The sequence below is a fragment of the Pacificibacter marinus genome (genome assembly GCF_018860505.1).
GTDB classification, from domain to species: Bacteria; Pseudomonadota; Alphaproteobacteria; order Rhodobacterales; family Rhodobacteraceae; genus Celeribacter; species Celeribacter marinus_B.
Genome location: NZ_JAHKPU010000049.1, coordinates 57,672 through 115,342, shown reverse-complemented (window position 1 = coordinate 115,342; position 57,671 = coordinate 57,672). Strand labels below are relative to the sequence as shown.

The following is a 57,671-nucleotide window of genomic DNA, read 5'->3' as shown; positions in this document are numbered from 1 at the left end:
GCAGCCCGCTCAATCGCGCGTGCAAGCGGGTGTTCGGACTGTGCCTCGATGGCAGCGACCAAAGACAAAAGAGCAACCTCATCCCCGTTGGAGCCCCCCTTACCGAGCATCACAACATCGCTGACCTCAGGGCGTCCCACCGTCAGCGTACCCGTTTTATCAAAGGCTACGACTGCGGCATCCCCCAAGGCCTGCAACGCATCACCTTTGCGAAACAGCACGCCAAGTTCTGCCGCGCGCCCCGTGCCCACCATAATGGACGTCGGGGTCGCCAACCCCATAGCGCAAGGACAGGCGATAATTAAAACGCAAACGCCCGCCACCAACGCATATTGCAGCACCGGTTCAGGCCCCCAAATGAGCCAGGCACATACAGTCACAAAGGCCAACGCCATAACGACAGGCGCAAAGACCCGCGTGATTTTATCCACGAGCGACTGAATCGGCAACTTTGCGCCCTGTGCAGCCTCAACCATGCGAATGATCTGCGCCAATTGCGTATTGACCCCGACGCCCGTGGCACGGTAAACCAATGCGCCTGCGCCGTTCACCGTGCCCGCACGCACCACCGCACCGCTCGATTTAACCACAGGCACAGGTTCGCCCGTCATCATGCTTTCATCCACATAGCTTTCGCCGCTCACGACAATGCCATCAACAGCAATTTTTTCACCGGGGCGTGCATGAATAATGTCATCAAGACTTAAAGCCTCAACGGGCAGCTCAACCAGATGCCCGCCCTGTTCGACCCGTGCAGATTTTGCGCCCAAACCTACCAAATGCCGGATGGCCTCGCCTGTGCGCCCTTTGGCGCGCGCTTCAAAATATCGCCCCAATAGAATGAGCGTTGCGATCACACAGGCCGCTTCGAAATAGACAAATCGCGCCGAAGCTGGCAGCAAAGCAGGCGCAAAGGTTACGACACTTGAATACACAAAAGCCGCGCCAGCCCCCATTGCCACAAGGGTGTTCATCTCAGGCCCACCGCGCAACAGTGCTGGAATACCTTTGACAAAGAACACCCGCGCAGGGCCGATCAACACAGCCAAGGTCAATGCAAACTGAACAAACCGCCAGATTTGCACAGGCACAAGCATGGCAAACCAATGGTGAAATGCGGGGATCAAATGCCCGCCCATCTCGATCAAAAACACGGGCACGGTCAAGGCCAGCGCCAAAATCAGTTGTAATTTCAAGTGCCGCGCTTCATCGGCCTTGCGGGCCTCCCGGGCATCACCTTTTGCTACGACGGCAGTGTATCCAGATGTTTTGATGGCATCGGTCAACTCTTGCATCCCATACAAACCTGCGATGACAACAACCTGAACCGTCTCGGACGCCAAATTCACTGAAGCGCGAATGACACCCGGCAAGGCCATAAGCGCCCGCTCGACACGTCCGACGCAGGACGCGCAGCTCATGTCACTGACATTAAAAACAAGCGTCTCGATCCGCGCAGGATACCCCGTGCGCGTCAACACATCAGACAGGTCCAAGATGGTCGCAGGGGCCTCAAATTGAATTTCGGCAGCTTGCGTCGCCAGATTGACCTGCGCCGCCTGAACACCTTCATGCGCCAACAATGCGCGCTCGACCCGCCCAACACAGGACGCACAACTCATGCCCTCGACAGACAAACGCACATTTTGCATGTATATCTCCTCGTCTGATCGGAAACCTGCGCAGGCCTCACAGTTATATCTATATGTATCTCTATATGAAATTTGCTTGATGACCATACAATGCGACAAAGGCGGCCAAGCTTATGTTGCCAACAGCAACCTTTGGGAGATGATAGACTGCAAGTGAGCCGCCCTCCTTTAAACTTGCCATTGCATACCGACAGACTGTTGGCGATAACGCTAACGTCCAAAAAGTAAGACTTTTGATTACCAAGGGAGATGTACAGGTGAACACCGACTGGATTGCCGTTGACTGGGGAACCTCATCTTTGCGCGCTTGGGCAATGGGGGCGGATGATACAGTCTTGGCCAAAGCACAGAGCGCCAAAGGCATGGGAACAGTGACACCTGCTGCGTTTGAAAGCACGCTGCTTGAGCTCATCACGCCATGGCTGGAAAACGTGCGCTTGCCTGTTCAAATCATCGCCTGCGGCATGGTTGGCGCGCGCCAAGGTTGGGTTGAAGCCCCTTACGCCAGCGTTCCGTGCTTGCCGATCAGCGCGAGCCTGACCAAGGCCCCAACGGCAGATCCACGGATTAACGTGCATATTGTCTCTGGTCTGTCGCAAAACACCCCTGCGGATGTGATGCGTGGCGAGGAAACCCAGATCGCAGGCTTTCAAGCCGAATTTCCGAAATTTGATGGCATCATCTGCCTGCCTGGCACCCACACAAAATGGGCGCATGTCAGCGCGGGTGAAGTGGTGTCCTTCCAAAGCTTTATGACCGGCGAACTCTTTGCGTTTTTATCTCAACACAGCGTGTTGAAACACAGCCTGCGCGACGGCATTTGGGATGACGCAGCTTTTGATGACGCGTTATCAGACAGTCTTTCCCGACCTGAACGCATTTGCGCCAAACTGTTTTCCCTACGCGCCGAAGACCTGTTACATGGGCTGAAGGGCGGCGCAGGCAAAGCACGACTGTCTGGCCTATTGATTGGCGCAGAACTTGCCGCGGCCAAACCCTATTGGCTGGGGCAAATGGTGGCCTTGATTGGCGCTGATGGTCTGACTGATCTTTACGCGACCGCGCTGAAATCCCAAGGTATCATCGCCCAGCGCACCGATTCAACGGACATGACACTCGCAGGGCTCAAGTCCGCCCGCGCCAGCATTTTGGAGTAATCTATGAGCTATACCGTTTACAGCGACACGAAATCGGCGCTTGGCGAAGGACCGATTTGGCACCCAGCCCGCAACCAATTGTTCTGGTTCGACATCATCGACATGTGCTTGCACACGATATCGGAAGGCGCACAGGTCACATGGCAGTTCGACGAACATGTTTCCGCCGCAGGTTGGGTCGATCACAACACGTTGCTTATGGCGTCCGAGACGTGCTTGCAGGCCTTTGACATTGAAACTGGCGACACCGAGTTCATTTGCGCTTTGGAAGCAGACAATCCCGCCACCCGTTCAAACGATGGGCGCGCAGACCCCTTTGGCGGGTTCTGGATTGGCACCATAGGCAAAAATGCCGAAGCCAAAGCTGGCGCGATTTATCGGTATTTTGACGGCGCTTTGCGCAAGGTTGTCAGCAATCTTACCATCCCCAATTCCATTTGCTTTTCCCCTGATGGGCAGCACGCCTATTACGCCGACACAGCAACCGATAAAATCATGCGCCTCAACTTGGATGATGACGGCTGGCCAGTAGGCAAAGCGGACCTATTTGTCAAAGACGCCAACCACCCAGACGGGTCTGTGGTTGATGTGGATGGCAACCTGTGGAACGCGCAATGGGGAAACTACCGCGTTGCCTGTTACGCCCCTGATGGCACACTTCAACGTTATGTCGAGGTGGGCGGTGCGCAAAGCTCTTGCCCTGCCTTTGGCGGCGCTGATGGCACCACCCTATTCGTCACTTCGGCGCAGCAAGATCTCTCTGACGCGGATCTTGAGAAAAGCGATCTGCACGGGCATGTGTTCTGCGTTGAAAATGTTGCCAAAGGCCAAACCGAACATCAGGTGATCTTGTAATGACCGCCTTTGGCATCACGCGAAACGGCCAAGCGGTTGAAGCCATCACGATTGCCAAAGGCGAGCTGACAGCAACCATTTTGACATTCGGCGCTACGCTTCACAGCCTCCACCTGCAAGGTGTGCCGCATAGCCTCACCTTGGGCAGCGACAGCTTGCAAGCTTACGAGACTGATCTGTCATACTTTGGCGCATTGGTTGGCCCACTTGCCAACCGTATCAGTAATGCCTGTGCCCCGCTCAACGGACAAATGCTGCAACTGGTGGCCAATGAAGGCACGACATCTTTGCACGGTGGCCCCCATGGTATCCATCAAGAGGTTTGGGCAGTCTTGGCACAAACCGCCGACAGCGTGACGCTTAAGCTTGCTTTAGCGGACGGCAAAGACGGTTACCCGGGCCATAGGGTGATAACCGCCCGCTTTACAATTTCCGAGGCCGCCCAGCTGACGCTTGAGATTTCGGCCATCACAGATGCCGACACGCTGATCAATATCGCCAATCATTCTTATTGGAATTTGGATGGATCCACGACCATTGACGGCCATATACTGACCGTGCCCGCCGACAGCTATGTGCCCGTTGATGCCGCCTGCATTCCCACGGGTATTGCAAACGTTGACGGTACAGGATTTGACCTGCGCACAGCCACCGTGATGGACCCGAAAAACAGACAACGACTTGATCATAATTTCTGTCTAAATGGCGATGAAGGCGTTCTCAAACCCGCCTGCACATTGACCGGCCAAAACGGCGTAACCATGGCGATGCAGACCACAGAGGTCGGCCTGCAAGTCTTTGACGCATGGCCCATTTCATCTGGTGATTTTAAAGGCCATAACGGTACACCCTATGTGCCACATTGCGGCGTCGCGTTAGAGGCCCAACGCTGGCCAGACGCGCCCAATCAAGACGGGTTCTCGTCTTGTGTGCTGCGTGCAGGTGAGACCTATCAGCAGGTGACAAGCTGGACGTTTACGCGCCTAAACCTATGTCAATCTTAGGCTGGTTCAATGGTTCATTTACCATAAATAAAGTAATTTATTAGCCCCTCGATTAAGGTAGCTGCAGCAAGATTATCCCATATGGCACCGCCATTCTAGGTTGACCTGGCAGTTGAAAAATAAAGTGGTCCATACCTGCTGCTATGATTGCTCCACCGCCACTACGTACAGGCGCAGCTCTCAAATACTGAGGGAAGTTACTGTTAAACGCTATTCTATAGCCGAGGTTCTTCAATTCAGACATCCTCTCCCCCATAGAGAAGAGACCTTGCTTGGCAAACTCTAGCTCAGTCCTCAAATTTTCTACTTCGCTTTCACTCAGCGGGGTGAATTCGCTTGTCACGATACTTTCGTCAAATTCGATCATTATTTTTCCTCCTTCAAAAGGCTACGAGCTTATACGTCAACCGCACGTCGAGCAAGTTTCTCAAAGCGCCACCTTAGTGCAGGCAAGCGCCGCCCCACAAAGCGTGTCACCCCTTCAAACCCGCCTCATACCATTTGCGGATCATCGCGCGGCTCTCGTCTTCCATATAGGTGAGGTTCGCAGGGGGCATCGCGTGAGTTGCCCCAGCCTGAAGCCAGATCTCGCGTGCATGGGTGGCCACTTGCTGCGCCGTTTCCAACACGACACCTTTCGGGGGCGACGCCATGCCATCCCATGCAGGTTCAACCGCATGGCACATGGAGCAGTTGCCCAGCACCAGTTCATGCACATCCTCAAACCCGTCTGCGCTGGCAAAGCGCTGCGCCACGGGGCCTAGTTGAGACAGATCATCATCGCCGCTGTCTTGGCTATAAATCCCAATTGTTGACAGCCAAATCACCGCCGCAAACAGCGCCGCCGTTAAACCCCAAGTCCACCACAACATGCCTTCGCGTTTGTGCATGGTGTTGAAAAAGTGCCGAATGGTCACGCCCATCAAAAACACCAGTGCCGCGATCAGCCAATTGTACTGGGACGCAAAGGCCAAGGGGTAGTGATTGGACAACATCATGAAAAGCACAGGCAAGGTCAGATAGTTGTTATGCGTTGAGCGTTGCTTGGCAATTTTTCCATATTTCGCATCCGGCGTGCGACCTTCTTTCAGGTCCTTCACCACGATACGCTGGTTTGGCATGATGATCATAAATACGTTCGCAGTCATGATCGTCGCGGTAAATGCGCCCAAATGCAAAAGCGCGGCACGCCCTGAGAACACCTGCGTATAGCCCCATGCCATGACCACAAGGATCACATACAATAAGATCATCAACCGTGTGTTATCGTCGCCAAATTTACTTTTACAGATAAGATCGTAAGCGATCCAACCGAACAGCAAAGACCCGATGGAAATCGCGATACCAGCCCAAATCGGCATCTCTAACACATTGGGGTCAACCAAATACAATTCGGCCCCAAGGTAATAAACAAGGACCATCAAAGCAGCGCCCGACAGCCATGTGGCATAGCTTTCCCATTTGAACCAAATCAGATCCTCGGGCATCCGTTCAGGGGCAACCAAGTACTTTTGAATAAAGTAAAACCCGCCACCGTGAACTTGCCATTCCTCACCATGAACGCCTTTGCCACGGTCTATTGAGGGGCGCAGACCCAAGTCCAAAGCGATAAAGTAAAACGATGATCCGATCCATGCGATCGCCGTGACGACATGCAGCCAACGCACCGCGAATTCCAACCATTCCATCAAAATCGGATAAATCATTTGTTAGCTCCCGCGGTAAGTTGAAAATCCAAACGGCGACAGCAAAAGCGGGACATGATAGTGTGACGCCATATCGTTTATGCCAAAGCGGATGGGAATGATGTCTAAGAAAAATGGCTCAGGCTGTGTGGAGCCATGGGCGCGCAGATAATCGCCAGCATGAAACACCAACTCATACGCGCCACATTGAAAATCACCTTTGGGTAAAATTGGACTGTCGGTGCGTCCATCCTCGTTGGTGATCATCTCAACCAGCTTGACCCGCTTGTCCCTGTCCAAGGCAAACAGTTCGACCCTAAGGCCCCCCGCAGGCAAACCAAGCGCAGTGTCGAGAACATGTGTCGTCAAATATCCAGAAGTCATAGGTTATATGCTCAATTTATTCGCTATTTAAATTTAAGCTGTCGGAAAGACGGCTCTTGCGCAATCAATCTTTTGCAGACCTTAGGGAAGAAACGGTAGTAAAAGAGGCGAAAAGCCTATCAATTAGTCAAAAATTTTGAAAGCCCCTCAAAATGCAACATGAATTGTCTCGTTACCCACGCAACATGACAGGTTATGGCCCCAACGCCCCTGACCCCAAATGGCCGAACGACGCACGCGTCGCGGTGCAATTTGTGCTGAATTACGAGGAAGGCAGCGAAAATTCCGTGCTGCACGGCGATGCGGCATCAGAAGCGTTTTTGTCCGACATTGCGGGCGCGACCCCATGGCAAGGGCAACGGCATTGGAACATGGAAAGCATCTATGATTATGGCGCACGCGCGGGCTTTTGGCGCTTGCACCGTCTGTTCACGGGCGCGGATATTCCGGTGACCATTTACGGCGTTGCAACGGCGCTCGCACGGTCCCCCGAACAGGTTGCCGCGATGCAAGAGGCCGATTGGGAAATCGCCAGCCACGGTTTAAAATGGGTCGAACACAAAGACATGCCTGAGGCTGACGAGCGCGCCGCCATCACAGAGGCCGTGCGCCTGCACACCGAGGTCACAGGCGCCCGTCCGCGTGGCTGGTACACAGGACGTTGTTCGGAAAACACAGTGCGCCTTGTGGCTGAGGAAGGCGGTTTTGACTATATCTCAGACACCTATGACGACGATCTGCCCTATTGGATCGAGGCGGGCGAACGCGACCAATTGATCATCCCCTACACGCTTGAGGCCAACGATATGCGCTTTGCCACAGCTCCGGGGTACATCACTGGCGAGCAATTTTTCACCTATCTCAAAGACGCTTTTGATGTGCTTTATGCAGAAGGTGCAGATCACACGCCGAAAATGATGTCCATCGGTCTGCATTGTCGCTTGATCGGACGCCCCGGCAAATTGGCGGGCCTAAAAAAATTCATCGACTACATCCAAACCTTTGAAAACGTTTGGACTCCCAAGCGCGTCGAGATCGCCGAACATTGGGCGCAAACCCATCCTCATGTCCGCAAAACCCGTCCCAGCCAAATGGATCGCACAGGTTTTGTAAACAGGTTTGGCAGCATTTACGAACATTCCCCATGGATTGCAGAACGGGCTTTTGATCTTGAACTTGGCCCTGCCCATGACAGTGTTATTGGCATCCATTCCGCGCTGTTCCGTATGTTCCGCTCAGCCTCTGAGGATGAAAAACTTGGCGTTTTAACAGCCCATCCAGACCTTGCAGGTAAACTTGCCGCCGCCAAACGCCTGACCGCAGAAAGCACTGCCGAGCAAGCCTCTGCTGGATTGGATGCCTTGACCGATACGGAACGTGCGACATTTCAAGATTTAAACGCGCAATATGTCGAAAAGTTCGGCTTCCCCTTTATCATCGCGGTCAAAGACAATACCAAGGATACGATTTTATCGGCCTTTCACACCCGATTGAACCACTCACGCGATACCGAATTTACAGCCGCCTGCACCCAAGTGGAGCGCATTGCATGGCACCGCCTGCACGACCTATTTGACACAACTGAAAGCCAAAAATGACCTACGCCTTCCCGCCCGGCGGCTTGCCCTCACAAAGTGAGAACCCTGAAAGTACCGCAGTCTTTACAGAGGCTTACGCCGTCATTCCCGCAAGTGTACAACGTGATATCGTCACCAGCTTCCTTCCCGGCTGGAACGGCATGCGGATGTGGATTTTGGCGCGCCCTATGACGGGTTTTGCGGAAACCTTTGCGCAATATGCGGTCGAATTGGCCCCTGGCGGTGGCACGTCTTATCCCGAACCAGATCGCGAAGCCCAAGCGGTTTTATTCGTGGCCTTTGGCGAAGTGCGCCTGTCTATTGGCGGTGCGCGCTCGGTCCTTAAAGCGGGACATTTGGCCTATATTCCTGCTGGCGCTGTTTGGGAAATTTGGAACACGTCCGATGCCCCTTGCGGCTTTCACTGGATCCGCAAGCGCTACAACCATATGCAAAGCCTCAACCCGTTAGAGGCCTTCACCGTGCATGAAACGGATGTCCCCAAAAGCGAGATGCCCGATTGCGATGGCGTTTGGGCCACGCAACGCTTCTTTGATCCCTTTGATTTGCGCTATGATTTTCACGCCAACATTGTCAACATTCTGCCTGGTGGACGCATTCCTTTTGCCGAAACCCATGTTATGGAACACGGGCTTTATGTGCTGTCTGGCACAGCTAAGTATCTGTTAAATAAAGATTGGGTCGAGGTCGGCCCCGGCGACTTTATGTGGTTGCGCGCCTTTTGTCCGCAGGCCTGTATTGCCACAGGCGATAAACCTTTTCGCTATCTTTTGTACAAAGATGTGAACCGGCATGTATCGCTTGATTTGGCAGGACATGGGCGATGAAAAACACTGTTGTTATCACTCCTTTGACAGCTGAAGCCTTTGCCCCCTACGGCGATATTTTGGATGCAAGTGGCGCGCCAGATAAGATCATCAACGCGGGCAAATGCGAGCGGTTTCATGACCGCGCAAAGATCGATGTGATGCAAGCCCGCGTGGGCATTTCTATCTTTAAAGCCGAGCTGCGATCCCTGCCCTATCAGCTTGATCTGATCGAGCGTCACCCCGAGGGATCACAAGCCTTTGTATCGATGTCGAATGAGCCGTTTTTGGTGATTGTCTCAGACGGCCCTGATGCAACACCAAAGGCGTTTATCACCGACGGCGCGCAGGCAATCAATTTCCATCGTGGCACATGGCACGGGGTGCTGACGCCTTTGGCTGGAAACGGCATGTTCACCGTGATCGACCGCATCGGTGAGACACCAAATTTGGAAGAATTCACGTTTGATGCGCCTTGGACGGTGGTGGCGGACGAAGCCTAGTTTTTAAAATGTTTAATGACTTTGTGGCGCGGATTTTAAATTGTTTAAACCTTTGGGGCAGTGCCACTTTACATGTTTTAATGGTTTTTGAGGCTGTAATTTTCAAGATCGTGATTTCTCCCCATGACACCTACCGGCTCAGCGCAGAGCGCAGCGAGATTGACCCTACGAATTCTTCAGAAAAGATAAGCCAACAGGTCACTCAAGCCATCAGAAATTAACCCTTTGATTTAAAACATTTGCTGCGCAGCATTTTAACGTTACGAGAAGCCGCCTCCGCCTGGTGTTTCCAGAACGAAGACACCATCGGTTGGCAGCTCGATTTCATCCTTGCCGTGCAATTCTATCCGCGTGCCATCGGGCAGCAAGGCGTAGTTCACGCCGACCTGTCCGCCATCTGCACCACCGACACCAAAGGGTTGTACTATGCGATGCGAACAGATGGTTGTGACAGTAACTGGCTCTAAAAACCGTAGCTTGCGAATTGCTCCGTTGCCGCCTTTATGCGTACCCTGCCCGCCTGAACCTTGGCGGATTGAGAATTCTTCCAAACGCACGGGAAAACGGGATTCCAAAATTTCGGGGTCGGTCATACGCGTGTTGGTCATATGGCTTTGCACAGCGTCACAACCATCGAAATCGGCGCCAGCGCCAGTGCCGCCCGCAATCGTTTCGTAGTTTTGAAAAGTCTCATTACCCCAAACGAAATTGTTCATCGTCCCTTGTGAACTTGCGACCACCCCCAAAGCACCAAACAAAGCATTGCAAGCAGCTTGCGACACTTCGGTGTTGCCCGCGATCACGGCGGCGGGGGCGCAAGGGTTAAGCATCGACCCCTCAGGCACGATGATCTCGATCGGGCGCAGACAGCCTTCGTTGAGCGGAATATTTTTGCCGACCAAACAGCGGAACACGTATAAAACCACAGCGCGCGAGATCGACAGAGGCGCGTTGAAGTTGCCACTGTGCTGATCGCTGGTGCCAGCGAAATCGACGGTAGCAGTGCGGGTGGCTTGATCGACGCGCAGGGCCACTTTTATCTGTGACCCGTCATCCATTGGATAGGTGAAATCACCATCTTTCAATCGATCAATCACATCGCGCACGGCGGCTTCGGCGTTGTCTTGCACATGGCTCATGTACGCGGTGACGACATCCGCGCCATAGCGTTTGGCGATGCCGAGCAAAGCGGCGCGACCTGTTTCATTGGCGGCGACTTGGGCTTGCAGGTCGGCGACATTTTGATCCAGATTGCGCGCGGGATATTTGGCGGATGCAAGCACATCACGGATGGCAGCATCCTCGAACGTGCCTTTTGTGACAAGACGCATATTGTCGATCAAGACGCCTTCCTCATCGATGTGACAACTATCGGGGGGCAAAGACCCCGGCGTGCGTCCGCCGATGTCGGCATGATGCCCACGCGAGCCGAGCCAATAGGCAGGTTTTCCATTAACGAAAACAGGTGTAACCACGGTCACATCGGGCAAATGGGTGCCACCACGGTAGGGCGAATTGAGCACAAAAGCATCGCCATCACAGGCATCAGGATTGTCGCGGATCACGGTTTGAATGCTGTCGGACATCGACCCTAAATGCACAGGCACATGGGGAGCGTTTGCGACCAGATGCCCCTGCGCGTCAAAGATAGCACAAGAGAAATCAAACCGTTCTTTGATGTTCACCGACCACGCGGTATTGGCCAATGTCGCGCCCATTTGGTCGGCCACAGACATGAACAGATTGGACATAACTTCGAGCAAGATCGGATCAGCCGCCGTGCCATTTGCAGCGGTTTGCGTAACAGCCGTGGTGCGGGTCAAAATCAGCATACCTTGGGCGTCCAACTGAGCCGTCCAATCGGGCTCAATCACATTGGTGCCGGTGGGCTCAGAAATGATAGCGGGGCCAGCGATGATCTGACCGCAAGCCAACGTCAAACGATCATACAGCGGCACCTGCCCCCAGCCTTTGGCTTGCACTGAAATTTGCGCTTGTGGATGACCGTCAAGATTGGGCATCTCGGCAGCGCGTGGCGCTTCGCCCGTCTCGCCTACGGCTTCGACCGACAACATATCGATGATCAGGTGATCGCCTGCGGGGGCGAAACCAAAGCGGGCGATATGGGCGTCATGAAACGCCTTGCGCATGGCATCGACTGCCCCCCACGCGACCTCTAACGTCTGATGAGAGCCCTGAGTGCGCAGATGCGCATGACGGATCACGCTGGCGGAAGGCAGGCCTTGATCCAGCACCTCGCTGCGCACAGCATCGCACAGGGCATCAAGCGCGGGAACAAGTGTCGCGCTGTCTTCAAGCGCACAATCAGCCTGCATTTCGCGCAAGGCACGCACCTCAGCCAAGCCCATACCGTAAGCCGACAGAACGCCCGCGAAGGGATGGATCAAAACGCGGCGCATATTCAGGGCATCGGCCACCAAACAAGCGTGCTGTCCGCCTGCCCCGCCAAAGCATTGCAGCGCATAATCTTGTGACACATCATGGCCGCGCTCGACCGAAATTTTCTTGATCGCATTGGCCATATTATAGACCGCGATCTGCAAGAACCCTTCGGCGACTTGCACGGGTGTGAGGCTTTGATCGGTGGCCTTGTTGATCTGATCCGTGATCATCTGCATCGCTTGAACCGTCGCAGCGACGTCCAAAGGCGCATCGCCGTTTGGACCGAACACATGCGGGAAATGGTCGGGGTTCAGCTTGCCCAAAAACACGTTGCAATCGGTCACGGTCAGCGGCCCGCCACGTTTGTAAGCCGCGGGACCGGGATCGGCGCCCGCGCTTTCTGGGCCGACTTGCAGACGCCCATCGCGAAAGCTGCAAATCGATCCACCACCAGCGGCCACGGTGTGAATATCCATCATCGGCGCACGCATGCGCACGCCTGCCACTTCGGTTTCGAACGAACGTTCAAACGCACCCGCATAATGGCTTACATCGGTCGAGGTTCCCCCCATGTCAAAACCAATCAGCCGGTCAAACCCCGCCGCTTCACCGGTGCGCACCATGCCCACGATGCCCCCCGCAGGCCCCGACAGAATCGCATCACGCCCTTGGAAGTTTTGCGCATCTGTCAGCCCGCCATTGGACTGCATAAACATCAACCGTTCGCAGGCCTGTCCAAGGCGCAAAGCCCCCGCGACTTGATCAACATAGCGACGCAAAATAGGCGACAGATAAGCATCAACCACGGTGGTATCTGCGCGTGAGACCAGCTTGGCCAGACGCGAGACATCGCTTGAGGTGGACACTTGCGTAAAGCCGATGTCGCGCGCCATTTCCGCGGCGCGCTGTTCATGAGCGGGGTTGAGATAAGCATGCACAAAAGCGATGGCGACCGAGCGCAGGCCAGCATCAAAGCCACTTTGCAACGCATCGCGTAGGCCCATCTCGTCCAGTGGCGTAACTTCGGCACCAGACGCATTCAACCGCCCTGTAATCTCGGCGGTACTTTGATACAACAGATCCGGGCGTTGGATGTGCAAGGCAAACAAATCGGGGCGCGTTTGATAACCGATGCGCAGCAGATCTTTGAAGCCTTGGGTGATCAGCAACAGCACCGCTTCGCCTTTGCGTTCCAGCAGCGCGTTGGTGGCCACAGTCGTGCCCATTTTCACGGCCCTAATCGCCCCATCGGGAATCGGTGTGCCAGTCTTCAGTCCCATCAAGTCGCGAATGCCCTGTTCGGCAGCATCGACATAGCGCTCAGGGTTGGACGACAGCAATTTATGCGTGTGCAATGTGCCATCAGGGTGTTTGGCCACGACATCCGTAAAGGTGCCGCCACGATCTATCCAAAACTCCCACTGCGCGTCTGACATATGTACTTTCCGCAATCTTGGCGGCCCCAAATGATGATCGCAGAGACCCTATCGCAGGCCATGAATGGCAACAAGGTTTGTGCGCGGACAGGCCGTTAAAAAAAGAAAAACAACGTCATGCAGAAAAGTGGCAGATTCACTCTTGACCCTGCCAGAGTGACAGACTACTTACGCGGCACTTCGGCGGAGTAGCTCAGTTGGTTAGAGCAGCGGAATCATAATCCGCGTGTCGGGGGTTCAAGTCCCTCCTCCGCTACCATTATCCCTTGCAATGTTGATTAATCGCATTGTCTTTGGGTAATGATGGCGATGATTCCAAAGCAGCGCACAACCAACCCACATAAGACATCAAAACGCGCAGGATCGTCTTAGATCCCACGCGCATTTTTTTCATTCAGATGATTTAGGCGATACGGAAGACTTTGGCAGCTTCTTCTTTGGTGATGTCAGCCTTATCATGCACAGATGTGACACGACCGCGCTCCATAAACACCAATTGATCGGCCAAATCGTAGGCAAATTCAAAGTACTGTTCCACAAGCACAATCGCCATATCGCCACGATCACGCAAAAGCGCAATCACGCGGCCGATTTGTTGAATGATATTGGGCTGAATGCCCTCTGTCGGCTCATCCAGCAACAAGAGTTTTGGCTTGATGATCAGCGCCCGCGCGATGGCCAATTGTTGTTGTTGCCCTCCAGACAGGTCGCCGCCACGGCGGTGCAAAAAGTCTTTGAGGATCGGGAATAATTCGAACACCTCGTCAGGGATGTAATGTTCGGATTTGGGCAAACAAGCAAAGCCGGTCTCAAGGTTTTCCTTCACGGTCAGCAGCGGGAAAATCATCCGCCCTTGCGGCACAACACCGATGCCTTTTTTGGCCAGAGCATCAGAATTGGCGCGGCCTACATCTTCGCCATCCAGCATCATCGTTCCAGAGGATCGCGGATGCGCGCCGCAGATGGCTTTCAGAAGGCTTGTCTTGCCAACCCCGTTGGTGCCCATGACACAGGTCACCTTGCCCGCTTGGGCGCTCAGCGCCACGTCATGTAAAATCTGCGAGCCACCGTAATGCAGCGATAGGTTTTGGACATCGAGCATTGGTTATCTCCCCAAGTAGACGTCGATGACGCCTTGGTTTTTGGTCACGTGATCCAGCGAGCCTTCGGCCAAAACAGACCCTTCGTGCAGCACGGTCACTTTACAGTTCAGGCGGCGGATGAATTCCATATCATGTTCGATCACCACCACGGCGCGGGTTTTCGCGGCTTCTTTCAAGATATCCGTGGTGTGTTCGCGTTCGCCCAAGGTCATGCCTGCCGCGGGTTCATCCACCAGCAGCAATTTCGGGTCTTGCGCCAGCAACATGCCGATTTCCAACCATTGTTTTTGCCCATGTGATAGCTCGCCTGATTTGCGCGCCAACTCATCCGTCAGACCGATGGTGTCAGCCAGCTCATGCACTTTGGCAATGTCTTTGGCTTTGGGGCGAAAGAACAACACAGCAATCGGGGAACGATCATTGCGCACCGCGATCATCAAGTTGTCAAAGACCGATTGATCCTCAAACACAGTCGGGCGTTGGAACTTGCGACCAATACCGATGCGGGCGATTTTCGCCTCGTTCATACCAATCAAATTGCGTGACAAATCCCCCCACAACACAGAGCCCTCATCGGGTTTTGTCTTGCCAGTGACGATGTCCATAAAGGTGGTTTTACCCGCCCCGTTCGGCCCGATGATGGCCCGCATTTCGGCGTGACCGATTGAGAACGACAGATTGTTGATGGCTTTAAACCCATCAAAAGACACGGAAATACCTGAGACTTCTAAAAGCTGGCTCATTTCTCGGCCTCCTCTTCACGCAAGGACCCTGCATCTGGTCCAAGTGGCGCGCCTTTGCGGTTCGGCGAAAAACGCCCCGTGAAGACATCGACCAAACCGCCGATACCTTTGGGGGCAAACAAAGTGACCAGAACAAAGGACAGGCCCAGCAGAACTTGCCACCAATCAACCCATTTCACCTCGTAAAAGCCAAGGTTGATATTGGGCGCTTGACCGCCTGTGAACCACGTGGACACCAGCGAGACCACCACAGCGCCGATCACAGCGCCATAGATGCGACCTCGACCACCGATGGCGACCCAAACCGCGAGGTAAATAGAGGCAATTGGCGCGATTTCGGCAGGGTTGATGATGCCCGCTTGCGGATAATACAGCGCACCACCGATGGCGGCCATAATGGCGGTGAGCACGAAGACGAACAGCTTATAGCCTTCAACTGAATAGCCCAAGAACCGCACCCGCGCCTCGTCATCGCGGATACCGCGAATGACAGACCCGAACTTGCCAGAGACCACAAAAGACGTAGCGATATAGGTGAGTGCGAGCGCCAAAGCCGAGGCCCAAAGGAACCAGATCGACATCACGCTTTGCGGAATATCATCAGCGCCAGGCAGGTTTTGCAGACCAGACAGGCCGTTGTTGCCGCGTAAGCCGCTATCGTTTTGAAACAGGTACAAAGACAGCGCGAGGGTCATCGCTTGGGTCAAGATCGACAGGTAAACGCCTGTGACGCGCGAGCGAAAGGCGAGCCAGCCAAAGACCAAAGCCACAAGGCCAGGCACCAAGACAACCATCATCAGTTGCAGGATCAAGCTGTCAGCAAACATCCAAATCGCGGGAAAGTCCGACGATCCGACGACGCCGAAAATCTGACTGCCGATGGCGTCTGAAATTTCCGATGCGGTGGCGGGAATGGGTGATGAGGCCAATGAGTTGACCACAATGATTTCGGTGCGCGCATACATCAGCCACATGCCGATCATATAGCCGCCCACACCAAAGAACGCGAAGTGGCCGAGCGATAGAATACCTGTGTAGCCCCAGACCAGATCCATCGCGATGGCGACCAGCGCGAGGCACAGTGTTTTGCCCAGCGTTTTGACGAAAGAGGTCGAGACCAAGCCTGATCCGTAAGCCTCTGACATCAAGGTGACGCCAAGGGTGAACAGAGCCAGCAGGCCGAGGAACACCAAGAGAGACGGGTTTTTCATAAAGAATGAGTTGTTCATGTGATCAATCCCCCGCCGCGCGGCCTTTGAGGGCGATGATACCCTTGGGCCGGAACTGGATGAAAATAATGATAAAGACGATCATATAGGTCTGTGCGGCCAAAGTGTTGGACGGGTTCAGCCATTCGATGCCTTTTTGTAAGAAACCGATGCCAAGTGCGCCCAGCAAAGTCCCCCAGATATTGCCAACACCGCCGACAACCACGGTCATAAACGACTGCACGATGTAATCTGCACCCATCTCTGACGTCACCTTGGCATAAAGCCCGATGGCCACGCCCGCGATGCCCGCGATACCAGAGCCCAACCCAAATGTGAGCATATTCACGCGGTCGGGATTGATGCCCATTGATGCGGCCATTTTCGGATTTTGCGTCACTGCGCGGGTCTCTAAACCAAGGCGGGTTTTCTTCATGATGAACAAGAACACCCCAAGGAAAATCCCCGCCAGCACGAAAATCGCGATGCGAATGTAAGAGATTGCCAACACATCATTGAACACCAAAGCGCCGTCTAACCATGCAGGCGAAGTCAGCGGACGGGCCTGCGTGCCAAAGATGTTTTTTGCGATTTGCTGCAAAGCGATAGCCACCCCGAAAGAGGCCAAAAGCGTCTCAAGCGGACGGTTGTACAACCAGCGAATGATCAAACGTTCCATCGCCACGCCCGCGGCAAAGGTCACCATGAATGCCGCAGGGATCGCGACCAGAATAGAGACGGTGTAATCAGGGATAATCTGCTGCACGACGTATCCGGTGTAGGCGCCCATCATAATGAATTCGCCATGCGCCATGTTGATCACGCCCATCACCCCAAAGGTGATGGCCAGACCGATGGCAGCCAGAAAATAGATCGAGGCCAAAGACAATCCATCAAGGGCCAAATCCAAAGTTTGGTTTAAGCCAACAGCGCGATCAATGGTTTTCAGCGTGGCCTCTGCCGCATCTGTGACAGCCTTGGAAGGTTCGGCGTACACCTCGACAAACTCGGTGGATTTCACCGCATCTTCAATAGAATAGCCCGCATCCCATTCCGGGACGACACCTTCAGACACCAAGACCATATAGGCACGATCACGGGCGTCTTGATCGGCAAGATCGGCCACACCAACACCACCGACCATGCCGTCTTGGATATTGGCGACAAGCGCATCTTTGCGTTCGGAAATTGTAGGTTGCGCGGGGATCATGCCTGCTGAGACCATCCGGGCCAGAGCATCTTCAAAGGGCAATGCCTCAGAGCCCGCGATGACTCTGTCTTTTATATTTGCATCATCCGGCAGGCTGTCTTTTAGCGCGATTGTCGTGGTCAAAACCGGGTTTAACACGGCACGGACATCCAGTGACAAAGCCCCATTAAACCCTTGGATCGCAGCCACGCGCGCGGCATCATCTGTGTCATAGGAAATTGTCAGCAAACGCTCGGTCACTTCCTTGAGCGCTTTGATGTCAGGATCGGTCTCGCCAGCGATCGAGGCGCGTAAAGGGGCCAAATGAGAGGCTTCGCCATCGCGTTGAATGGCCAAAATGGCTTCCGAGCGGCGCGCAGGATCAGGGTCGCTCAACTGGAACTGAACAAGAGCCGCACCAATGACAGCACGAATACCCGAATTGGGTTTCAACTGTTTCAGATCGCTTTTGGCAAAGTCGCCAACAGCCGCGTCACTGTCGAAATCATAAAGGGTGTAAGTCTTTGAATCCACTTCCTCAGCATAGAAAAACAGCCGATCGTCTTTACGCTGCCACATGTCCCGCGACTGCCATTTTTGCAAAACATTTTGCGCGGACGGCAAGCCTGAGGCTGCGATGGCATCAATCGCTGGGCCGATGGTTTTACGGGACGATTTTTCGATCACCTCGCGGTGCGTTTGCAGCACCTCTTGGATCGTTTGATCTTGGGCCTGCGCAGGCGATGGGGCCAAAGCAGGCGATGCAAAAGCGGCCAAGACAATGAAGGTGGCTGTCAGAAAGCGGATCATAGGGATCTTCTTTGAATGGAATGAAAAGGGCGACAAAAGCGCCGCCCTTTGAAAGTCGTATGGGCCAGAAAAAGCGAACTCTTAGTAGTTAGATTTCAACTGAACACATGTTTCTGTTTCGGTGTTGTACATGCCACAACCGAGATCTTTCCAATCGGACATCAACACAGCGGATTCTGGCAAGAAGTCCGTCCACGCATCGCCAGGTACTTCAGTTGTCTGGGAGATGATGTCGAATTGACCGTCAGCTTGGATTTCGCCGATCAGAACAGGTTTCGCGAGGTGGTGGTTGACGCCCATCACCGCTGTACCGCCTGTCAAGTTCGGGAATTTTTGGCCGTACATCGCGGTGCGAACCGCGTCTACGTCTGTTGTGCCTGCCGCTTCAACAGCGTTGACCCACATGTTGAACCCGATGAAATGCGCTTCCATTGGATCGTTTGTCACGCGCTCTTCGCCCATTTTCGCTTTCCATGCTGCGATGAATTCATCGTTGAGCTCGGATTCTGCGGATTGGAAGTAGTTCCAAGCGGCCAAGTGACCCACAAGGTTGGATGTGTCCAATCCGGACAGCTCTTCTTCGCCAACAGAGAAGGCTACAACTGGAATATCGTCAGCTGAGATACCAGCGGATGCCAATTCTTTGTAGAAGCCGATGTTCGCGTCGCCGTTGATCGTAGAGATCACGCCAACTTTTTTACCGTCTGCGCCAAGCGCCACAACGTCTGCGACGATTTTGGACCAATCAGAGTGACCGAAAGGTGTGTAGTTTACAAAGATATCTTCAGCAGCGATGCCTTTGCCCGCGAGGTAGGATTCAAGGATGTTGTTTGTTGTGCGTGGGTAGACATAGTCTGTGCCAAGCAATGCGAATTTCTCGACACCAAGCTCGTCGAGGAAGTAATCTGTCGCAGGAATAGCTTGCTGGTTTGGCGCAGCCCCTGTGTAGAAGACGTTTTTCGATGACTCTTCGCCCTCATATTGAACTGGGTAGAACAGCAAGCCGTTCAACTCTTCGATCACTGGCAAAACAGATTTGCGCGACACAGATGTCCAGTTGCCGAACATCACGTCAACTTCATGTACAGTCAAAAGTTCACGCGCTTTTTCTGCAAACAATGGCCAGTCGGACGCAGGGTCAACAACAACCGCTTCCAATTGGCATCCAAGAACGCCGCCTTTGGCGTTTTGTTCGTCAACAAGCATCAACATAACGTCTTTAAGTGTGGTCTCAGAAATCGCCATAGAACCAGACAAAGAGTGCAGAACGCCCACTTTTGTGGTGCAATCTTCGGCCAAAGCGGCCGTTGTCATAGCGGTAGTGGCGATCAGGGCTGAGGCCAGTGTAGCTTTAAGTTTGGTGGTCACGTCGAACATCCTTTTTGGATGCCAAAGGCGTGCGGTTTCTGCTCGCAAACTGCGAGTGCCATGGACGTCTTCCATTTTTGGCTTGAAACGCTTACATGCCCCTAGCAGCGTTAATCAGTTGCATTCGTGTGGTGGTGGCGACCTGCAAGTCTGGCCATCATCACACATTCCCCACAACTCTCTCGGTTCCGTATTAAGCGGCTCCAATTGAATTGCTTTAAACACTTTGACCCACTGATTGGTTTTGAACACGACTAGGTGATCACAGACCGCCTGCGCCGCCTACTTTCCACGCGAACGCATAATTATTGCGCAAGACGCCCAATAATGACGTATAATTAATCTCTTTACTAAAAAAATAGCTCACGACCAAAGCAAATGCACAGAAATCATACACAGAAAAATCTGTCACCGATTCCACCTTTGCGCCCCCAATCGCACGTGTCTGCCTCTAAGACACACCCGCATTTCATCCGCAAATTCGGCCGCCTTGAGTGACAAGCGAAAGCTAAAACCCCTAAAAATTTTGAGCGTAAACACTTTATTCGTTGATTTCGCCCATTTTGAGCCAAACGACTGATCCGCGCAGTGACCACATCGCTGTGCCTGCGCAGGATTGCATTTCTAACATGTGGCCTAGGGAAACAAATGAAAAATCTATTTGGGAAAGCTATCGGCTCAATCGCCATCAAAATGGCCATCGCCATTCTTGCACTCGCAGGCACAACCGCTGCGGCAATTTTTATTTCAACCTCGCTCATTTCCTCCATCACGGATGAAGTTGAAACTTTGGTCGAAGACAATTTACCGCCACTTAGCGCCGCGATGCAAATCTCAGACGCCGTTCTCAAGTTCAAAGATGCAACAAATACGCTCATAGCATCCTATTCCCTGATCGGTTTTCCTGCCCATCAAGACAATATGAACAAGGCCGCACAAGAACTGCGTGAAGCGGCAGAGGCGATACCCAGTGAAGGCCACGAAAATCTCAACTTATCAGTGCAAGCATTGCTCAGCGACACCCGCCAGCTTATCGACGAAAAACATCTCGCTCTCACCTCAAGCTCAGATAATTTCAAACTGATGGCCGCGCTCAACGGCCTGTCGCATGAAGTGTCTGGTGACCTGACTGAAATCAACAAATCAGCCTCCTTCCGCTTGATGATCGCAACTGGCGAAGCCATCCAATCCACACAGACCGGTGTCGATGCGTTAATCGACGCAAACATGGGCGGGCTGGCCACGCTCTATGAACTCAAGGCAAGCGCGGAACACGCGACAAGCACAACCCTCGCTTATGCCGCCATCGCCGATCCCAATAACCTGGCCGCACTCGCTGCCAAAAAACTCAGCCTGAAGACAATCAAAGATCTCGAACGCACTGTTAATCGCATTGGAATCATCAACGGAGATGTTCCCGCCTTAGCCGCAAGCAAGGAACTTTTGGGGCACTTACATGAAATTCACACCCCCAACGGGACTGTTTCTTCGCAGCAACACGAAACCTTGCTGCAAGCCCAAGCAAAATTTGCCGACACAACCAAAACGATTATCGCGAACGACATGCAAGCTCTTGATGATGCGGGGCAAAGTTTCCTCCGTGGAAACGACGCAATCATTAAAAACTTAACTGAAGTGAAATTCGCAGAAATTCGTTCCGTAGACTCGCTCAACATCGCGATCAAATCTGCTCTGCTCAAGCTGCAACAAGGCGCCTCCTCCATCAATCCTGGTTACATCCAAGCCTTACAATTTGAACTGCTACAAGACCGTGAAGACATCCAGAAAAACTTAAACCTCGTTGCGGATGAAACGGCAGACAAAGTACGTCAAATTCTATTGGCAACAGATCCAGAAACAGGGGCGCTGGCCACGCGCCTCCAAGCCATAAACGCGCAATCGTCGTCTCGGACCAAAGCCACACATCTGATTGAAGAAATTCTAACGATATCTCATGAAGTGACTGAAATTTCACATGAAAGCCTTGCAGCCATTGACGAGGCAGGGTCTTTCGTCGTCTCCGACGCACGCAACGCCTCCGCCACAATGAGGTCTATTAGTATCATTGCGCTTTTCGCCGTCACAGCGGCACTGCTGATGATCCATTTAACGATTGTACAACCGTTGAAGGTTGTCACCCACAGTACAGAGCGACTTGCAAATGGTGACATGTCCGAGCTTAAAAAAACAGGTGGCACGCATGGCGAAATTGCCCGATTGATGTCCGCTTTGCGCGTTTTCAGAAACAACCTGCTTGAAAAAGAGCGCATGGATGCCGAAGCTGTCGAGCGCGCTGAAAATGAACGCCTCGCAGAAATTGCAGCCGAAAAACGTGCAAAAGAACAAGAGGCAGAAGAACAAGACCGTGCCCGTCAAACTGCAGCACGCGAACAAGAGCTTGCCGCTGCAGCAGAGCGTGAAAAAGAAAAAGCGCGTGCCGCAGCTGAGGCTGAACGCGCCGAACGTCATGAAGAGCAAACTGCAATCGTGAAAGCCCTTGCTGATGGTCTTCGTAGATTGGCTCAGGGCGATATTTCTCAGACACTCGACGAAGACTTTCCAGCTGGATATGAACAACTGCGCAGTGACTTCAATGATGCTGTGAGATCCCTAAAAGATGTCGTCTCGAAACTTTCAGACACGTCGCAAACCATTCACTCCAATTCCAAGGAAATTTCTCACGCTGCCGACGATCTGTCCGTGCGCACAGAACGCACAGCCTCAACTTTGGCTGAATCAGCTGCGGCACTGACACAGCTTACGGTTTCCGTTCAATCTGCGGCAGATGGTGCGGCGCTTGCCAATCAAACCGTAAAAGCCGCACATCAAAATGCGGAATCGACAAACCTTGTGGTCAAGGATGCCATGAACGCGATGGATGCCATTTCGGACTCTTCCTCTAAAATTTCGAAAATTATCAGCGTCATCGATGATATCGCATTCCAAACCAACCTTCTGGCTTTGAATGCTGGCGTCGAGGCCGCGCGTGCAGGTGAGGCTGGCAAAGGGTTCGCTGTGGTCGCTTCCGAAGTACGCGCCTTAGCCCAAAGGTCATCTGAAGCGGCACATGAAATCAATCAATTGATTTCCGACTCAGGTGAGGAGGTCAAACGAGGCGTATCGTTGGTCGATCGTACGGGCGAAGCACTCAAATCCATTGTCGGGGACGTCACAAAAATCGCCGGTCATATGGCTGAGATCGAAACATCGGCGACCGAGCAATCTGCCGGAATTTCCGAGATAAACCTTGCCGTTGCTGATCTGGATCAGGCAACGCAACAAAACGCGGCCATGTTTGAAGAGACGACAGCCGCCAGCCATTCTCTCACACAAGAGGCCTCAGCACTGACAGCGATTGTTGCTCAATTCAGAACGGAAAGCACGGGAGACACGCAAAACCCAACCTCTTCCCAATGGGGTGTTGATTTCGATGATGTCGAGCAAGCGTCATAAACACGCCTGCTCGACATGCCGACAGAATGTAAGGTCTATTGGGTAGGGTATTCCCCCAAAACCCGCAGCAATACCTATGAAGGCTTTGCGAGGTTACTGGAGCGAGCAGCTTTGAACGGGCAATATATTACGTGCTCGAATACTGATCCTAAGGCCAATAGGGGGATACCTGCCACGACAATTCTTGCGGTGTTCCCCCGCGTATTTAGTCCTTCGATCGTAAGACGCCTGCGGGACGTGCATTCATGGCGCGCCAAGAAAACCATAGAGATGTGCACAGTGTCAGTCCTATACCGCCCAACACAATGACAAGTGACGCGCGCCATTCAAAGGTAAAGGATGCCTCCATCACGAAATGGGTCACGGCCCAACCGGCCAAACCGCCCGCGCCAACAGCGACGGCACCTGCCGCAAACCCCATGTAGAGCGAACGTAAGGCGAAACTCCACAAAACACGAAGGCGTGTCGCGCCCAAAGTTTTCAAAATAGCAGCCTCGTAACGTCGTTTTTCTTCGCCCGCGGCGGCGGCACCGATCAGAACAACAGCTCCTGTGATCAATGTCGCAAGCGCCCCGAGCGTGGTGGCGGCAGCGATACTTGTCATAACCGTGACAACCCGATCAATGGCATCGCGCACGCGGATGGTTGTGATATTAGGATAAGCTTTCGACAGAGCGCGAATGAGCCCGGCTTCGGATGCTTGGTCGGCATAAATCGTCGCAATGTAAGTGTGGGGGGCGTTTTCAATCGCCGCAGGGTTCATCGACAAAACAAACCCCATACCTGCACCCGAAAAATCGACTTCGCGAAACGATGTGATACGCGCGGTGATGTCGCGCCCCAAAATGTTAAGCGTCAAAGTATCGCCCAAAGACAAACCAATTTCGGCAGCTTCTTCAGCAGCGAAACTGATTTGCGGCTCGCCAGTGTAATCCTCAGCCCACCACGTGCCTGCAGTGATACGCGCATTTTCGGGCTTTTGGGCCGAATAGGTCACGCCGCGATCGCCACGAATGACCCAATGATTGCCAGCCACTTCTTTGGCATCTTGACCGTTTATGTCTGTGATGAAGCCGCGCAACATCGGCGCGGATTCGTATTTTGTCACGCCCGCACTCGACGCCAATTGCGAAGTGAAACCATCAATTTGGTCCTTTTGGATATCGACGACGAAGTAAGAGGGCGCGACGTCAGGCAGTTCGGTCGCAATCGCACCGCGCAGATTGGTGTCAATTTGCCCCACGGCGGAGAGCACAGTCAGGCCAAGCCCAAGGGAAAGTACGACAGACAAGGTTTCTCCGCTCGGGCCGCCAACGGACCCAAGCGCCAACCGTAAATAGGGGCGGCCTTTGGTTAAATTGCGCCCCGCCATCCAACGGGCGAAAACACGCAACACCGCCGCGCATACCACCAAAAGCGCGAAAGCACAGGCCAGTCCAAAGAAAGACCAAAGCACCAAACCGCGCGTATCGGTGAAAGCAACAGCAAGGGCAATCAACAGAGCCACCATGCTCGCAATCGCGATCAGATACGGCAGGCGCGGAAGGCCTTTCAGACCCAACTGAGACTCGCGATAGAGTGCGGCTGGACGAATTTTTTCCGTCTTTGCCAAAGGCCATGTGACAAAGATGGCCGCCGCCAAAGCACCGTAGGCGGCGGCTTCAAGCAAGGACTGTGGATAGACTGAAATTTCAGCGGGCACTGGCAGCATCGTTTCAATGATCGGCGCGACCATCAAAGGCACAGCGGCCCCCAAAATCAGTCCGATCACGATGGCAAAGCTGGTCAGCACACCGATTTGAAACGCATAGACCATAAAGATCGTCGCACGGTCCGCGCCAAGTGTCTTCAGCGTCGCGACAATGCTGGTTTTCCGATCCAAATAGGCATTAACAGCAGAGGAAACGCCTACCCCACCAACAGCCAATCCAGCAAGGCCGACCAGCACAAGGAATGACCCTAAGCGTTCGACAAATCGCGCCATGCCCGGTGCGCCATTGCGTGCATCGCGCCAACGGTAAGCCGCGTCAGGCAAGGCGGATTGGGTGGTGTTTTTCGCCAGTTCAAGGTCAGTGCCCTCGGATAATTTCAAACGATAGGCCGTCTCAAACAGGCTGCCCGGCGACAGTAAAGTGGATCCGGCCAGCGCGGATGTGCGCACGATTGAGCGCGGCCCCAAAGAAAAACCAACAGAGGCATTGTCAGGCTCGCTCCTCAGCTCAGCCATCACAACAAACGGCACAGCCCCGATTTGGATTTCATCGCCAATGGTTAGGCCAAGGCGCTCGATCAACATCGGGTCCAGCACCACGCCTGCGATGCCATTTTGCCCGTCAAGCGCTTGCGCCAAGGGCATATCAGGCGACAAAGACACAGAGCCGATCAACGGATAGGCATCATCGACGGTTTTCACTTGGGTCAAGGCCCGCTCGTCCCCACGGGTAACCATAGACCGAAAGTCTGTGACTTCGGAAACGGCCAAGCTGTTTTCTTCGAGCCAAGCGCGCTCAGCGTCACTGGCAAAGCGGTAGGTGAATTCCAGTTCGGCGTCGCCCCCCAACAAGGCGGCACCTTCGCGGTCAAGCCCCGCGGAAATGCTTTCACGCACGGATGTGACCGCCGCAATGGCCGCAACGCCCAGCGCCAAACAGGCCACGAGCACGCGAAATCCGTGCAAGCCCCCGCGCAATTCTCGGCGGGCAATTTTCCACGCCATAGCCCATCTGTTTGGCGGGATCATTGCGCTGCCTCAGCGGATGCGAAATCAACCGCACCATCACGTAAGCGAATGACACGATCACAACGAGCGGCCAGCTCTGGCGCGTGGGTGACCAACACCATCGTGGCACCGTGACGATCACGCAGGCTCATCAGCAAATCCATGATCGCCTCGCCTGTTGTACCATCCAGATTGCCCGTGGGTTCATCCGCCAGAAAAATCGCAGGGCGTGGCGCTGCGGCGCGCGCCAAGGCAACGCGTTGCTGTTCACCACCAGACATTTGCGACGGGAAATGATCGCAGCGGGCCCCAAGGCCCACGGTCTCTAATTCTTCACGCGCGCGCTCAAAGGCGTCGGCGTGGCCAGCCAATTCCAAAGGGGTCGCGACATTTTCAAGCGCAGTCATTGTCGGGATAAGGTGGAAAGATTGGAACACCACCCCCATATGATTTCTACGAAACCGTGCAAGAGCATCTTCATTCATCTCTGTTAGATTGTGCCCCAACACGGACACGACACCGGTGGTCGCCTGTTCCAAACCACCAAGCAACATAAGGAGCGACGATTTGCCAGATCCAGATGGTCCAATAAGACCCACGGTTTCACCCCGTGTCACATCCAGCGAGATGTTGTGCAAAATATCGACAGGCCCCGCGTTGCCGTTTAAAGACAGTCCGATATCTGTGAGGGAAATAACTGTGTCAGTCATAAAATGCTTTCTAAATATGTATCGCTATCGATATGGCGGCGCGGGTCGTGTGAACACGTTTTTGTCGACGTTTATCGTATCGGTTTTTCTAATGCTGGCCAGCACCGATGCGCGAGCTCAAGACACTGTGACAATCGCAGCCCTTGGTGACAGTCTGACGCAAGGCTACGGTTTGGTTCAAGAAGACGGGTTTACGGTACAATTACAAGGCTGGTTGGATGCTGCTAACCAAGACGTGATCATTCTGAACGCTGGTGTGTCGGGCGATACCACTGCCGGCGGGCTTGCCCGTGTGGATTGGACGCTGACGCCTGATGTTGATGCGATGATCGTGGCGCTTGGGGGGAATGATGTGTTGCGCGGCACTGATCCGGCTGTGGCGCGCGCCAATCTGGATGGGATTTTATCGGTGGCAGCAGGTAAAGATATCCCTGTTTTGCTGATCGGCATCGATGTGCCGGATAATTTTGGACCAGACTACAAGGCTGATTTCACTGCGATCTATCCTGATTTGGCGGCAAAATTTGACACGCTTTATGTGGAAAGCTTTCTACGCCCGCTGACCGATTTGGGCACGATGCAAGAGGTCTTGGCGACCTATTTTCAAGGCGACGGCATTCACCCCAACGCTGAGGGTGTTGGGATTATCGTGGACAGCATAGGTCCGAAAGTTGCACAACTGGCGCAAGAGGTGCGCGATCAAGCTGCAAAGTAGACGTCAATCTTCGCGAGGATGGTCGTCATAATCTGTGGTCAAAATACGCGCGGCATCCCCTTGGGGGTCGTCGAATTGACGCGATTTGATCGACCAGAAAAACGCCACCAATCCGATGCCGCCCAAAAGCAATGAAATCGGGATCAAAAACACAAGAACGTTCATTTAAAGCCTTTCAAACGCAGCGCATTGAGCGAAACTGTAATCGATGACGTCGACATGGCCAAGGCGGCGGCCAGCGGCGTGGCGAACCCCGCCAAGGCGATGGGAATGGCGATCATGTTATACCCCGCAGCGATGGCGAAGTTTTCTTTGATGCGACGGGTCGCGGACACAGCCAGCGTGGTGGCGTCCCCAATCGGGGCCAGAGAATTGCCCAGCAAGACAATGTCAGAGACAACGCGGGTGGCTTCCAACGCAGAGGCCGGCGAGATCGACACATGGCTTGCGGCCAAAGCAGCAGTGTCGTTTAATCCGTCACCGATCATCAAGACCTTGCGCCCTGCCTCGGATAATTCTTTGACCCGCAAGGCTTTGCCAAGGGGCAGACATTCGGCCTCCCAAGCCTCAATGCCGACCCGCGCGGCGATATTCGCCACGGCAGCAGGCGCATCGCCAGACAGCAAGACAACATCTTTACCTTGCGCTTTGAGCGCAGCCACAGCTTGTTCCGCGCCGTCGCGCAGATGATCGACAAAGGTGAAAGCCACAGGCGCTTGATCGCCAATTTGTAGATAGGTGGCGGTCTGGCCCAAGGCCTCAGCCCCCAGCCAAGCCGCACGCCCAAGACGGATGCGCTGAGTGTTCCACTGCGCTTCGATACCCTGCCCTAGAACCTCAACCACATTTGAGACATCGGCGGGGACACAATGAGATGCACGCGCCGCATCATACAAAGACGCTGACAAAGGATGTGCCGATCCTGCGGCCATGGCCATCACGATGGATCGCGCCTCAGGCGCAATCGCATCCCAGTTTGCGGGCTGCGGGCGGCCTTGGGTCAGCGTACCGGTTTTGTCGAACACAACCGTATCGACCTCGGCCAGTCGTTCCAATGCTGTGGCGGATTTGATCAACATGCCTGCGCGAAACAACCGCCCAGAGGCGGCAGTGGTCACCGCAGGTACGGCCAGCCCAAGCGCACAGGGACAAGTGATGATCAAGACGGCCACGGCGACATTAAGCGCGTGCCGCACATCGCCCGTGGCCACGACCCAACCGATAAAGGCAAACAGAGCCAGCAAATGCACCAAGGGGGCGTAGATGCGTGCGGCGCGGTCGGCCAAAGACGTATAGCGATTGCGCGAGGTTTCAGCCATAGCGACCAAATCAGCCAAACGATGTAAGGAACTGTCCGCGCCTGCAGCCGTGACCTGCACCAACAACGGCCCTGTCAAATTCACCTCGCCTGCGCTGACGAGAGAGCCTTTTGCGGCCCCCACAGGTAGGGTTTCCCCTGTCAGCAGCGAGCGATCCAATTCAGATGCGCCGCCTGTGACGATCCCGTCCACTGGCACCCGCGCACCGGGGACAACCCGCACGATGTGATCGGTGGTGAGGTCTCCGATGGGTACAATTGTCCCGTTGTCCAAAGTGGCGCGGGGCACTTCTAAGGCGGCGAGTTCTTCGGCGGCAGAGCGAGCGATAGACCGCGTGCGGTAATCGAGGTAACGCCCAGCAAGCAGGAAAAACGTCAAAGACAAAGCCGCGTCGAAATAGGCGTGCCTGCCCGACAGTGATATCTCGTAGATTGACATGCCCACAGCCAACAAAATGGCCAAGGAAATAGGCACATCCATATTCAACCGCTTGGCGCGCAGGGCTGTCCAAGCCGAGATGAAAAACGGCTGAGCGGCATAGGCGACGGCTGGCACAGCAATGGCAGCCGAAATCCAGTGGAACATATCGCGGGTGGCATCAGACGCCCCCGACCAGACCGCCACGGACAGCAGCATGACATTCATCATGGCGAAACCCGACACGGCGATGCGGGTCAAAATGGCTCGGCCCGCACGGTCGGTTTGTGTGGCAGCTATTGTGCCCGCGTCCAACTCGTAAGCTTCAAAGCCGATGGCAGTCAGCGCATCGGCCAACTCTTGTGCAGATGTCGTGTCGTCGGCTTCAACTTGCGCGCGTTTTAAAGTCAGGTTGACCCGCGCGGCGCGCACGCCTGATTGGCGCATAAGCGCGCGTTCCACGCCTGAAATACAAGCGGCGCAATGAATGGCTGGCAGTGACAAGGTGATCTGACTGTCTTTCACATCCCGCCCATGAGCCATGTCTTTGGCAGTGGGGGCTGCAAGACAGCCTGGGCAGGCGGATATTTGAGCTTGAGACATGACGCGCGCCTTGATCAGCGTTTCACATGGATAACAACGCGCTGCTTGAACGGAGTGCCGTCAAGCGCTGTGGCCACCATGCGGTAATTCCAATTGCCCGTCGCCAACGGGCCAGTGTCGGCCACGTAAGACGTGCCGTCAAAAGTGAACTCTGGCGTTTGGTCTTGGCTTGTATTGGTCGCGCGCCCCAAGGTGCCCGTAATAGACGCCACTTGAACCGGCAACCCGTCCGCGCCGGTGATCGTCACGTAAAGCTTTTCGTCTTTGTCTGTGGCATCAATCGTCCACCCCAAGGCTTCTTGCGAGGCCTTGTCGGCGTCAAACGTTTGTGAGGCGACGTAAGAATTTTTGACCTCAAGCCCCGGAAAGGTGCGTATGGCGCTATAGGCCATAAACAGATTCACCCCGATGATAACCGAAAAAGCCGAAACAGTCCCGATCAAGACATGTTTGCCAGTGATTTCACGTACCATATTAATTGCCTTTTCCATTGAACACGGTCTCGGTTGAGGCGCGATCATCATTGGTTGTATCTGTCACCCACATGGTGAACGGTGTTCGGTCAGAGGTCGCAGGCCCAGATTTTGCGGGTGCGATCACATAGACGCGCTGCAATTTGGTACCATCTGCTGGCACAAGCACAGTTTGATCTGTGCCCCCTTCGATGTCCACCAGCAAATCGTCAGACCCCGTGGCCGAGATTTGGAACGGGCGATCCTCGCCATGTTTATTGCGCAAACGCACATCGTAAATGTTGCGAATAGAGCCGTCAGACAACATCACATAGGTCGGATTGCGCACAGGAGCGACGGTCATATCGATGTCGGGCTGAATGAATAGCGCGAACAGCAGGCCAAATCCGACAAGCGACCAAATGCCCGTGTACATGATCGTGCGTGGGCGCAGGATATGTTTCCAAATGGGTTTGGGCGCATGACCTGCGATTTCGCGAGGCTCATCGGTCAAGGCCATGTAGTCGATCAACCCGCGTGGCTTGCCGATCTTCTCCATAACGTCATCACAAGCATCAATACACAAGCCGCAGGTGATGCATTCCAACTGCTGTCCATCACGGATATCTATGCCCACAGGACAGACATTCACGCAAGCCATGCAATCAATGCAATCGCCTAAGCCCGAGGTATCGATGCCCTTGCGATGCTTTTCGCGGGGCTCACCGCGCCAATGACGATATCCCACCACGAGCGTATCTTCGTCCATCATCGCAGATTGGATACGCGGCCATGGGCAGGCGTAGATGCAGATTTGTTCGCGGGCAAACCCGCCAAAGAAAAACGTCGTCGCGGTCAAAACAGCCATAGTCCCGTAAGCGACCGGATGCGCATTGCCTGTCACCAGATCGACCAACAATGTGGGCGCATCTGTGAAATAAAACACCCAAGCCCCGCCCGTTGCCAAACCGATCAGCAGCCAGACAATCCATTTGGTCACGCGCAGGCGCGCTTTGCGAAAATCGAGCTTTTTCTGTCGGTGCAGACGCAAACGCGCATTGCGGTCGCCTTCGATCCAGCGTTCCACCAGAATATACAGGTCGGTCCAAACCGTTTGCGGGCAAGCATAGCCACACCACACACGCCCCGCCGCCGAGGTGAACAAAAACAACCCCAGCCCAGCCATAATCAACAGGCCCGCGATAAAGTAAAATTCATGCGGCCAGATTTCGATCCAGAAAAAGAAAAACCGCCGATTGGCCATATCCACCAAAATCGCCTGATCGGGCAGTTTCGGCCCACGATCAAAGCGCAGCCACGGCGAAACGTAATACACGCCCAAGGTCAGAATCATGATGATCCACTTGAGATTGCGAAACACGCCAGAGACGCGGCGTGGGAAAATCGGTTCGCGGGCTTTGTAGAGCTTGGGTGTGCTATCTGATGAGCTCATGAGAGCGGCCTTTTCGACTGTTCGCGTTTGCACCTTAATGGGCGCGCGGGTTGTCCTAAACCTTGATTTGGATCAAGCCGACCGTAAGTTGTATCTTGGATGTGACTTTTGTCGCAGCCGATGCTGCTTTTGTCGCACCCCTAAAAAACTCTAGTGACTTCAGATAGCTTTAACAAATGTAAACGGCTGTCACAAATATGCGCCCGCCAACCAAGACGGGCGCATGAATTCTTGACCGAATGATCACGCAAGGTAGGTGCGGAACCAAGCGATCATGCGTTTTTCGGCCAATTTCGCCATTTCCGCGTCATAGCGCGGTGTCGTGTCATTGTGGAACCCGTGGTTCACACCGGGGTAAATATCGGCCACGTAACGTTTGTCATTTTTTTCCAAAGCGTCTTGGTAAGCAGGCCACATGGCGTTGATGCGCTGATCAAGGGCTGCAAGCTGGATGCGCAGCGGTGCTTTAATGGCAGCCACTTGTTCAGCGGTTGGTGTAGACCCATAGAACGGCACGCCTGCGGCCATTTCAGGATAGGCCACAGCCAACTTATTAACCACGCCACCACCGTAACAGAACCCTGTCGCGCCGACTTTTCCATTGGTGCCTTCCATCGCTTGCAGATATTCGAACCCAGCAAAGAAATCGTTCAGCAAAGCGCTTTGATCGATGGTGCGCTGCATATCGCGCCCCTCATCATCTGTGCCAGGATAGCCACCAAGCGAGGACAAACCATCAGGGCCCATCGCGATGAAACCGGCTTTGGCCAAACGGCGCACAACGTCGCGGATGTAGGGGTTCAGACCACGGTTTTCATGCACCACAAGCACAGCAGCTGGCGGGTTCGCAGGATCGATATTGGCAGGACGCACGAGATAAGCGGTGATTTCGCCGGTGCCATCGGGGCTTTGATAGGTGATGTCTTCGCCGATGATGTCATCATCGTCTTCGGCCACTTGCTGTGCAAGCGCGTAATTTGGCGACAAAGTGCCAAGAATCGCGGCGGCTGTCAGACCACCGATGGCCCACTTACCTGCGCGGTCTAAAAATTCGCGTTTGGTGATTTTACCATGGGCATAATAGTCGTAAAGATCCAACAAATCTTGGTCAAAATCGGCGGCCGTGAGACGTTCTTGGGTGGGGGTGTTCATTAAGCAATCTCCTTGTGCATGACCTGACGTTAGCGCGGCCTGTTCAAAAAGCTAATCAAATATTCGTTGGTTGGGAAATCTTGCCTGCTGCCACAAAAAAGCTGGCCACAATCGCGGCCAGCTTTGTCATTTCATACGATCTCAGTAACGTTATTCGCCACCGCCGCGTGTGTGCACATAGACGGCTGCGGCGTTGACTTCGGCTTGGGTCAAGCGTTGCCCCCAAGCTGGCATCACGCCGAAACGTGCCTCGGACACACTTTCATGGATGGTCTCGCGATCACCACCGTAAAGCCAGATCGCATCCGCCAAATTTGGCGCGCCGAAATCGCGATCACCAGTGCCGTCTTCTGCGTGACAGGCCGCACAGTTTTCTTCGAACACAACTGCGCCCTCAGTGGCCAGTGCGGCGTCAAATTCGGACCCAGAGAGTTGCAGCACGAATTCCACAACTTGATCGATCTGTTCAGGTTCCAGAATTTCATCAACACCAAAGCGAGGCATTTCAGAATAACGCGCATCATCTGTTTCATTACGAATACCGTGCTGGATCGAATAAGCGATCTCATCCACAGACCCGCCCCAAAGCCAATCGTTGTCCAAAAGGTTCGGGTAGCCCACGTTGCCAGCGGCGCCTGAGCCGTGACACTGCGAACAGTTGGCCCGAAACACAGCCGCCCCCGCGTTGGTGGCGTAATCCCCAAGAGGCGTGTTTGGCAGAATGTCAGCCACATTTGCAGCCGCCAATTCGGCGTCGATAGCGGCGTTCATTTCGTCAAAGGTTTGGATATCCTTGGCCACCTCTGCGCGGGTTGAATACCCAAGCAGACCGGTGGTGGCCCCTTTGACCAATGGCCAAGCGGGATAGGCGATCGAATAGCCTATCGCCCAAACGATACACAGATAAAACGTCCAGAGCCACCAACGCGGCAAGGGGTTGTTATATTCTTCAATCCCATCCCAAGAATGGCCTGTGGTTTCGACCTCGGTCTTGTCTTGTTTCTTACTCATGACTGAGACTCCTCAGTATCAAGGGGGGCGTCATCATGGCGAAATGGAATGTTCGCGATCTCTGCATGCCGTTTGCGACTGCCCGGTCTGAACGACCAGACAACAGCGCTGACAAAGAACACAAACATGGCCAAAAGCACCCAAGAGTCAGCGAGTTCACGAAAGATATGATAATTCATGGCACTCTCTCCTATCGAGACGCATCTGGGGTAAAGGTCGAGAAATCAACCAAAGTCCCCAGCATTTGCATGTAAGCGATCAAAGCATCCATTTCTGAAATACCTGGTTCGTTATCAAAATTGCGCACCTGCGCGTTTGGATAGCGTTCCAACAAAGCATCATAATCAGAGTCTGGATCAGCCTGCGCCAAAAAGTCGTCGCTCGCAGCTTCGATCATCTCGTCGGTGTAAGGCACCCCAACCATTTTATGCGCTTTAAGCAGATCATCGATGTATTCAGGCTCGATCATCGTATCCGTCAAGAAGCCATATTTTGGCATCACGGATTCTGGCACAACAGATTGCGGGTCGGTCAAGTGATCCACATGCCATTCATCTGAATAGCGCCCACCCACACGCGCCAAATCTGGCCCCGTGCGTTTTGAGCCCCATTGGAACGGGTGATCGTATTGCGATTCAGCAGCCAAGGAATAGTGGCCATACCGCTCGACTTCGTCACGCATTGGGCGGATCATTTGCGAGTGACAGACGTAACAGCCTTCACGCACATAGATATCGCGACCAGTGAGTTCCAAAGGCGAATAAGGCCGCATGCCTTCAACGTCTTCAATGGTGTTCTCAAGATAGAACAACGGCGCGATTTCGACGATCCCACCGATGGACACCACCAAGAGCGACCCAACCAATAGAATGGTCGCGTTGGTCTCGATGAATTTGTGTTTGTCTAGAAGTCCCATATCTGAGCGCCCCCTATTCTGCCGGAGCCATGGCCGACGCGTCTGCAATTGCAGGCGCACGACGCACAGTCATCCAGAGGTTATAGACCATAATGAGCGACCCAGCGAGATAGAGAACCCCACCCAAAGCACGCACGACATACATCGGATGTTTGGCGGCCACTGTGTCGGCGAATGCGTTGACCAAGAACCCTTGGCTGTCGACTTCGCGCCACATCAGACCTTCCATAATACCGGTGACCCACATGGACGCCGCGTATAGAACGATGCCGATTGTGGCCAACCAGAAGTGCCAAGACACCAGACCCAAAGAATACAAACGCTCTTTGTGCCACAGTTTGGGCACGAGGAAGTAGAGCACACCAAAGGTGATCATACCGTTCCAACCCAAAGCGCCAGAATGCACGTGGCCGATGGTCCAGTCGGTATAATGCGACAGCGAGTTCACAGCGCGGATCGACATCATCGGCCCCTCGAAGGTGGACATGCCGTAGAAACCGATAGAGATCACCATCATGCGGATCACAGGGTCCGTGCGCAACTTATCCCAAGCGCCAGACAGCGTCATCAGACCGTTGATCATCCCGCCCCAAGACGGCATCCACAACACGATAGAAAACACCATGCCAAGAGTCGACGCCCAATCCGGCAAAGCTGTGTAATGCAGGTGGTGCGGACCAGCCCAGATGTACAAAAAGATCAAAGCCCAAAAGTGAATGATGGACAATTTGTACGAAAACACCGGACGCTCGGCTTGTTTTGGCACAAAGTAATACATCATCCCAAGGAAGCCCGCGGTGAGGAAAAAGCCCACAGCATTGTGGCCGTACCACCACTGGGTCATCGCGTCTTGCACGCCTGAGAACAGCTGCACAGATTTGGAGCCAAAGATGGACACGGGCACAGCCAAGTTGTTGACGATGTGCAGCATCGCGATGGTCACGATGAACGACAGGTAGAACCAGTTCGCCACATAGATGTGCTTTTCTTTACGGGTCATCAGCGTGCCAAGGAACACCAGCAAGTAAGCGACCCAAACGACAGTCAGCCAAATATCGATGTACCATTCAGGTTCAGCGTATTCTTTGGATTGGGTGATCCCCAGCAAGTATCCAGTAGCTGCCAGAACGATGAACAGGTTGTAGCCCCAAAACACGAACCACGCCAAATTGCCGCCCCAAAGGCGGACAGCGGATGTGCGTTGCACCACGTAAAAGGACGATGCGATCAAGGCGTTACCGCCAAATGCGAAGATCACCGCAGAGGTGTGCAAGGGACGCAAACGCCCAAAGTTGCCGTAGCCTTGCAGGAAGTCAAAGTTCAGTTGAGGAAAGGCCAATTGAAACGCGATGAACGTTCCAGCCAGAAACCCAACGACCCCCCAACCAGCAGTCGCAATCACCCCAAAACGCACTGGACCGTCCAGATAGCCTTTGGGCTTTTCAACGACTTCGCCAGCTTGGCGCAGTGTGTAAATAAATGTCATGGCGGTGGCCGCCATGAAGATCAGCGCATGGATTTGGTAGCCCAAATCGCGCCCGTAATTTGCAGCCAGACCAGCGAGGATCATCACGACCCCCAACACGGCCAGCTTAATATAGCTCCACATTTTCGCGTCCCTTCGTCGAATGGCCTGTTGATCGGCCATAATGGACCCGCAGATGAGACTACGAGTCATGATATATTGGGTTTGTACGACATCTGTTTCGGAAACATTGATCTAAGTCAAAGGATTGATGGATAGCGCGACAATTGCGACATTTGTGGTGGACGTTTCTGCTCAAAAAGCCACATTGATCTCAATCAAAGCCCGAAATTGCGCTCAGGCGCACAATGGAGACAGATAGACCTCAAAACAGGAGTCTCCAAATGTCCTTTAAAACCCTAACCACCATCGTCTGCGATGAAACCGCTGACATCCATGCTCTGAACGCCGCTGTCGCTTTGGCGCGCAGCAACGGAGCCCATCTCGACGTCATCTGCCTTGGCTTGGATCGCACGCAGCCTGGGTTTTATTACACAGGCACCAACGCTATGGTTTTGCAAGATAATCTGCAATTCGCGCTGGCTGAAAGTGAACGAATCGAAGCCGTTATTCAACAGCATTTGCACGCCGAAGATATTTCATGGGCGGTGCGGCCGATGACAGCACAGATGGCGGGTCTCACGCCACAGCTGTCCAGCATTCTACGGTTCTCTGATCTTGTCGTTCTGCCGCGTCCTTACGGCGACGGTCGCGGTCATGAACACGAAGAAATCTTAGAAGCCGCGCTGTTCTCATGCCGCGTCCCCGTGCTGGTCATGCCCGACGGAGCCACCTTGCCAGATCATATCGGGCGCATCGTGGTGGCTTGGAATGAAAGCAACGAAGCCCTCGGTGCTGTGCGGTCGGCTTTGCCTATTTTGACCGAGGCCGACAGTGTGAACATCACCATAATCGATCCGCCCCAACACGGCCCTGATCGCTCTGATCCCGGTGGGGCGCTGTGCCAGATGCTCAGCCGCCACGGAGTTGCGGTCGAAGTGTCCGTGCTGGCTAAAACCATGCCGCGTGTGTCTGATGTTCTGTGTCGCCACCTGAACGATCAAGATGCACAGCTATTGGTTATGGGCGCTTACGGTCATTCGCGGTTGCGTCAATCAATCATGGGCGGCGCCACACGCAACATGCTGGAAATGGCAGAACTGCCTGTTCTCATGGCGCATTAAAACGCAACATCGCCCCTGCCCGCGTCACAGAGCATCGTCGCTTTGTGGCGTGGAGACGTATCAGACCAATGAACTGGACTGCATCTCACCTGATTTCAATCCGCGCATGCGCAAACGGCGTTATGACACCATACCGCCGTCGGCGTCATCACCGGTTTCGGCCATCAGCGCATCAAAATCTGGAATGATCACCTTGCGCTTGCCCTCAAGCAACACAATCCCCTCACGTTTGAGTGCAGACATCTGTCGCGACACGGTTTCCAACGTGAGCCCCAAATAATCCGCCATCGCTTCACGGGTCAAAGGCAATTCAAACGACGTCCCGCTTTCTGCGGTTTGCAAGGCAAGCGATGCTTCGCGACGAGCCAAAATCGTCAACAAAGACGCAATTTTTTCCCGCGCAGTTTTGCGCCCCAGAATCAGCATCCATTCGCGCGCGGCATCCAATTCGTCCAGCGTCATTTCAAGCAAGCGCTGTCCGATATGCGGCGTTTGCAACATGATCTTTTCAAAGGGCTTTCGCCGAAAGCAGCACAGTGTCAGATTGCTCACAGCCACAACATCATAGGTGGCAGCTTCGCGTCCAGGGCGGCCCAAGAAATCAGAGGGCAATAATAGCCCGACCATTTGCGTGCGCCCGTCTTCCATCGCTTGGCTGAGCGAGGCGACACCTGTCACCACAGAGGCGACAAAGTCCATATTGTCGCCGGACCAAATCACTGGCTGCCCCGCCTCAAAGGATCGATAAAATTTAATCCCATCAAGTGTTTCCAGCTCATCCGCTTCGCATCGCGCACAAACGGCACGGTGACGGATGGGGCATGTACCGCAGTCTTTTGGGTCAAATGTCATAACTATCCTGCTCACTCACGCATTTTGATCTGGGTCAAAGCGCAACCAGCTTGTGCCCCGTAAATCCTACTCTCATGACGATCCACACACAACTCCGCAATCTGGGCCTGTTTGATGCTCGTGTACCGCGTTACACGAGCTATCCAACCGCGCCACATTTTTCAACCGACATCACTGCGACACAAGTGAGCAGTTGGATGACGCAGCTTGACCCAAATGTGCCCATATCCCTGTATGTTCATGTGCCGTTTTGTCGCCGTTTATGTTGGTTTTGTGCCTGTCGGACCCAAGGCACCAGCACCCTTAGTCCCGTTGCTGCCTATATCGAGACACTCAAACTTGAATTGAAGCTGGTCAAAAGCCACCTGCCCGCGGGCATCCAAATCGGCCACTTGCATTGGGGGGGCGGCACGCCGACCTTATTAGATGCCAGCATGATCGCAGATTTGACCTCTGCTATCAATGATGTGGCCCCATTTGCGCCAAATTATGAGTTTTCAGTCGAAATTGATCCCAACGAAATCGATGATGACCGTCTTGACGCTTTGGCAAAAGCGGGCATGAATCGTGCCTCAATCGGCGTACAGGATTTCAACCCAGAGATTCAAAAGACCATCGGCCGTATGCAGTCTTATGAAATCACCAAGGCCGCCGTAGATGGCTTGCGCACCCGTGGGATCAAATCGCTTAACGCTGATATTTTATACGGGTTGCCGGGGCAAAGCCGCGAACGCATTGCCGACAGTGTGAACAAGCTTTTGTCACTGTCGCCGGATCGTGTGGCGTTGTTCGGATACGCCCATGTGCCATGGGTGGCACGGCGTCAATCGATGATTCCGACAGATGCCTTACCGACACCACAAGAACGGTTGGACTTGTTCAACGTTGCCCGTGATCTGTTTGCGATGGATGGCTATGCCGAAATCGGCATCGATCACTTTGCCCGCAACGGCGATGGGTTGGAAATCGCGGCGCGCGCTGGCAAGCTGCGTCGGAATTTCCAAGGCTACACAGACGATAAATGTCAGACCATGATTGGCGTGGGTGCCTCATCAATCGCCAAATATGCAGACGGTTATGCACAAAACGCGCCCTCAACATCGGATTATCAAAAACGGGTGCACGCAGGCGAATTGCCGATCAGCAAAGGTCATGCCTTTACCACAGAAGACCATTTGCGCGGGCGTATTATCGAAGCCCTGATGTGTGATTTTCAAGTCAACTACAGCGACCTTGCGGCGCGGTTTGACCTGAGCCAATCCGACTTTGACGATTTTGCGTCATCTGTCGATGCCGCCTTTCCCAAGATGCTTGGCATTTCAAAAACATCGATTGAAATCCGCGAACAGGCGCGCCCTTTGACCCGCATGATTGCGCGCCATTTTGACACTTACGCGATGGCACAAGCGCAACATTCCTCTGCTGTGTAACCCTGCCCGCCGCCGTTAAGCGCTTTTCAATAGCAGCGTTATTTCCAGTCGAAAAATCCATCGCCAGCACGGGCCAAAAGGCGCGCAGCCAGCGCCTCGCCCAGTGCTGCACCTTGGTCAATCGGGCCAGAGATTTTGTCGCTCAGCGCCTCGGACCCATCCGTGCGCAGAATTTCACCACGCAGGCGCAATGTATCGCCGTCCAATGTGGCAAGCCCTGCAATCGGTGTTTCGCAAGACCCGTCCAAAGCGGCCAAAAATGCGCGCTCGGCAGCCAAACGCTGCCCTGTTGGCCCATCATGCAAAGCCTCCAAAAGCGTCTTTGTGTTCAAGTCATCCAAGCGGCGCTCGATGCCAATAGCCCCTTGGGCCACAGCTGGCAGCATTTCTTCAGGCGTAATCTCACTGCGCGGCACGTCTGCGGCATTCAAACGATTCAGCCCCGCCATGGCCAAAAACGTCGCCTCAGCCACGCCATCCTTAAGCTTTTTCAAACGGGTTTGCACATTGCCGCGAAATTCAACGACATTCAGATCAGAACGATAGTGCAACAACTGCGCTTTGCGGCGCAAAGACGACGTGCCAACGGTGGCACCTTGGGGCAGGTCTTTCAACGCGCCACCACCGAGCTGCACAAAAGCATCACAGGGATTTTCGCGCGGCAGATAGCAATCAAGGATCAGCCCTTCGGGTTGATCCACAGGCATGTCTTTCATTGAGTGCACCGCAATATCGATGTCACCCGCCAAAAGTTGGTCTTCGATTTCGCGGGTGAACAACCCTTTGCCGCCAATTTCTTTCAGCGCGCGATCTTGCACGCGGTCGCCTTGAGTGGAAATCACCACCACCTCGAACGCTTCAACCGGCAGATCAAACGCAGCCATCAACCGCGCACGGGTTTCATGAGCTTGGGCCAGCGCCAAAGGTGATCCACGGGTGCCAATTTTCAAAGTGCGAGCGGGGGTTGGGAATGTGACTGTCATATCCAAGACCTACCTGCGACGTGATGGCCTGACAAGCATGGAATGCTTGACAAAACACCGCAGGCACGTGACCAACGTCCAAGCAATTTTGGAAGGGCAGATCATGGCAGATAAAACAATTCTCAAGGCATTGCGCGGTGAAACGCAAAGCGTGCCGCCGATTTGGATGATGCGTCAAGCAGGGCGCTATTTGCCCGAGTATCGCGCCACCCGTGCCCAAGCCGGTGATTTTTTGAAGCTGTGCTACAATCCTGAGCTGGCCGCAGAAGTCACATTGCAACCGATCCGCCGTTTCGGCTTTGATGCGGCAATTTTATTCGCTGATATTTTGCTGTTGCCCCAAGCTTTGGGCGCGGATCTTTGGTTTGTCACTGGCGAAGGCCCGCGACTGTCCACGATCACCCAACAGTCCGATTTCAACGCGCTTAAAGGCAAGGACGATATCCACAAGGTGCTCAACCCTGTTTACGAGACCGTCAAAATCTTGGCGCAAGAACTGCCCGACGAGACCACATTGATCGGTTTCGCAGGCGCACCTTGGACCGTTGCAACCTATATGCTGGCAGGTCGCGGCACACCAGATCAAGGCCCCGCCCATGCGCTGCGGATGGGCAATAACGAACTGTTTGAAAATGTCATCAACCTGCTCACCGTCAGCACGATTGAATATCTCGACATGCAAATTCGTGCAGGCGCGGAAGTTGTGAAAATCTTTGACAGTTGGGCGGGATCGCTCAAAGGCGAAGCGTTTGAGAAATACGCCGTCGAGCCTGCACGCCTTATCACCCGCGAGCTGAAACGCCGTCACCCAAATGTACCGATCATCGGTTTCCCGCGTGAGGCAGGCGACGGTTACATCGGTTTTGCCAAGAAAACCGGCGTAGACTGTGTGGCGCTGGATAATTCTGTGACCCCTGAATGGGGCGCGGCCAATGTGCAGGTTGACGGTTGCGTGCAGGGCAACTTGAAATCATCACATATGGTCACAGGCGGTCAGGATTTAATCGACGAGGTGCGTCATGTGCGCGACACCTTCGCAAAGGGTCCGCATATTTTCAATCTCGGCCACGGCATCACGCCCGACGCTGATCCAGACAACGTGGCGCTGATGATCGAAACACTGCGAGAAAACGCATGATCCGCGCCGCTATTCCCGCCGATATGGAATCCATCGCTGCGCTGCAAATCGCCAGCTGGCGCGGGGCCTACCAAGGGCTATTGTCTGACGCGTATCTCGGCCAGCCCGTCGTCGACGATCTGCGCGCCAAGTGGGTGGGCATGGATGTGCCTGCGGGCAATGTGCTGTTGGTGTCCGACACAGATGGCGTCGTGGATGGGTTCATCTATGTGATGTGCGACCGCACCCCCACCTATATCGACAACCTGCATGTCTCGCCGACCCGCAAACGCGGAGGCATTGGCGAGGCTTTGATGCGCGCCGCAGCCAAGCGTCTGATCGATCTTGGGCACAGTGCGGTATCGCTGACAGTGATCACAGACAATCATCCCGCCGTTGCGTTCTATGATAAAATGGGCGGAATGCGTGGCCCTGCGCAGGACGAAAAGCTCTACGGCGAACCTGTGCAAACCTACCCTGTGACGTGGGACGATTTACAGGCTTTGGCACAGTAAGCGAACATCACAAAAGACGCATATAAAAAGGGGCCACAAGCAGGGCCCCTTTCATATTTTATGGAGTAATGCCTCACAATGTCATCAGCGTGACTCGCATTCAGCCTTTGTCGGCAAACGCGCTTTGAAACGAACGGATACGGGCGGCGTTGACGCCTTGGTCACTGCGCCCGATACGTGAAACGCCACGCATATCAACACGAGAAGTTTCGCCCTCAGGCGTAACAACCACAACGACATCATCGGCAAAATAGAACACGGGCGTGCGGGCAACCGCCTCAAAGCGCAAGCGCACGTCGTCTGAAGCGACGATATTCCAGCCCATATCTGCAGCTACATCCAAAGCGCGCTCGAACGCCGCCACAGGTGACAGATCCGTTAGAAGTGGTGCGATATCAGGGTAGCTTTTGGCCTGCGTCGCAGCAACATCTGCACCGCCATAGACAAGCGTATTTGACGCGCCCACGCGGGTTTCATCGATCACTTCGAATTGCGGCACGTTAACCATATCGGTTGAAATATCGTGAATCGGGGCCGCGCGCACAGGCGGGTTGGCCAGCCCCATCGCCCAAGGCGTCAATGTCGCGAGCCCGATCAAGCAAATGAGTCCGCCAAGGCCCGCCTGTTTGCGTTCTGCACGCACGAGATGCACGAGCATAGCGATCACGCCCGCCCCCAAAATAACAAAGCCGATCGGGTTGAAATAGGACCTATAAAGCTGGAACCCTTTGATCGGTTCCCACAGTCCAAAGCGCGCGCCAAAGAATATGGTCGCCATCAGGCTCAATCCCAGAACCGCAGTGATCACTGCAAGTATGACAAATCTTTTCATTTTTTAACTCTCTTGAAAATTTCACTCACAGCATAAACTGATGCAGGACACGGCCCACGTCATCACGCGTTTAGCCGCAACATCCAGTAGTGCAGCTCTGTGCGGCATGCGGTTTCAAATCTGCCTCAGTCACGTCAAATTCCCCCGTCAAGGTTGGCAAAGGCACCTGCAAAGCGTCCGAAAGCATATGCGCTGTGGCACCTGCCAAAGCTGCGCTTTTCGACGTCTCAAGTTTCGTCAACTGGCGTTCCGTCATACCGATTTGCTTGGCCAATTTAGGGCGGCCAATTTTACGCGCCTTGCGAATAAGTTTAATGCGTCCGGTATCTATCGTAATATCTGTCATTGGAAATCTCCGTAAAAATCAGTTCCGAGTGACGCATCCATCAAACGTAGATTGCGCCGATAGAATTAAACCCAAGTCCGTCAAACCCATTTTGCCATGGGCGGCAAGGACATCAAAACAGCGTTGGCGTCATGACCTGTCTCTAGGCCAAATTTTGTGCCGCGGTCATAGACCAGATTGTATTCCGCATAGAGCCCACGATGCACCAATTGCGCGTCTTTGTCAGCGTCCGTCCACGGCGTGTTGCGGCGCTTTTCGGTGGCCCCAAGAAAGGCTGGCAGAAAGGCACGCCCGACATCTTGGGTAAAGGCAAAGTCTTTTTCCCAATCGCCCGTGCAGTGGTCGTCAAAGAAAATGCCACCCACGCCACGTGCACGATTACGGTGCGGGATATAAAAATACTCGTCCGCCCAGTCTTTGAACTTGGGGTAATATGACGCGTCGTGGCGGTCGCAGTGTTCTTTTTGTACGGCGTGAAAGGCGGCAGTGTCTGCCTCATATTCAATGCAAGGATTCAGGTCTGACCCGCCGCCGAACCACCAAGCATGCGGTGTCCAGAACATCCGCGTGTTCATATGCACGGCAGGGCTGTGCGGGTTTTGCATATGGGCGACCAATGAGATGCCAGCCGCCCAAAAGCGTGGATCATCTTTCATACCCGGCAAGCCTTTGCGCGCGGCCATAGCGCTTTGCGCCCGCGCGCCAAGCGTGCCGTAAACGGTTGAAATATTGACGCCCACCTTTTCAAACACACGGCCACCACGCATGACAGACATCAATCCGCCACCTGCGTCTGATCCATCTTCAGAGCTGCGTTTGGTCTCGTTAACCTCAAACCGGCCAGCGGGCAGATCGGCAAAAGGCCCTGTCGTTTGGGTGTCTTCTAAGGCCTCAAACGCCCCAACGATATCATCACGCAGGCTGCGAAACCAAGCAGAGGCGCGGGCTTTTTCGTCTTGTAGATCGTCGGTCATGAGGCGTCCTTATTCACAAACTTACGCCCATCTGTTAGCAGGATTACGCCGACACTGCCAAGAGCGCTTATGGCGCGGCAAATAAGCGCTATACTGCACGTAACACAGGAGTTTCCCATGCGTACATTGCTTGCCCTACCCGCCTTATTGCTTTTGGCCGCGTGCTCTGAGCAGCAAATGTGCATTTCACGCGCGACGCAAGATTTACGGGCCGTGCGCAGCTTTGTGAATGAAGCTGAGGGCAATCTGGCGCGCGGCTATGCTTTGGTCGAGACCGAAGTCGTCGACTATGAGCGCAAACAATGCGGCGAGACACCCAATGGTGACACCAAATATTGCAGGGTCGCCGTGAAAGACACCGTGATCAAACGCAAGTCCATCGACCTTGATGGTGAAGCCGCGAAACTTGCAGTTCTGCGCGAAAAAGAAGCCGCCTTAGCCATCCAAGCAGAAGCCCAAGTGCTGGCCTGCCAACAGGCCTATCCTGACTAAAGTCGATTAATGCGCGGGTTTGCCGACGGGATCGACCAAGGTACGCCCGCCATCGACAGTCAGAATTTGACCCGTCATAAAACCAGAGCCTTCAGAGGCAAGGTATTGAACCGTCTCTGCAACTTCTGTGGCGGATGCGATGCGCCCAAGCGGCGTTTTGTCGATGATTTCGTTGCGGAACTCTTCATGGGTCGCCAACATATCTTGCAAACTGGCACTCATCACCGACCCAAACGCCACAGCATTCACACGAATACCATGCGGCGCCATCGCCACAGCCATCGAGCGGGTCATTTGATCTACCGCAGCACTTGAGATCGAAAACGCCATCATAGACGGATGTGTCCGACGCGCGGCAATCGATGACAGGTTCACGATTGACCCGACAGGACTGTTCGGATTTTCTTCACGCTTTGAATGTTCTCGCATCCACTTTGACACCTGCTGCGTCATCCGCAAGCTGGTCATCAAGTTTTGCTCAAGCAGGTATTCAACCATATCTTCTTTGGCGACGGTCGGATCGCAAGGCACCACTTGGCGCGAGGCGTTGATCAAAATATCGACGCCATCAAAGGCATCGATGGTGGCGGACAACAGATTGGCGATGGTAAGTTTTTTACGCAAATCGCCAGCAAAGTAACGTATGGAAGATCCATCATCTTTGCCTGCATCGCCCAATTCAGCAGCCAGTTTGCTTTCATCCATATCAGCGCACATGACGTTCGCGCCTTGGGCCTCGAAATGACGTGCAATCGCTAGGCCAATACCATTGGCCGCACCAGTCACAATAGCGGTTTTTCCTGCGATCGAGAAACTCATATCAAATCTCCAATTCTAGTATGCCAAGACTACGATATTCTTTTGCCGGTGCGAAGAGGCTTGGACGCCTGTAGAATTTTAAAGGCTGGCGTGCCGCCAATTTCAGCGACAAGCCCGAAATGTTCGCTCAATGTCGCCTCGTAAGGCAAATGGCGATTGGCCACCATCCACAGGTGCCCATGCGGGGCCAGACAGCGCGCAGCAGAGGCAATGAACGCTTGGCCAAGCCCAGGATCGGCAGCACGTGTGGTGTGGAACGGTGGGTTCATGATGATGCCATCATAGGCTGGTTTCGCCTCATGCGTTGTGACGTCGGCCCAATGAAACACCGCGCGGTCATCCGTGACATTGACGCGCGCGCAATCTAATGCCGTGGCTTCGGCCTCAATAATGTGCAGTTTTTTCACACCTTCAATCGCCAAAATATGACGCGACAGATACCCCCAGCCCGCACCGAAATCAGCGATTTTTGACGGCAGCTTGTCCGGCAAAGCCGCGACCAGCGCCGCAGAGGCTTTATCCACACGATCCGCAGAAAACACACCAAGGCGGGTTTCGAACCCATCGACAGCGTTCAACGCTCCGGGATCTGCCCAATCGGCAAAATCGCCACCCTCAAACATAAAGGCTTTGCCATGCGCCTTGGACACGAGCGCTGTCACATCGGCGCGCTTGCGCACATCCTTCAGCAGGCTGTCGATACCATCGGTTTTTTGCCCATCAACTACGACGCGCACAGAACGCTCCGCCGCATCCGCAATCAAAGCACGGGCTTCGCGTTTGGCGCGAGGCACCGCCACAACGGCCAAATCGAATGATCCCTCAGCCGCTGTGCGGGTGTCAAACCCAAGCGATTGAAAGGTGGCAAAGTCAGGTTTGAACCCTTGAACAATTTGCACAGTCGCATCGCCGAAACCGCTGTAATCGGCATCAGAACGCGGGCGATAGACCACGACCCGATTGGGCTGGTCTTGTCCATCAAGGACGAGGGAAAGTCTGGGGGATACCATTGGCAGGGTCGGCGCGGACGCCTATTCCTTTTCCATTGTGCATTGCAGCGGGTGTTGATGGCGACGAGCGAAATCCATCACTTGGGCCACCTTTGTCTCGGCAATCTCGAAGGCAAACACGCCCACGACGGCCAGACCTTTTTTGTGAACGGTCAACATAATCTCTGTCGCTTTCGTGCTGCCGATTCCAAAAAATCGTTCCAGCACAAGAATAACGAACTCCATTGGTGTGTAGTCGTCATTCAAAAGCATCACCTTATACATCGGCGGACGCTGGGTTTTTGGCTTTGTTTTCAAGGCAAGGCCAAGATCACCATCGTCGAAATGGTCGTCTTTATCGGACATTTTATAAGGCAAGTGGATCACGCTGGGTGCTCCCATTCGGGTCAGTCGAAAAAATCAGTGTTCGGGCGCTTTATATAGACCCTTTTTCACACGAATAAAGGGGGTTATGCCCCTAGGGGCTCAGGAGAGGTATAAAATGCGCACCAAATTGTCTACAATTGCCTTCGACGCGGATGATACACTGTGGGAAAACGAAGCGTTTTTTCGCATGACCCAAGAACGTTTTGCACAGCTTTTGGCACAATATACAGATGCAGATCACTTGGCAGATCGTCTTTTGGCCGCTGAGCGGCGCAATCTTGGCCACTACGGGTTTGGCATCAAAGGCTTTGTGCTGTCGATGATCGAAACCGCGATTGAAGTCACCGAAGAGCGTGTGCCTGCCTCTGTGATCAAAGAGCTGATCGCAGCAGGGCAAGACATGTTGCAGCATCCTATTCACTTGCTAGACGGTGCGGCAGAAACCGTGGCGCAACTCGCGCAAACCCATGATATTTTGTTGATCACCAAAGGCGATCTGCTGGACCAAGAACGCAAACTGGCACAATCAGGTTTGGGCGCATTATTCGATGGTGTTGAAATTGTGTCGGCCAAAATCCCTAGCGTCTATGCAGATATTTTTACCGCCCGTGGCATCGCTGCTGATTCGGCGATGATGGTCGGGAATTCGATGAAATCTGATGTCATTGCCCCCATTGAGGCTGGGGCTTGGGGCGTTTTCGTGCCGCATAACATCACTTGGGCGATTGAACATGCCGAGCCACCAACAGAGCACCCGAAGTACCGAAAATTGAATAGTTTGCGTGCCCTGCCCGCCTTGATCGATAATCTTTAAGGGCTTTCTTGGTCCGCTTTTCTCCGCGGCTTTTTAGCGATCAATTTTACGTCCAAAATTTTACACAGCCTTCAAAATAGATATGTAGCGGACAGGCATGTTAACCATACAAGATATAGCGTTGCACCAATGCATCCCTTGAAACCCTTTGAAAATTGGTAGTTTTCTCATTTCAAACCCTGTGCTAGGCTGACCCAATAATTCGGGCGAAACGATCCGATAAAATGAGGCAGATATATTATGGCAAGAGACGTGCAAGCACGCGTGAAAACGTGCGCCCGCTCCACGAGCATTTTTTCCGTGATGCTTATCGCTTTGATCTTGGGGCTTATCCCGATCAAGTCTGTGATGGCCGCTGAATATGCGGCGCTCGTCATGGATGCACGAAACGGTAAAGTTCTTCATGCCAGCAATGCCGACACCAGATTGCACCCTGCCTCTTTAACCAAAATGATGACTCTCTACATCGCGTTTGAAGCGATTGAGAACGGTGAAATTTCACTGGACACTATGGTCACGATTTCGCGCAAGGCCGCCTCTGAGCCACCTTCGCGTTTGGGTCTCAAAGCGGGACAAAAAATCAAGCTACGCTATTTGATTCGTGCAGCAGCCGTGAAATCCGCCAATGATTCTGCCACAGCCATCGGAGAGGCGATCGAAGGATCTGAGGCCGCTTTTGCCCGCCGCATGAACCGCACGGCCAAGGCGCTTGGCATGTCACGCACCACCTTTAAAAACGCCCACGGCTTGACCGAAAGTGGCCATTTGTCGACAGCCCGCGACATGAGCGTGTTGGGCCGTCATGTGTTTTACGACTACCCTGACTATTATAACCTCTTTTCGCGCAAAACAGCCGACGCAGGCGTGCGCACTGTGACCCACACCAACTCGCGTTTCTTGAACAGCTACAAAGGTGCGGACGGCATTAAAACAGGATACACATCTGCTGCGGGCTTTAACCTTGTCGCCTCAGCGCAACACGGCCAAGAGCGCATCATCACCACAGTCTTTGGTGGACGTTCCACCATCACCCGCAACGCGCGTGTGACCGAATTGATGGATCTAGGGTTCAAACGCGCAGCGACCCGCGTCGCCGTGCACAAACCCCAACGCCCACCCTATATGGGCAAGGCCTCCACAGGTGCTGTGATGGTTGCCGATTCGGGACGCACGCCGCGCACTGCATCCAAAATTGTACGCGCTCGGATCACGATGGCGTCAAGCCCGCTGCCACAAATGCGTCCTCTGCGTGAGCTCGCGCCTGAACAGGAAAACTTATTGATGGCGATGTCTGACGATATTTTCGACGTCGTCGCCGAAGCCAATCAAGCTGACGCTGTTTTGGCGGCGGCGGATGCAGCGGTTATTGAAGCCACCGATCTATTGCAAGACACAGCCGAAGCGCCCGTTGTTGATGTGCCAAGCGGTATGGCAGCAATCAAACCACAAGCGCGCCCAAGCACCTTGCAACTGGCGTCTATCGAACCTGTGTCTGCGCAGGTCGCCCCGACTTTTGCGAGCACAGCACCGGAAGTCGTCACGCGGATGTCCACATCGGGCAGCCGTCATTGGGGCGTGAATATCGGCACCTATGGGTCGGAATATGAGGCCCGCAAAGTCTTGCTGAAAACCGCATTGTCCGAACTTGAAAATCTTGACGGCGCCTTGCGCAAAGTCACCCGCAGCAAAGGCGGCTATGACGCGAATTTCTTAGGCCTGTCGCAAGAGGTCGCGGCACTGACCTGCCGTAAATTGGAAGCACGCGGCAACGCCTGTGCAACAATGGGCCCATCGTCCTAAGACATCGGCCTTCCCCAACAAATTTCGAAATATAAATGAGGGCGCGAGGTTTACACCTCAGCGCCCTCTTTCACGGCCAGATCAAAGGCCGCCGTGATCAATGCTTGGGTATAAGGCTCGGCAGGCGCATCAAAAATCTGCGCTGCCTCCCCTGCCTCAACAATATCGCCACGTTTCATCACGATCACTTTGTGACTGAGCGCGCGAACAACTTTGAGGTCGTGTGAGATGAACAGATAGGCCAGCTTATGTTTCACTTGCAAAGCACGCAACAGAGCGACAATTTGCACTTGAACCGTTTTGTCCAAAGCCGACGTCGGCTCATCCAAAACCAACAGCTTAGGGCGCAGCACCATAGCACGCGCGATGGCGATCCGTTGGCGTTGCCCGCCAGAGAATTCATGCGGATACCGATTGCGGGTGTCGGGATCAATGCCCACCTCGGTCATGATCTCGATCACGGCGGCCTCAGCCGAGGCATACTCACCCAAGCCATGCACGCTTAGACCCTCAGCGATAATTTCAGCCACGGTCATGCGCGGCGACAAAGACCCGAAGGGATCTTGGAACACGATCTGCATGTCTGCCCGCAAAGGCCGCACCTGTTTTTGCGTCCAGCCTTGGATGTCTTTACCAAGCACAACAATCGGCCCATCAGAGTCGATCAAGCGCATCATCGCCAGCGCCAGCGTGGTTTTGCCTGATCCACTTTCGCCAACCACACCAACAGTTTCGCCAGCGCGTATAGAGAATTCCGCAGCATTCACCGCTTTGACATAACCAACTGTGCGCCGCATCAGCCCACGTTGAATGGGGAACCACACGCGCAGGTCTTTGGTCTCGGTGATCACTGGCGCATCATCAGGCACCGGCACGGGGTAACCCACGGTTTCAGCGTCCAGCAGCATTTTGGTATAGGAATGTTGCGGCGCATCAAAGATGTCTTTGGTCACGCCCGCTTCAACGATTTCACCGTCTTTCATCACACAGACACGGTCGGCCAATTTGCGCACAATCCCAAGGTCATGAGTGATGAACAACATCGACATGCCCATAGAGGCCTGCAAGTCGCGCAACAGCGTCAAAACCTGCGCTTGGATGGTCACGTCCAAAGCTGTCGTAGGCTCGTCGGCGATCAATAGATCAGGCCCGTTGGCAAGCGCCATAGCGATCATCACGCGCTGACGCTGCCCGCCAGACAGTTGATGCGGATAGTCTTTTAAACGCCCTTCGGGTTCATGAATACCCACTTGGGTTAGCAATTCGATGACGCGATTTTGCGCCTCTTGGCCCCGCAAACCTTGGTGGACCAACAAAATCTCAGCCAGTTGTTTTTCGATGGTGTGCAATGGGTTAAGCGAGGTCATCGGCTCTTGAAAGATAAAGCTGATGTCATTGCCGCGCAGTTTGCGCAGATCAGCCTCGGGCGCGCCACACAACTCTTGCCCATTATATTTGATCGACCCTTCAATCACCGCGCTGTCAGGCAGCAAGCTGACAGAAGATAATGCGGTGACAGATTTCCCCGATCCGGATTCACCGACCAAAGCAACGGTTTCGCCTTTTTTCACATCAAAAGACACGCCTTTGACAGCAGGGCTTAACCCGCCGTCTTGCTTGAACGACACATGAAGGTTTTCGAACGACAACAGGCTCATTGGAAGGTCTTTCTGGGATCAAATGCGTCGCGGATGCCTTCAAAGATAAAGACCAGCAACGACAGCATAACCGCGTAGGTGAAAAAGGCGGTAAAGCCCAACCACGGGGCTTGCAGGTTCTGTTTGGCTTGCGCTGTCATTTCGCCCAAAGACGGCAAAGAGGTCGGCAGGCCAAAGCCCAAGAAATCAAGGCTGGCCAGCGTGCCGATGGCCCCTGTCATGATGAACGGCAACATGGTGACGGTGGCGACCATGGCGTTTGGCAACATATGGCGGAACATGATTGTCCAATTCGACACGCCCAGCGCGCGCGCGGCACGGATGTATTCGAAATTGCGCGCGCGCAAAAATTCAGCACGCACCACGCCCGTCAGCGCAGGCCAACCAAACAGGATGGTCACGAACACGAGCAACCAAAACGATCTGCCCAAAATGGCAAAGACGATGATGATCACGTAAAGCTGCGGGGTTGAGCTCCAGATTTCCAACACGCGTTGAAAAATCAAATCGACCCGTCCGCCGAAATACCCCTGAATGGCCCCAGCGACGATGCCGATGGCCGAGGACACCACAGTCACTGCCAGCGCGAACAGGATCGAAATGCGGAACCCATAAATCACCCGCGCCGTGACATCGCGTTTGGTGTCATCAGTGCCAAGCCAGTTTTGCATGGTGGGCGGCGATGGGGCAGCGCCTGGTCCCTCGACTTGGGTGTTGAACGAATAGGGAATGATCGGCCAGATCATCCAGCCTTTTTCAATCGGCTCGCCATCTACGATGCCATCCTGTGCATCCGCGATCAGCCCTTCAGGGTCGTCAAAGCAGTCCACCAACCCGCCGGTTGTGATCAGGCATTCGACTTCGGCGTAGCGGTACACAGCCTCGGTGCGAAAATCACCGCCAAATTCAGTTTCAGGATAGAAGTTGAAAATCGGCGTGTAATAGCTGCCGCGATATTGCACCAAGATAGGTTTGTCGTTGGCGATAAATTCAGCGAACAGTGACAGTACAAACAAGGTGGTGAAAATCCAAAGCGACCACAACGCGCGGCGGTTGGATTTGAAATTGCGCCAGCGGCGCTGGTTGAGCGGAGACAGTTTCATGAATCCCTCTTTTCAAAATCGATACGCGGATCGATAAAAATATACATCAGATCAGACAAAATCCCGATAATCAGACCGATAAGACCAAAGAAAAACATCGTGCCAAAGATCACGGGGTAATCGCGTCTGAGCACGGCTTCGAATCCCAAACGACCAATGCCATCGAGCGAAAATATAGTCTCGATAATCAACGATCCCGAAAAGAACACGCCCAAGAACAACGCCGGAAAGCCTGAGATCACGATCAACATCGCGTTGCGAAACACATGGCCGTACATCACGCGGTGTTCGGACAGGCCTTTGGCGCGGGCTGTGACCACATATTGTTTGCGTATTTCGTCCAAGAAAGAGTTCTTGGTCAAAAGCGTCAGCGTTGCGAAAGACGAGATCAGCATCGCCAAGACCGGCAAGGTGATGTGCCACGCGTAATCGACCACTTTGCCCCACAAGGACAGCTCGTCAAAATTTGCCGAGGTCAACCCGCGCAAAGGAAAGATTTGCCAATAGGACCCGCCCGCAAAGACGACGACCAGCATGATGGCGAACAAAAAGCTGGGGATTGCATAGGCGACAATGATGATGGCTGAGGTCCAAGTGTCGAACCTTGATCCGTCTTTCACTGCTTTGCGAATGCCCAAAGGGATCGAGATCAGATAGGAAATCAAGGTCGCCCAAAGGCCCAGCGAGATAGACACTGGCAGTCGGTCCCAGACCAGATCCAAGACGCCTTCGGATTTGAAATAGCTTTCGCCAAAGTCAAACCGCACATAGTTCCACATCATGTGCAGGAATTGTTCAAGCGGTGGTTTATCCAGCCCGAATTGTACTTCAAGTTCTTTGATGAACTCAGGCGGCAGGCCCCGTGCGCCAATGTATTCAGAGGTGGACGCGCCACCTTGAATTTCAACCCCAGCGGCATCGCCACCACCACCATTGATCGAGGCAAAGACATCGCCTTCGCCATTGATTTCGGCCAAGACCTGTTCAATCGGTCCGCCGGGCACAAATTGGGTCAGCGTGAAATTTACGATCATAATGCCCAACAGCGTTGGTATGACCAGCAAAAGCCGCCGAAGAATATAGGCTCCCATGTTTCAGAGGTCCTTCCACCTGTTATCGTCTCGGGGCTTGGTTGCCCCTGTTGTTCTATCTGCTACTTGATCGCGCCTGCGGCTTTGAGCGCTTGGGCTTTATCCGCATTCACCCACCACGTATCCAAAACACCACTGCCAAGCGGCGGCAACTGATCGACCGCTGGATGTTCATACATATCATAGTAAGAGACCCAAGCCGTATCGTTCATATGCGCCAACACAATGAAATATTCGTCGCGCAAAATACGGTCTGCTGCGCGCAGGGTCGATTGCATATCTTCAAAACTTTTGGCCTCAAGCAGAATGTCGCCAATCTCGTCGATGGCCTCGCTACAATACCCCGCAGGATTAAAGATGTCGTTGCGGTCTTCGCAGCTGTATTTTTGCGAAAAGTCTGTGTCCTCTTCAAAGGAACTCACATAGCCGCTGTAGATAATATCGTAGTCGAAGCTTTGTGAACGCGCTTGATATTCGTTCGGGTCCACACGGTTGTAAGTCACGTCAACGCCCAGCGCGAGCAGGTTTTCAACGTAAGGATTGATGATGCGATCCCAAGACGCGAGATAGTGCAAAATCTCGACCTTGAGCGTTTCACCTGCTGAATTGCGCAGCTTGCCGTCATCGCCAGGCGTCCACCCCGCCTCGCCCATCAACCTCAGTGCTTTGCGCAGGTTGCCGCGATCCATCAAGCGCTCACCAGAGGTATGCGGCATACGCGGTTCTTCGGTGAAAATTTCGTCTGGTAGATGATCACGCACCCGCTCGAGAATTTCCAACTCTTTGCCTGTTGGCAGGCCTTCGGCTTGATACCCTGGCGCATTCCAAAAGGCTTCGCGTTGCGAAAATAGCCCATATTGCAAAACGCCGTTGGTCCATGTGAAATTATACATCAGGCCAATGGCTTCACGCACGCGTTTGTCTTGGAACTTGTCTTGACGCAGATTGAACAGGAACCCGACAGGGCCGCGCATCGTGCCGCTGGGCAAGGTTTCTTTGACCACAAAGCCGTTTTCAATCGCAGGGAAATCATACCCCGTTGCCCATGTCAGCGATGAGTTTTCAGCGCGATATGTGGTTTCGCCAGATTTAAACGATTCAAATTCTGATGTGGAATCGCCAAAGTATTCGACGCGCACCGTATCAACGTTGCCGCGCCCCAACATAAGCGGATGAGTGTCGCCCCAATAATCCGGATTGCGTTTATATTCGACCCATTTGCCCATATCATAATCAGCCAGAACATATTCACCGGTGCCCGGTGACACCTCGATACGTTTTTCATCAAGCTTTGCGCCGGTTTTCTCGAACCAAGCTTTGCTCATCACCGTCGTCGCGCCAGCTTGACCGATCAACCCTTTGCGCGGCGCGTCCGGATTGAATGTGAATTTGACAGTGTACGGGTCCAGCACCTCAACTTTTTCGATCATTTGGCTGACGCCTGCGCGCCAAGACAATGTCCCTTCGGCAATGAATTTGTTGTGGGTAAAGGCAACATCTTCGGCCGTCATCGGCGTGCCGTCAGAAAATGTAACATCATGGCGTAGGTGAAAAATCACCCAATCTTGAGACTCGGGGTATTCGATCGTTTCGCACAGAAAACAATAAGAACTGGACTGGAACTCATCAGCGATGCGCGGGCTTGAGGATGCACCATTGCTGGCCATCAGGCGCTCATAGCCGATGGACGACATGGCCGCAGGCGTTCCAGACAGGGTTGAATAGGGATTGAAGCTGTCGAAATCCCCCACTGTGCCTTGCACCACACGCCCACCTTTAGGCGCATCTGGGTTCACAAAGTCCAAGTGATCGAAAGGTTCTGAATATTTGGCTGTGCCCCAATCGGAAAACCACGTTGCCACCACCGTATCGCCATCTGCTGCTTGTGCAGCGCCAGCGCTGCTGATCGCCAAAGACGATAAGGCCGCCAAAAGATATGAACGGTGAGACAGGTGAAACATACAGAACCTCCGTTGGGATATGAGCTTAAATACTCTTATCCACAATCTGATCTGTATTTGCACGGGTTCCAACCGCGAAGTTGCACAACTGTGAATAAACCGTGACGAAATGTGAATGGCGGCGCCAGAAAAGCCAGCCCCAGCATGGCCCCACCGACTTTAGCGCAAAAGAAAACCCCACCGAAAAAACCGATGGGGTTTGAAATCTCATGGTCATGAGGCTCAGCCTCAATCGCTAGTCTTAGTTGCTCAAGGACTGCAAGTAGGCAATCACGTCTGCACGCTCACTGATTTTCTTGAAACCGGCGAATGTCATTTTTGTACCTGGTGCAAAGTCTTTTGGTTTTTCCAAGAAATGGTTCAGCGCATCTGCTGTCCAGTTGCCTTCAAGTTCGGTCAAAATACCGGAGTAACCAAAGCCAGCAACAGAACCGATGTCGCGATCAAAAGAGCCATCAAGGTGTGGGCCAGTTTTGTCTGCACCGTTCACAGTGTGACAGGCCGTACATTTCTTGCCGAAAATGCTTTCACCAGAGGCAGGATCTGCAGCCGCCAAAATCGGACCAAAGTCAACTTCAACAACTTCTTCTGGCTCAGCGCCAGAGTCTTCGACTTCGATCACATAGGCTTGCGCATGATCGCCGTGACCACCGCCTGTGTGGTAAAGCGATTCTGCAGCCCAAGCGCCGAAGAGAAAGAACAAAAATGTGCCGCAAAGAGCTGCAACAGCTTTGGTAAGGGTCATAGTGTCGAACATGTCGCGTTCCGTATATGTGCATCTGTTGAAGGGTATCTACCCGTTTCCATCGGTGTATTTCAAGGTATAAGACCCGCGACCAAACGACTTACTTCAGAAACTTCGCTAAAATGGGGGCGCAGATGGCCGCACGTATCGCTTTTCAAGGAGAACTGGGTGCATATTCGCATCAGGCCTGTGTCGAGACTCGCCCTGATTTTGACCCGCTTCCCTGCCCCACATTCGAAGATGCGCTAGAAGCCGTGCGATCTGGTGCTGCTGATTTGGGTATGATCGCGGTTGAAAATTCGACTTATGGCCGAGTTCAGGATGTCTATCATTTGCTACCACAGGCCGGTTTGCACATCATTCAAGAGACCTTTGTACGTGTGCATGTGAATCTTTTGGGTGTGCCTGGTGCCGTTTTGTCAGACATCACCCATGCCCATGGGCATCCGGTGATTCTGCCGCAATGTGGAAAATTTTTGCACGACAATGAGATCAAAGGCGTGACCAGTTCTGACAACGCTCGTGCCGCGCGTGATGTGGCCGCAGGTGGTAACAAGACCCAAGCGGCCCTTGCCTCTGAGCTGGCCGCCAAATTGTACGGGCTTGAGGTCATCGCGCCCCAGATCGAAGATCATAAGCTGAACACCACACGATTCTTGGTCATGGCTCGCGATGCCGATCACACGCGTCGTGCAGATAAGATGGTCACGGCTTTCATGTTTCGCGTCCGCAACATCCCCGCCGCCCTATACAAAGCGATGGGAGGATTCGCGACCAATGGCGTCAACATGACCAAGCTGGAAAGCTATATGGTCGATGGCGTGTTCACTGCAACGCAGTTTTATGCGGACATCGAAGGCCACCCAGATGATGCAAACGTCAAACTGGCGATGGATGAGCTTGGCTATTTCACCGAGATGGTCGAAATTTTGGGTGTTTATCCCGCTGATCCGCGTCGGTCGTAGCCCTTTGCCGCGAACATTCTGATTTAAAATGGAAAACGCGGCCAAACTGGCGAGCTCTAACCGGCACGCTTTTGCAAATCAAACCGTAAGTCTTTGGACTTAGCTGCGCGCTTGCAATTCATAGCGCGCAGACATCGCCTCGCAATACGCACAGATACGGCGTTCAAAACGGCGCTGCAAAGAAGCTTTCGCAAACTTGACAGATTGTACAAGAATACGCGCGGACAGCGTTTGCGGACGCACCTCATACCCAAGCGTGACACGA

51 protein-coding genes and 1 tRNA gene (2 of these 52 cut by a window edge) are annotated in these 57,671 nt (G+C 53.8%); 17 read left to right on the top strand and 35 right to left on the bottom strand.

The window, feature by feature from the left end:
* Positions 1–1,652: the 5' portion of a heavy metal translocating P-type ATPase gene (locus KO503_RS17420; RefSeq protein WP_215992820.1), read on the bottom strand. 796 nt of this gene lie to the left of the window's left edge; 1,652 of the gene's 2,448 nt are visible here — the first part of the coding sequence; the start codon lies at positions 1,650–1,652; its stop codon lies beyond the left edge, outside the window.
* A 257-nt stretch (positions 1,653–1,909) separates the two neighbouring features.
* Between KO503_RS17420 and KO503_RS17415 the strand changes: the two genes are divergently transcribed.
* From KO503_RS17415 to KO503_RS17405, 3 genes are read left to right on the top strand one after another with little or no spacing between them, the layout of a single operon-like run.
* Positions 1,910–2,809, top strand: a complete 900-nt coding sequence (locus tag KO503_RS17415) for a 2-dehydro-3-deoxygalactonokinase (protein WP_215992819.1) — start codon at positions 1,910–1,912, stop codon at positions 2,807–2,809.
* Between the two features lie 3 nt (positions 2,810–2,812).
* Positions 2,813–3,664, top strand: a complete 852-nt coding sequence (locus tag KO503_RS17410) for an SMP-30/gluconolactonase/LRE family protein (protein WP_215992818.1) — start codon at positions 2,813–2,815, stop codon at positions 3,662–3,664.
* Positions 3,664–4,668: an aldose epimerase family protein gene (locus tag KO503_RS17405; protein WP_215992817.1), complete on the top strand. Its 1,005-nt coding sequence runs from the start codon at positions 3,664–3,666 to the stop codon at positions 4,666–4,668. Before KO503_RS17410 ends, KO503_RS17405 begins: the two co-directional genes overlap by 1 nt.
* A gap of 52 nt (positions 4,669–4,720) precedes the next feature.
* Here the strand turns inward: KO503_RS17405 and KO503_RS17400 are convergent, their stop codons facing one another.
* The 3 genes from KO503_RS17400 to uraH form a co-directional block, all read right to left on the bottom strand.
* Positions 4,721–5,035 carry a hypothetical protein gene (locus tag KO503_RS17400; protein WP_215992816.1) on the bottom strand — a complete coding sequence of 105 codons (315 nt, stop codon included), beginning with the start codon at positions 5,033–5,035 and terminating at the stop codon, positions 4,721–4,723.
* A gap of 106 nt (positions 5,036–5,141) precedes the next feature.
* Entirely contained in the window at positions 5,142–6,374 is a 1,233-nt protein-coding gene (locus tag KO503_RS17395) for a urate hydroxylase PuuD (protein ID WP_215992815.1), read from the bottom strand.
* 3 nt (positions 6,375–6,377) lie between these two features.
* A complete protein-coding gene (gene uraH / locus KO503_RS17390) occupies positions 6,378–6,737 on the bottom strand; it encodes a hydroxyisourate hydrolase (protein WP_215992814.1) in 360 nt (119 codons plus the stop codon).
* A 164-nt stretch (positions 6,738–6,901) separates the two neighbouring features.
* On the opposite strand from uraH, the gene puuE reads away from it, so the two are divergent.
* From puuE to KO503_RS17375, 3 genes are read left to right on the top strand one after another with little or no spacing between them, the layout of a single operon-like run.
* Complete coding sequence (gene puuE, locus KO503_RS17385; protein ID WP_215992836.1) at positions 6,902–8,335, top strand: allantoinase PuuE; 1,434 nt, start codon at positions 6,902–6,904, stop codon at positions 8,333–8,335.
* Positions 8,332–9,162 (top strand): bifunctional allantoicase/(S)-ureidoglycine aminohydrolase, encoded by an 831-nt coding sequence (locus tag KO503_RS17380; protein ID WP_215992813.1) that lies wholly within the window; start codon positions 8,332–8,334, stop codon positions 9,160–9,162. The genes puuE and KO503_RS17380 overlap by 4 nt, the downstream gene beginning before the upstream one ends.
* The gene (locus KO503_RS17375) at positions 9,159–9,644 is read left to right on the top strand and encodes an ureidoglycolate lyase (protein ID WP_215992812.1); all 486 of its coding nucleotides are present in this window, start codon (positions 9,159–9,161) and stop codon (positions 9,642–9,644) included. The genes KO503_RS17380 and KO503_RS17375 overlap by 4 nt, the downstream gene beginning before the upstream one ends.
* Positions 9,645–9,904: 260 nt before the next feature.
* Here the strand turns inward: KO503_RS17375 and KO503_RS17370 are convergent, their stop codons facing one another.
* Complete coding sequence (locus tag KO503_RS17370) at positions 9,905–13,483, bottom strand: hydantoinase B/oxoprolinase family protein (RefSeq protein WP_215992811.1); 3,579 nt, start codon at positions 13,481–13,483, stop codon at positions 9,905–9,907.
* A gap of 182 nt (positions 13,484–13,665) precedes the next feature.
* Between KO503_RS17370 and KO503_RS17365 the strand changes: the two genes are divergently transcribed.
* Positions 13,666–13,742: transfer RNA gene (locus KO503_RS17365), tRNA-Met, on the top strand.
* A gap of 144 nt (positions 13,743–13,886) precedes the next feature.
* Here the strand turns inward: KO503_RS17365 and urtE are convergent.
* The 5 genes from urtE to urtA form a co-directional block, all read right to left on the bottom strand.
* Positions 13,887–14,585, bottom strand: a complete 699-nt coding sequence (urtE, locus tag KO503_RS17360) for an urea ABC transporter ATP-binding subunit UrtE (protein ID WP_215992810.1) — start codon at positions 14,583–14,585, stop codon at positions 13,887–13,889.
* A 3-nt stretch (positions 14,586–14,588) separates the two neighbouring features.
* Positions 14,589–15,329, bottom strand: a complete 741-nt coding sequence (gene urtD / locus KO503_RS17355) for an urea ABC transporter ATP-binding protein UrtD (protein WP_215992809.1) — start codon at positions 15,327–15,329, stop codon at positions 14,589–14,591.
* Positions 15,326–16,558: an urea ABC transporter permease subunit UrtC gene (gene urtC, locus KO503_RS17350; protein ID WP_215992808.1), complete on the bottom strand. Its 1,233-nt coding sequence runs from the start codon at positions 16,556–16,558 to the stop codon at positions 15,326–15,328. Before urtC ends, urtD begins: the two co-directional genes overlap by 4 nt.
* Positions 16,559–16,562: 4 nt before the next feature.
* Positions 16,563–18,536: an urea ABC transporter permease subunit UrtB gene (urtB, locus tag KO503_RS17345; RefSeq protein ID WP_215992807.1), complete on the bottom strand. Its 1,974-nt coding sequence runs from the start codon at positions 18,534–18,536 to the stop codon at positions 16,563–16,565.
* Between the two features lie 81 nt (positions 18,537–18,617).
* Positions 18,618–19,913 carry an urea ABC transporter substrate-binding protein gene (gene urtA, locus KO503_RS17340; protein WP_215992806.1) on the bottom strand — a complete coding sequence of 432 codons (1,296 nt, stop codon included), beginning with the start codon at positions 19,911–19,913 and terminating at the stop codon, positions 18,618–18,620.
* A gap of 639 nt (positions 19,914–20,552) precedes the next feature.
* Between urtA and KO503_RS17850 the strand changes: the two genes are divergently transcribed.
* Entirely contained in the window at positions 20,553–23,357 is a 2,805-nt protein-coding gene (locus tag KO503_RS17850) for a methyl-accepting chemotaxis protein (protein WP_252731162.1), read from the top strand.
* Between the two features lie 205 nt (positions 23,358–23,562).
* Here the strand turns inward: KO503_RS17850 and KO503_RS17330 are convergent, their stop codons facing one another.
* On the bottom strand, positions 23,563–26,097 hold the full coding sequence (locus KO503_RS17330; RefSeq protein WP_215992805.1) for an ABC transporter permease: 2,535 nt from the start codon (positions 26,095–26,097) through the stop codon (positions 23,563–23,565).
* On the bottom strand, positions 26,094–26,786 hold the full coding sequence (locus KO503_RS17325; protein ID WP_215992804.1) for an ABC transporter ATP-binding protein: 693 nt from the start codon (positions 26,784–26,786) through the stop codon (positions 26,094–26,096). The genes KO503_RS17330 and KO503_RS17325 overlap by 4 nt, the downstream gene beginning before the upstream one ends.
* A 91-nt stretch (positions 26,787–26,877) precedes the next feature.
* On the opposite strand from KO503_RS17325, the gene KO503_RS17320 reads away from it, so the two are divergent.
* Positions 26,878–27,501 carry an arylesterase gene (locus KO503_RS17320; protein WP_252731166.1) on the top strand — a complete coding sequence of 208 codons (624 nt, stop codon included), beginning with the start codon at positions 26,878–26,880 and terminating at the stop codon, positions 27,499–27,501.
* A 3-nt stretch (positions 27,502–27,504) separates the two neighbouring features.
* On the opposite strand, the gene ccoS is transcribed toward KO503_RS17320, so the two are convergent.
* From ccoS to ccoN, 9 genes are all read right to left on the bottom strand, one after another.
* Positions 27,505–27,666, bottom strand: coding sequence for a cbb3-type cytochrome oxidase assembly protein CcoS (ccoS, locus tag KO503_RS17315; RefSeq protein ID WP_215944643.1), 162 nt, complete (start codon positions 27,664–27,666; stop codon positions 27,505–27,507).
* A complete protein-coding gene (locus tag KO503_RS17310; RefSeq protein WP_215992803.1) occupies positions 27,663–29,840 on the bottom strand; it encodes a heavy metal translocating P-type ATPase in 2,178 nt (725 codons plus the stop codon). The genes ccoS and KO503_RS17310 overlap by 4 nt, the downstream gene beginning before the upstream one ends.
* A 14-nt stretch (positions 29,841–29,854) precedes the next feature.
* Positions 29,855–30,313 (bottom strand): FixH family protein, encoded by a 459-nt coding sequence (locus KO503_RS17305; RefSeq protein ID WP_252731161.1) that lies wholly within the window; start codon positions 30,311–30,313, stop codon positions 29,855–29,857.
* Position 30,314: 1 nt separating this feature from the next.
* Positions 30,315–31,745, bottom strand: coding sequence for a cytochrome c oxidase accessory protein CcoG (ccoG, locus tag KO503_RS17300; RefSeq protein WP_215992801.1), 1,431 nt, complete (start codon positions 31,743–31,745; stop codon positions 30,315–30,317).
* Between the two features lie 243 nt (positions 31,746–31,988).
* A complete protein-coding gene (gene yghX / locus KO503_RS17295) occupies positions 31,989–32,897 on the bottom strand; it encodes a YghX family hydrolase (RefSeq protein WP_215992800.1) in 909 nt (302 codons plus the stop codon).
* 150 nt (positions 32,898–33,047) lie between these two features.
* Positions 33,048–33,908, bottom strand: a complete 861-nt coding sequence (gene ccoP, locus KO503_RS17290; RefSeq protein WP_215992799.1) for a cytochrome-c oxidase, cbb3-type subunit III — start codon at positions 33,906–33,908, stop codon at positions 33,048–33,050.
* Positions 33,905–34,087: a cbb3-type cytochrome oxidase subunit 3 gene (locus KO503_RS17285; protein WP_215992798.1), complete on the bottom strand. Its 183-nt coding sequence runs from the start codon at positions 34,085–34,087 to the stop codon at positions 33,905–33,907. The genes ccoP and KO503_RS17285 overlap by 4 nt, the downstream gene beginning before the upstream one ends.
* Before the next feature lie 11 nt (positions 34,088–34,098).
* Positions 34,099–34,824, bottom strand: coding sequence for a cytochrome-c oxidase, cbb3-type subunit II (gene ccoO / locus KO503_RS17280; protein ID WP_215992797.1), 726 nt, complete (start codon positions 34,822–34,824; stop codon positions 34,099–34,101).
* A 13-nt stretch (positions 34,825–34,837) separates the two neighbouring features.
* Positions 34,838–36,433: a cytochrome-c oxidase, cbb3-type subunit I gene (gene ccoN / locus KO503_RS17275; protein WP_215992796.1), complete on the bottom strand. Its 1,596-nt coding sequence runs from the start codon at positions 36,431–36,433 to the stop codon at positions 34,838–34,840.
* Positions 36,434–36,693: 260 nt separating this feature from the next.
* On the opposite strand from ccoN, the gene KO503_RS17270 reads away from it, so the two are divergent.
* Entirely contained in the window at positions 36,694–37,533 is an 840-nt protein-coding gene (locus KO503_RS17270; protein ID WP_215992795.1) for a universal stress protein, read from the top strand.
* Positions 37,534–37,653: 120 nt separating this feature from the next.
* On the opposite strand, the gene fnrL is transcribed toward KO503_RS17270, so the two are convergent.
* On the bottom strand, positions 37,654–38,385 hold the full coding sequence (gene fnrL, locus KO503_RS17265) for a transcriptional regulator FnrL (RefSeq protein ID WP_215992794.1): 732 nt from the start codon (positions 38,383–38,385) through the stop codon (positions 37,654–37,656).
* A gap of 74 nt (positions 38,386–38,459) precedes the next feature.
* Between fnrL and hemN the strand changes: the two genes are divergently transcribed.
* Positions 38,460–39,815: an oxygen-independent coproporphyrinogen III oxidase gene (gene hemN / locus KO503_RS17260; protein ID WP_215992793.1), complete on the top strand. Its 1,356-nt coding sequence runs from the start codon at positions 38,460–38,462 to the stop codon at positions 39,813–39,815.
* Positions 39,816–39,853: 38 nt separating this feature from the next.
* Here hemN and hemC read toward each other — a convergent pair whose 3' ends face one another.
* Complete coding sequence (gene hemC, locus KO503_RS17255) at positions 39,854–40,798, bottom strand: hydroxymethylbilane synthase (RefSeq protein WP_215992792.1); 945 nt, start codon at positions 40,796–40,798, stop codon at positions 39,854–39,856.
* Positions 40,799–40,898: 100 nt separating this feature from the next.
* Between hemC and hemE the strand changes: the two genes are divergently transcribed.
* Both hemE and KO503_RS17245 read left to right on the top strand, forming a co-directional pair.
* On the top strand, positions 40,899–41,936 hold the full coding sequence (gene hemE, locus KO503_RS17250; RefSeq protein WP_215992833.1) for a uroporphyrinogen decarboxylase: 1,038 nt from the start codon (positions 40,899–40,901) through the stop codon (positions 41,934–41,936).
* Complete coding sequence (locus KO503_RS17245; RefSeq protein WP_215992791.1) at positions 41,933–42,430, top strand: GNAT family N-acetyltransferase; 498 nt, start codon at positions 41,933–41,935, stop codon at positions 42,428–42,430. The genes hemE and KO503_RS17245 overlap by 4 nt, the downstream gene beginning before the upstream one ends.
* 100 nt (positions 42,431–42,530) lie before the next feature.
* Here the strand turns inward: KO503_RS17245 and KO503_RS17240 are convergent, their stop codons facing one another.
* From KO503_RS17240 to hemF, 3 genes are all read right to left on the bottom strand, one after another.
* Complete coding sequence (locus KO503_RS17240) at positions 42,531–43,262, bottom strand: DUF1499 domain-containing protein (protein WP_215992790.1); 732 nt, start codon at positions 43,260–43,262, stop codon at positions 42,531–42,533.
* 70 nt (positions 43,263–43,332) lie between these two features.
* On the bottom strand, positions 43,333–43,608 hold the full coding sequence (locus KO503_RS17235) for a helix-turn-helix domain-containing protein (protein WP_215992789.1): 276 nt from the start codon (positions 43,606–43,608) through the stop codon (positions 43,333–43,335).
* An 80-nt stretch (positions 43,609–43,688) separates the two neighbouring features.
* Entirely contained in the window at positions 43,689–44,582 is an 894-nt protein-coding gene (hemF, locus tag KO503_RS17230; RefSeq protein WP_215992788.1) for an oxygen-dependent coproporphyrinogen oxidase, read from the bottom strand.
* Between the two features lie 117 nt (positions 44,583–44,699).
* On the opposite strand from hemF, the gene KO503_RS17225 reads away from it, so the two are divergent.
* Positions 44,700–45,074 (top strand): hypothetical protein, encoded by a 375-nt coding sequence (locus tag KO503_RS17225; RefSeq protein WP_215992787.1) that lies wholly within the window; start codon positions 44,700–44,702, stop codon positions 45,072–45,074.
* Positions 45,075–45,080: 6 nt separating this feature from the next.
* On the opposite strand, the gene KO503_RS17220 is transcribed toward KO503_RS17225, so the two are convergent.
* The 3 genes from KO503_RS17220 to clpS are packed head-to-tail and all read right to left on the bottom strand — an operon-like array spanning position 45,081 to position 47,248.
* A complete protein-coding gene (locus KO503_RS17220; RefSeq protein ID WP_215992786.1) occupies positions 45,081–45,893 on the bottom strand; it encodes an SDR family NAD(P)-dependent oxidoreductase in 813 nt (270 codons plus the stop codon).
* A gap of 29 nt (positions 45,894–45,922) precedes the next feature.
* Positions 45,923–46,903: a class I SAM-dependent methyltransferase gene (locus KO503_RS17215; RefSeq protein WP_215992785.1), complete on the bottom strand. Its 981-nt coding sequence runs from the start codon at positions 46,901–46,903 to the stop codon at positions 45,923–45,925.
* 21 nt (positions 46,904–46,924) lie between these two features.
* Positions 46,925–47,248, bottom strand: coding sequence for an ATP-dependent Clp protease adapter ClpS (gene clpS, locus KO503_RS17210; protein ID WP_215992832.1), 324 nt, complete (start codon positions 47,246–47,248; stop codon positions 46,925–46,927).
* A gap of 136 nt (positions 47,249–47,384) precedes the next feature.
* Here clpS and KO503_RS17205 point away from each other — a divergent pair, with 136 nt between their 5' ends.
* Positions 47,385–48,083 carry an HAD family hydrolase gene (locus KO503_RS17205; RefSeq protein WP_215992784.1) on the top strand — a complete coding sequence of 233 codons (699 nt, stop codon included), beginning with the start codon at positions 47,385–47,387 and terminating at the stop codon, positions 48,081–48,083.
* Between the two features lie 303 nt (positions 48,084–48,386).
* Positions 48,387–49,883 (top strand): D-alanyl-D-alanine carboxypeptidase family protein, encoded by a 1,497-nt coding sequence (locus KO503_RS17200; protein ID WP_252731165.1) that lies wholly within the window; start codon positions 48,387–48,389, stop codon positions 49,881–49,883.
* A 50-nt stretch (positions 49,884–49,933) separates the two neighbouring features.
* On the opposite strand, the gene KO503_RS17195 is transcribed toward KO503_RS17200, so the two are convergent.
* The 5 genes from KO503_RS17195 to KO503_RS17175 form a co-directional block, all read right to left on the bottom strand.
* Positions 49,934–51,541 (bottom strand): ABC transporter ATP-binding protein, encoded by a 1,608-nt coding sequence (locus KO503_RS17195; RefSeq protein ID WP_215992782.1) that lies wholly within the window; start codon positions 51,539–51,541, stop codon positions 49,934–49,936.
* Positions 51,538–52,644 (bottom strand): ABC transporter permease, encoded by a 1,107-nt coding sequence (locus KO503_RS17190; RefSeq protein ID WP_215992781.1) that lies wholly within the window; start codon positions 52,642–52,644, stop codon positions 51,538–51,540. The genes KO503_RS17195 and KO503_RS17190 overlap by 4 nt, the downstream gene beginning before the upstream one ends.
* Complete coding sequence (locus KO503_RS17185) at positions 52,641–53,735, bottom strand: microcin C ABC transporter permease YejB (RefSeq protein WP_215992780.1); 1,095 nt, start codon at positions 53,733–53,735, stop codon at positions 52,641–52,643. The genes KO503_RS17190 and KO503_RS17185 overlap by 4 nt, the downstream gene beginning before the upstream one ends.
* 62 nt (positions 53,736–53,797) lie before the next feature.
* Positions 53,798–55,696: an extracellular solute-binding protein gene (locus KO503_RS17180; protein WP_215992779.1), complete on the bottom strand. Its 1,899-nt coding sequence runs from the start codon at positions 55,694–55,696 to the stop codon at positions 53,798–53,800.
* A 241-nt stretch (positions 55,697–55,937) separates the two neighbouring features.
* Positions 55,938–56,453, bottom strand: a complete 516-nt coding sequence (locus KO503_RS17175; RefSeq protein WP_215992778.1) for a c-type cytochrome — start codon at positions 56,451–56,453, stop codon at positions 55,938–55,940.
* Between the two features lie 122 nt (positions 56,454–56,575).
* Between KO503_RS17175 and KO503_RS17170 the strand changes: the two genes are divergently transcribed.
* Positions 56,576–57,406, top strand: coding sequence for a prephenate dehydratase (locus KO503_RS17170; RefSeq protein WP_215992777.1), 831 nt, complete (start codon positions 56,576–56,578; stop codon positions 57,404–57,406).
* 99 nt (positions 57,407–57,505) lie between these two features.
* On the opposite strand, the gene KO503_RS17165 is transcribed toward KO503_RS17170, so the two are convergent.
* On the bottom strand, positions 57,506–57,671 hold the 3' portion of the coding sequence (locus KO503_RS17165; RefSeq protein ID WP_215992776.1) for an SRPBCC family protein. Its footprint extends 308 nt past the window's final position; only the last 166 of its 474 coding nucleotides appear in the window; the start codon falls outside the window, past its right edge; its stop codon occupies positions 57,506–57,508.

Excerpts from the sequence above, each read along its gene's own strand:
- KO503_RS17410 (WP_215992818.1), top strand. The coding sequence starts at position 2,813 with ATGAGCTATACCGTTTACAGCGACACGAAATCGGCGCTTGGCGAAGGA.
- KO503_RS17405 (WP_215992817.1), top strand. The coding sequence starts at position 3,664 with ATGACCGCCTTTGGCATCACGCGAAACGGCCAAGCGGTTGAAGCCATC.
- KO503_RS17400 (WP_215992816.1), bottom strand. The coding sequence starts at position 5,035 with ATGATCGAATTTGACGAAAGTATCGTGACAAGCGAATTCACCCCGCTG.
- KO503_RS17395 (WP_215992815.1), bottom strand. The coding sequence starts at position 6,374 with ATGATTTATCCGATTTTGATGGAATGGTTGGAATTCGCGGTGCGTTGG.
- uraH (WP_215992814.1), bottom strand. The coding sequence starts at position 6,737 with ATGACTTCTGGATATTTGACGACACATGTTCTCGACACTGCGCTTGGT.
- KO503_RS17380 (WP_215992813.1), top strand. The coding sequence starts at position 8,332 with ATGACCTACGCCTTCCCGCCCGGCGGCTTGCCCTCACAAAGTGAGAAC.
- KO503_RS17375 (WP_215992812.1), top strand. The coding sequence starts at position 9,159 with ATGAAAAACACTGTTGTTATCACTCCTTTGACAGCTGAAGCCTTTGCC.
- KO503_RS17370 (WP_215992811.1), bottom strand. The coding sequence starts at position 13,483 with ATGTCAGACGCGCAGTGGGAGTTTTGGATAGATCGTGGCGGCACCTTT.
- urtE (WP_215992810.1), bottom strand. The coding sequence starts at position 14,585 with ATGCTCGATGTCCAAAACCTATCGCTGCATTACGGTGGCTCGCAGATT.
- urtD (WP_215992809.1), bottom strand. The coding sequence starts at position 15,329 with ATGAGCCAGCTTTTAGAAGTCTCAGGTATTTCCGTGTCTTTTGATGGG.
- urtC (WP_215992808.1), bottom strand. The coding sequence starts at position 16,558 with ATGAACAACTCATTCTTTATGAAAAACCCGTCTCTCTTGGTGTTCCTC.
- urtB (WP_215992807.1), bottom strand. The coding sequence starts at position 18,536 with ATGATCCGCTTTCTGACAGCCACCTTCATTGTCTTGGCCGCTTTTGCA.
- urtA (WP_215992806.1), bottom strand. The coding sequence starts at position 19,913 with ATGTTCGACGTGACCACCAAACTTAAAGCTACACTGGCCTCAGCCCTG.
- KO503_RS17850 (WP_252731162.1), top strand. The coding sequence starts at position 20,553 with ATGAAAAATCTATTTGGGAAAGCTATCGGCTCAATCGCCATCAAAATG.
- KO503_RS17330 (WP_215992805.1), bottom strand. The coding sequence starts at position 26,097 with ATGATCCCGCCAAACAGATGGGCTATGGCGTGGAAAATTGCCCGCCGA.
- KO503_RS17325 (WP_215992804.1), bottom strand. The coding sequence starts at position 26,786 with ATGACTGACACAGTTATTTCCCTCACAGATATCGGACTGTCTTTAAAC.
- KO503_RS17320 (WP_252731166.1), top strand. The coding sequence starts at position 26,878 with ATGCTGGCCAGCACCGATGCGCGAGCTCAAGACACTGTGACAATCGCA.
- ccoS (WP_215944643.1), bottom strand. The coding sequence starts at position 27,666 with ATGAACGTTCTTGTGTTTTTGATCCCGATTTCATTGCTTTTGGGCGGC.
- KO503_RS17310 (WP_215992803.1), bottom strand. The coding sequence starts at position 29,840 with ATGTCTCAAGCTCAAATATCCGCCTGCCCAGGCTGTCTTGCAGCCCCC.
- KO503_RS17305 (WP_252731161.1), bottom strand. The coding sequence starts at position 30,313 with ATGGTACGTGAAATCACTGGCAAACATGTCTTGATCGGGACTGTTTCG.
- ccoG (WP_215992801.1), bottom strand. The coding sequence starts at position 31,745 with ATGAGCTCATCAGATAGCACACCCAAGCTCTACAAAGCCCGCGAACCG.
- yghX (WP_215992800.1), bottom strand. The coding sequence starts at position 32,897 with ATGAACACCCCCACCCAAGAACGTCTCACGGCCGCCGATTTTGACCAA.
- ccoP (WP_215992799.1), bottom strand. The coding sequence starts at position 33,908 with ATGAGTAAGAAACAAGACAAGACCGAGGTCGAAACCACAGGCCATTCT.
- KO503_RS17285 (WP_215992798.1), bottom strand. The coding sequence starts at position 34,087 with ATGAATTATCATATCTTTCGTGAACTCGCTGACTCTTGGGTGCTTTTG.
- ccoO (WP_215992797.1), bottom strand. The coding sequence starts at position 34,824 with ATGGGACTTCTAGACAAACACAAATTCATCGAGACCAACGCGACCATT.
- ccoN (WP_215992796.1), bottom strand. The coding sequence starts at position 36,433 with ATGTGGAGCTATATTAAGCTGGCCGTGTTGGGGGTCGTGATGATCCTC.
- KO503_RS17270 (WP_215992795.1), top strand. The coding sequence starts at position 36,694 with ATGTCCTTTAAAACCCTAACCACCATCGTCTGCGATGAAACCGCTGAC.
- fnrL (WP_215992794.1), bottom strand. The coding sequence starts at position 38,385 with ATGACATTTGACCCAAAAGACTGCGGTACATGCCCCATCCGTCACCGT.
- hemN (WP_215992793.1), top strand. The coding sequence starts at position 38,460 with ATGACGATCCACACACAACTCCGCAATCTGGGCCTGTTTGATGCTCGT.
- hemC (WP_215992792.1), bottom strand. The coding sequence starts at position 40,798 with ATGACAGTCACATTCCCAACCCCCGCTCGCACTTTGAAAATTGGCACC.
- KO503_RS17245 (WP_215992791.1), top strand. The coding sequence starts at position 41,933 with ATGATCCGCGCCGCTATTCCCGCCGATATGGAATCCATCGCTGCGCTG.
- KO503_RS17240 (WP_215992790.1), bottom strand. The coding sequence starts at position 43,262 with ATGAAAAGATTTGTCATACTTGCAGTGATCACTGCGGTTCTGGGATTG.
- KO503_RS17235 (WP_215992789.1), bottom strand. The coding sequence starts at position 43,608 with ATGACAGATATTACGATAGATACCGGACGCATTAAACTTATTCGCAAG.
- hemF (WP_215992788.1), bottom strand. The coding sequence starts at position 44,582 with ATGACCGACGATCTACAAGACGAAAAAGCCCGCGCCTCTGCTTGGTTT.
- KO503_RS17225 (WP_215992787.1), top strand. The coding sequence starts at position 44,700 with ATGCGTACATTGCTTGCCCTACCCGCCTTATTGCTTTTGGCCGCGTGC.
- KO503_RS17220 (WP_215992786.1), bottom strand. The coding sequence starts at position 45,893 with ATGAGTTTCTCGATCGCAGGAAAAACCGCTATTGTGACTGGTGCGGCC.
- KO503_RS17215 (WP_215992785.1), bottom strand. The coding sequence starts at position 46,903 with ATGGTATCCCCCAGACTTTCCCTCGTCCTTGATGGACAAGACCAGCCC.
- clpS (WP_215992832.1), bottom strand. The coding sequence starts at position 47,248 with ATGTCCGATAAAGACGACCATTTCGACGATGGTGATCTTGGCCTTGCC.
- KO503_RS17205 (WP_215992784.1), top strand. The coding sequence starts at position 47,385 with ATGCGCACCAAATTGTCTACAATTGCCTTCGACGCGGATGATACACTG.
- KO503_RS17200 (WP_252731165.1), top strand. The coding sequence starts at position 48,387 with ATGCTTATCGCTTTGATCTTGGGGCTTATCCCGATCAAGTCTGTGATG.
- KO503_RS17195 (WP_215992782.1), bottom strand. The coding sequence starts at position 51,541 with ATGAGCCTGTTGTCGTTCGAAAACCTTCATGTGTCGTTCAAGCAAGAC.
- KO503_RS17190 (WP_215992781.1), bottom strand. The coding sequence starts at position 52,644 with ATGAAACTGTCTCCGCTCAACCAGCGCCGCTGGCGCAATTTCAAATCC.
- KO503_RS17185 (WP_215992780.1), bottom strand. The coding sequence starts at position 53,735 with ATGGGAGCCTATATTCTTCGGCGGCTTTTGCTGGTCATACCAACGCTG.
- KO503_RS17180 (WP_215992779.1), bottom strand. The coding sequence starts at position 55,696 with ATGTTTCACCTGTCTCACCGTTCATATCTTTTGGCGGCCTTATCGTCT.
- KO503_RS17175 (WP_215992778.1), bottom strand. The coding sequence starts at position 56,453 with ATGTTCGACACTATGACCCTTACCAAAGCTGTTGCAGCTCTTTGCGGC.
- KO503_RS17170 (WP_215992777.1), top strand. The coding sequence starts at position 56,576 with ATGGCCGCACGTATCGCTTTTCAAGGAGAACTGGGTGCATATTCGCAT.